We start from the raw sequence: 56529 nt of genomic DNA on the forward strand, positions 1-56529 counted from the left end.
GCGTGACGGGGCCGACTTGGTCGAGGCTAGACGCCAGTGCGATCGCACCGTACCGGCTCACACCGCCGTAGGTCGGCTTGACGCCCACCGTGCCGGTCACATGGGCGGGCTGACGGATGGAACCGCCCGTGTCGGAGCCGAGCGCGAGTGGTGCCTCGAAGGCCGCGACGGCGGCTGCCGAACCGCCGCCGGATCCGCCGGGGATCCGGTCGAGGTCCCAGGGGTTGCGCGTCGGCCCGTAAGCGGAGTGCTCGGTCGACGAGCCCATCGCGAACTCGTCCATGTTGGTCTTGCCGAGCGGCACGAGACCCGCGGCGCGCGAGCGGGCGACGACCGTGGCGTCGTACGGCGAGCGGTACCCCTCGAGGATGCGCGATCCGCTGGTCGTGGGCTGATCGGTCGTGACGAGGACGTCCTTGATCGCGAGCGGCACGCCGGCGATCGGGCCGAGCTCGTCCCCCGCCGCGCGACGGGCGTCGATCTCGGAGGCCGCCGCGATCGCACCCTCGTTCACGTGCAGGAAGGCGTGCACGTCGCCATCCACGGCGGCGATCCGGTCGAGGTGGGCCTGCGTGGCCTCGACGCTCGAGATCTCCCGGGAGGCGAGCTTCTCGGCCAGTTCGGCCGCGGTCAGGCGGATGATGTCGCTCACTGCTCTTCTCCCAGGATCGCGGTCACGCGGAACCGGCCGTCGGCCTGGTCGGGTGCGTTCTGCAGCACCTGCTCATGCGTGAGCGTCTGCCCGACCACGTCGGGGCGGAAGACGTTGCTCAGCGGGATCGGGTGGCTCGTCGCCGCGACGTCGGCGGTCGCGACCTCCGACACCTTCGCGATGTTGTCGACGATGGCGTCGAGCTGACCCGTGAGCCGCGTCACCTCGTCGTCGTTCAGCTGGATGCGCGCGAGCACGCCGAGATGGCGCACAAGATCAGGGGTGATTTCAGACACCCCTCCAGTCTAGTCAGCGCCCCGGACGTCACCCGCAGTCGAGGGGGCACCGCCCTATGCTGGGCACGTGAGCACGTATGAGCCTCCTCGCCCGTGGATCGCCAGCTACGCGGACGGCGTCCCCGACGACCTCGCCCCGGTCTCCGGATCGCTGATCGACATCGTCGCGGCCTCCGCCCGTGACTACCCGGATGCTCCCGCCCTGCAGTTCTTCGGGCGCGAGACCACCTATGCGGACATGCAGGACGCGATCGATCGCGCCGCCGCCGGACTCCGCGAACTCGGGGTGCGCGCCGGGGACCCGGTCGCGATCGTCCTGCCCAACTGCCCGCAGCACATCGTGGCGTTCTACGCCGTGCTGCGGCTCGGCGCGGTCGTCGTCGAGCACAATCCGCTCTACACCCCCCGGGAGCTGCGCAAGCAGTTCGAGGACCACGGCGCCAAGCACGCGATCGTCTGGAACAAGATCGTCTCGACCGTGCAGGACTTCCCCACCGACCTCGCCGTCACGAACCTCGTGTCGGTCGACGTCACCCGCGCCATGCCGTTCCTGACCCGGGTGGCGCTGCGCCTGCCCGTCGCGAAGGCGCGTGAGTCGCGCGCCGCACTGACCGAGCGCGTGCGCGGCACCGTCACCTGGGACACGATCGTGGGCTCGCAGCCGCTGCCCGCCTCGCACCCGAAGCCTGCGACCGACGACCTCGCGATCATCCAGTACACCTCCGGCACGACCGGAACGCCGAAGGGCGCATCTCTCACGCACCGCAACCTCCTCGCGAACGCCGCGCAGGCCCAGGCCTGGGTGCCCTCCATCCAGCGGGGCAAGGGATGCGTCGTCTACGCCGTGCTGCCGATGTTCCACGCATACGGCCTCACGCTGTGCCTCACGTTCGCGATGTCGATGGGCGCACGCCTCGTGCTGTTCCCGAAGTTCGACCCCGACCTCGTGCTCGACGTCATGAAGAAGCATCCCGCGACGTTCCTGCCCCTCGTGCCGCCGATCGCCGACCGTCTTCTGCGCGCCGCCCAGACGAAGGGCGTGTCGCTCGCGGGAATCGAGGTCGCCATCTCGGGAGCCATGGCTCTCCCCCACGAGCTCGTCGTGCCGTTCGAGCAGGCGACCGGCGGCTACCTCGTCGAGGGATACGGCCTCAGCGAGTGCTCCCCCGTCCTGATGGCGAACCCGGTCGCCGACAACCGCGTCCCCGGCACCGTCGGGCTTCCGCTGCCCGGTACCGAGTGCCGTGTCGTCGATCCCGAGAACCCCTCCGCCGACGTTGCCTCGGGTTCGGCCGGTGAGCTGGTCGTGCGCGGTCCGCAGGTGTTCTCCGGGTACTACGGCAAGCCCGAGGAGACCGAAGCGGTGTTCGTGGACGGCTGGTTCCGCACCGGCGACATCGTCACGGTCGACGAGGCCGGCTTCATCCGCATCGTCGACCGCATCAAGGAGCTCATCATCACCGGCGGCTTCAACGTCGCGCCCACGGAGGTCGAGAACGCCCTGCGACAGCATCCGCAGGTCGTGGACGCCGCCGTCATCGGACTCCCCAGCGAGCACTCCGGAGAGGAGGTCGTGGCGGCGATCGTCGTCGACCCCGGTGCGGATATCGACGTCGAGGCCGTGCGTGAGTACGCACGCAGCATCCTCACGCCGTACAAAGTGCCCCGCCGCGTGTTCGTGGTCGACGAACTGCCGAAGTCCCTGATCGGCAAAGTGCTGCGGCGCCAGGTGAAGGAGAAGCTGCTCGCTCTCACCAGCGGGTCCTGAACGCATCACCAGGTGGCGCGCGTCGCGAGACGCTACCCTTGATCAGTGACTCCTGAAGACGCTGCGCCCACCGACACCCCCTCGACCCCCGGATTCGAGGAGCTCGGGATCACCGGGCCCGTCCTCAAGTCCATCAAGGATCTCGGATACGAGACACCCTCGCCCATCCAGGCCGCGACCATCCCGACGCTGCTCTCCGGCCGCGACGTGGTCGGCATGGCCCAGACCGGCACCGGAAAGACGGCCGCGTTCGCGCTGCCCGTGCTCGAGCGGCTCGACGTGTCTCAGAAGACGCCGCAGGCGCTCGTGCTCGCCCCGACCCGTGAGCTCGCACTCCAGGTCTGCGAGGCCTTCGAGTCCTACGCCTCGAAGATGAAGGGCGTCCACGTGCTGCCCGTCTACGGCGGTCAGGGGTACGGCGTGCAGCTGTCGGCCCTCCGACGCGGCGTGCATGTCGTCGTCGGCACCCCGGGTCGCATCATGGACCACCTCGCCAAGGGCACGCTCGACCTCTCGGAGCTCCAGTATCTCGTGCTCGACGAGGCCGACGAGATGCTCAAGATGGGCTTCGCGGAGGACGTCGAGCAGATCCTTGCGCAGACGCCCGTGGAGAAGCAGGTCGCCCTGTTCTCGGCCACGATGCCGGCGCAGATCCGTCGCCTCGCGCAGCAGTACCTCCGTGATCCCGAGGAGATCACGATCAAGTCGAAGACGGCGACGAACACGAACATCACGCAGCGCTACCTCGTGGTGTCGTATGCGCAGAAGGTCGATGCGCTCACGCGCATCCTCGAGGTCGAGAACTTCGACGGCATGATCGTCTTCGTCCGGACGAAGAACGAGACCGAGACCCTCGCCGAAAAGCTCCGAGCCCGCGGCTACTCGGCCGCCGCGATCAACGGCGACGTGCCGCAGGTGCAGCGCGAGCGCAGCGTGAATCAGCTCAAGGACGGCAAGCTCGACATCCTTGTCGCCACGGATGTCGCCGCTCGTGGTCTCGACGTCGAGCGCATCAGCCACGTGGTGAACTTCGACATCCCGACGGACACGGAGTCGTACGTGCACCGCATCGGCCGCACCGGCCGCGCCGGTCGCACGGGTGATGCGATCAGCTTCATCACCCCGCGCGAGCGCTATCTGCTCAAGCACATCGAGAAGGCCACACGTCAGCAGCCGACCCAGATGCAGCTGCCGACGACCGACGACGTGAACACGACGCGTCTTGCGCGTTTCGACGACGCGATCACCACCGCGCTCGGCGACGCATCGCGCATCGAGAAGTTCCGTGACATCATCGCCCACTACGTGCGCAACCACGACGTGCCGGAGGCGGATGTCGCGGCGGCGCTCGCCGTGGTCGCTCAGGGAGACCAGCCGCTCCTGCTGGATCCTCAGGACGACGCCCTTGCACGCGCCGTCGAGTACGACAACCGTCCGCCGCGTGAGCGTACGACCCGTGAACCGCGGGAGAACCGCGAACCGCGTGAGCGGCGCGGGCGCGGCGACTACGCGGCCTACCGCATCGAGGTCGGTCGCCGCCACCGCGTCGAGCCGCGTCAGATCGTCGGAGCGCTCGCGAACGAGGGCGGCCTCGGCCGCGACGACTTCGGCGCGATCAACATCCGCCCGGACTTCTCGATCGTCGAGCTGCCCGCAAACCTCGACCCGGCGGTGCTCGCCAAGTTGAGCGACACGAGGATCTCGGGCCGCCTGATCGAGATCAAGCCGGATCGCGGTCCTGGCGCCCGCCGTGCACCCCGTGAGGGCGGTCGCGACCGCTTCGAGCGTCGTGACGAGCGTCCGCGCTACGACCGCCGCGACGACCGTCCGACTCGCGACGACCGCCCGGCACGCAAGCCGCGCCACAAGGGCTGACCGTGACAGAGGTGCGGATCGAGCGGGCGGCACTCGAGTCCGCCATCGATCTCGCACGTCTGAAATGGCTCGACGCCGAGGGACGCGAGCCCACGGACCCCGAGCTGCGTGCCTTCACGCAGGAAATGACGTCGTGGTGGGCGGAGAATGGCGCGAACCACTCCGCGTACATCGCCCGGTCGCCGTCCGGCCAGGCTATCGGCGCCGCCTGGTTAGCGCTCGTCCCGCGCGTGCCGCGCCCAGGGAATCTCCGACGATTGTCTGCTGATGTCCAGAGCGTGTACGTGGTGCCCACGTCCCGTGGGCAGGGAGTCGGATCGATGCTCGTCGAGGCAGCTCGCGCCGCGGCAGTGGATCAGGGCGCTCCGCGGATCGTCGTCCACTCGAGCGAGCGGGCCGTGCCGCTGTACCGCCGTCTGGGATTCGCCATCTCGGAGCGTCTGCTCCAACGCCACCACGACTCGTGACCCAGATGGTCTGAGAGGTCCCCTCGATCGGCTGGGCCCCGGGCACAGTTTCGGATGGCGCGAGCGACACGCCGCGGCATCCCCCTGTTCTGCGGAGTGTCGGTCCCCCGCTCCGCAGCCGCGCCCGCGCTAGGGTGACCGGATGCTGGTGATCAGAGACGCGACCGTCCGAGACGCGCGCGGCGTGGCCGTCGTGCATGTGGATTCCTGGCGCTCCGCATACGCGGGACTCATCGACCAGGACGTGCTCGACCGGCAGAGCGTCGACGCGCGAACGGAGATGTGGACCACCTGGATCGAGCGTTCCCTGGCCGGGGAGTCCACCGACGCCTACGGTCCCGTCCCCCATCGGCTGGTCGTCGCGGAACTCGACGGTCGCATCGTCGGATGGGCGAGCTTCGGCGGCGGACGGGACGAGGATCTGCGCGAGCAGGGTGAGATCGCCGGCCTGTATGCACATCCGGATGCCTGGTCGCAGGGCATCGGGCATGCGCTGATCCGGCGCGCCGAAGACGCCCTGCGGGCCGAGGGATGGGCACGCGGCTACCTCTGGGTCTTGAACGGCAATGAACGTGCGATCGGCTTCTACCGAGCCCACGGCTGGGCCGTCGACGGCGCCGAGAAGTTCGGGGAGGGTGGCAGTGTCGAGGGGCTCCACGAGCTGCGGATGTCGCGGGTGCTCTGACGTCCTGGCATCCCGTCGAGAACGACCGGCGGATACCCTGAGCCCGTGGTGACACTCGGGACGAAGGATCTCAACAGGGCGCTGCTCGCGCGTCAGATGCTCGACGAGCGTGCGGACATTCCGGCACTCGCCGCGATCGACCATCTCGTGGGACTCCAGGCACAGGAGCCGCGCTCCCCGTACATCGGGCTCTGGGCCCGCCTGCAGGGTTTCCGGCCGGAGGCGCTCGAGGGCCTGCTCACCGACAGGGCGGCGGTGCGGATCCTGCTGATGCGCGGCACGATCCATCTCGTCACCTCCACCGATGCACTCGGGTTGAGACCCCACCTCCAGCCCAGGCTCGACAGGGAGTTGCGGAGCGGGCCTTTCGCGAAACCACTGCGCGAGGCCCAGGTCGACACGGACGAACTGGCCGCAGCCGGCCGTGCCGTGCTGGCTTCGGGTCCTCTCAGTACTGCCGATGTCGGCACCGTCCTGCGCGAGCGCTGGCCGGATGCATCGCACACCGTGCTGGGCAACGCGCTCCGACTGTCCCTCCCGTTGGTCCAAGTTCCGCCCCGGGGGCTGTGGCGCTCGAGCGGGCGGGCAGTATGCGCGACGCTCGATCAGTGGGTGGGACGCGAGCAGCGCGCCGTCGACCTCGAGGATGTCGTCGTGAGGTACCTGCGCGCCTTCGGCCCCGCGACGGTGATGGACGCTCAGCAGTGGTCGGGCCTGACCCGTCTCGCCGGCGTCTTCGAGCGCCTTCGCGGGCTCCTCGTTACCTTTCGCGACGAGGCGGGACGCGAACTGTTCGACCTGCCGGACGCGCCCCGCCCGGGCGCCGACAACGACGTGCCGGTCCGACTGCTCCCGGAATTCGACAACGTCCTGCTCGCTCACACCGACCGTCGGCGTGTGATCGCCGATGATCGCCTGGGGCTGGTGATCGGCGGCCGGCGCACCGTGCTCGTCGATGGACAGGTCGCGGCGACATGGGCGCTGGGCGCCGATGACTCCGTCGCCGTCGACTACCTCGACGACGTGTCCGCCCGCCAGAGGAAAGCGGTCACAGAGGAGTGCGATCGACTGATCGCATGGCTCCGAAGCACGTGATCCTCTGACCCGCGCCGTCTGACGACTGCCGGAGCACGTCAGGCGTCAGGCAGCGTTGCGCGGCGCGCGAGTGTGGCTGAGACGCTCACCAGCGACTCCGGGTGCGCCAGCAGCACCCGCTGCTCTGGGGATGCGACGAGGTGGTCGAGCAGGCGGTGCGCGCCATCGACGGTGGGAGTCCAGTATCCACCGACATGATGCCGGCTGAGTGGTGAGGTCTGCGGGTCACCGTCCACGGTGATCGTGAGCGTGCCGTCCTCGGGATCGGCGCCGATGTCGGTCTGTGCGAGCGCGGATGCCGCCCCGAGGACGATCGTGCCGACGAGTCCGGGCAGGCGGAACCTCGTGGTCGGCACATCCAGCCGTATCCGTTCGACCCGATCCCACGGGATGATCCCGCGGTTCTCGATCCCTTCGCGCACGACCACGGCGTCGGGCGTCAACCGGAGATGATGCCGACCGGGGTCGCCGACCGCGAGTGCACCGGGGACGGCGAGCAGCGGTCCGTAGCGCCTCATCCGAGAGCGTCCGGTCCTTCGGTCACGAGGATGCGGAATTGGGCGGCGTCCAACACGCGGATGCCGAGCTCCTCGGCCTTCGCGAGCTTCGACCCCGCGCCCGGGCCCGCGGCGACGAAGTCCGTCTTCTTGGACACGCTCGACGCGGCCTTGCCCCCGGCCTGGATGATCGCCTCCTGAGCACCGTCGCGCGTGTAGCCGTCGAGCGAACCGGTCGCAACGACCGTCAACCCCTCGAGGACGCCGCCTTCCGCGACGGCTCCGCCCGGTCCCGGATGTCCCGGGGTCGCCCACTGCACACCGGCATCCGTCCACTGCCGAACGATCTCCTGGTGCCAGTCGACCTCGAACCAGGCGAGCAGGGAATCGGCGATGATGCCGCCGACGCCCTCCACCGCCGCGAGTTCGTCTCGGGACGCCGCGCGGATCGCGTCGAGCGACCCGAACCACTGCGCCAGCGCTCGCGCCGCGGACGGTCCGACGTGACGGATGTTGAGCGAGACGAGCAGACGCCAGAGGTCCTTGGTCTTGGCCTTCTCGAGCTCTGCGAGCAGCGTGACGGCCTGCGAGGAGGGCTGCGGGCCGTCCACGCCGGATTTCTTCTCGGCGGACGTGGGGTTCCGCCGGAACGGTGCCCGGGTCTTCACGAGTCCGTCCTCGTCCTCCTTGGGCAGCCCCGTATCCGCGTCCCGCACGACGAGCTCGATCGGCACGATCTGCTCGAGAGTGAGTGCGAACAGTCCCGCCTCGGTCTCGAGCGGAGGCGTCGACGGCGAAGTCGGCTGCGTCAGCGCGGCGGCCGTCACCTCACCGAGCGCCTCGATGTCGAGACCGCCGCGAGAGCCGATGTGCTCGACACGACCACGCACCTGGGCGGGGCACGACCGGGCGTTCGGGCACCGCAAGTCGATGTCGCCCTCCTTCATGGGCCGCAGCGGCGTGCCGCACTCGGGGCAGTCGGCGGGCATCACGAATTCACGCTCGGTGCCGTCGCGCTTCTCGACCACAGGGCCGAGGACCTCGGGGATCACGTCTCCGGCCTTGCGCAGCACGACCGTGTCGCCGATGAGCACCCCCTTCGCCTTGACGACGTCCTTGTTGTGCAGGGTCGCCTGTCGCACGACGGACCCCGCGACGTGCGCCGGCGCCATCACCGCGAACGGTGTGGCACGGCCGGTGCGACCCACCGACACGACGATGTCGAGGAGCTTCGTCTGCACCTCCTCGGGCGGATACTTGTACGCGATCGCCCAGCGCGGAGCGCGGCTCGTCGCCCCGAGCTCGTCGTGCAGCGCGAGCTCGTCGACCTTGACCACGATGCCGTCGAGCTCGTGCTCGATGTCGTGACGGTGCTCGCCGAAGTACTCGACGAATTCGACGACCTCGTCGACCGTCGTGCACACCTTGGTGTGCGGGCTCGTCGGCAGTCCCCACTCGGCGAGAAGCTCGTAGACCTGGCTCTGCGCCGCAACGGGCGGGTTCTCCCACGCCCCGATGCCGTGCACGTAGAGGTCGAGCGACTCGATGCGGAGCAGACCCGCCTCGAGCTCCATCCCGTTCTTCTTGTCGATCTGCTGGCGCAGCCCTCCGCTCGCGGCGTTGCGGGGATTGGCGAAGGACGGGAACCGGCGAGCAGCAGCCGTGCGAGCCTTCTCCTCATCGAAGGGCTTCTTCACGCCGCCCCGCGCCTCCCAGCGCGAGAGCGCCTCGTCGTACGCGCGCTCGCGGAACTCGGCCTGTGCGGCGTTCAACCGCTCGAACGCCGCCACCGGGATGAAGACCTCACCGCGGACCTCGACGATGGACGGATGCCCCGTGCCGCTCAGCTGCGCCGGGATCATGGGGAGACGCAGGGCGTTCTCCGTGACGATCTCGCCCACACGGCCGTCGCCGCGCGTCGCCGCCGACGTCAGCCGCCCGTTCTCGTACCGCAGGTTGATAGCGAGGCCGTCGATCTTCAGCTCGGTGAGCCAGTCGACGTCGCGGCCCGCCGAAGCGCGTGTCTTGGCGGCCCAGTCGCGGAGCTCCTCGATCGAGAAGACGTTGTCGAGGCTGAGCATCCGCTCGGCGTGCTCGATCGTCGCGAGACCGGTCGCCTCGGCCGCACCCACCATCTGCGTCGGCGAGTCCTGGCCCTGGAGTTCGGGATGCACCCGCTCGAGCTCCTCGAGGCGGTGCATCCACCCGTCGTACGTGGCGTCATCGACGAGCGAGGTGTCGCGCCCGTAGTACGCGTCCTTCGCCTCGAGGATCCGGGTCGTCAGCTCCTCGGCCTCGGTACGGGCGTCTTCCAGCGAGATGTTCTGCGGCACCCGCTCAGTCTACGAGCGACGACCGACATCGACAGGGGGCGCTACGCCTCGACCGGCACCGCCGAGACCGTGCGGTCGATCGTGAACTGACCGAGCACGCGCGTGCCGACGTACAGCACCGCGGTCTGTCCGGGAGCCACGCCGTCGAGCGGCCCGTCGGGAACGACCGTGACTCCGAGGTCAGACACCGTCGCCCGAGCCGGCACGGGTTCGGCGTGCGCTCGGATCTGCACGTCGCAGGCGAACTCCGCCGCGACAGGCGATGCGCCCGCCCAACTGAACCGCTCCCCTGCGATCTCCCGCGTCGCGAGCGCCTCCTTGGGACCCACCACGACCGTGTTCGAGACGGGGCGCACCTCGAGGACGAAGCGAGGCTTGCCATCGGGGGCCGGCACTCCGAGCTTGAGCCCGCGCCGCTGCCCTACCGTGAACGCATGCGCGCCCTCGTGCGACCCCACGACGGCGCCGGTCCGATCCACGATCTCACCCGTCGCTGTGCCGACCTTCTCGGCGAGCCATCCGCGCGTGTCGCCGTCCGGGATGAAGCAGATGTCGTGGCTGTCCGGCTTCTGTGCAACGCTCAGCCCGCGCTCCGCGGCCTCGGCGCGCACGATCGCCTTCGACGGCGTGGTTCCCAGCGGGAAATACGTGTGCGCGAGCTGGTCGGCCGTCAGCACGCCGAGGACGTAGGACTGGTCCTTCGCGTTGTCGGCCGCGCGGTGCAGCTCGAGCCCGGTCTCCGTCTGGACGAGCGTGGCGTAGTGGCCCGTGCACACAGCGTCGAAGCCCAGCTCGATCGCGCGCTCCAGCAGCGCGGCGAACTTGATCTTCTCGTTGCAGCGCATGCAGGGGTTCGGGGTGCGTCCGGCCTGGTACTCCGACACGAAGTCGGCGATCACGTCGTCGCGGAAACGCTCGGAGAAGTCCCACACGTAGAAGGGGATGCCGAGCACGTCGGCAGCCCGCCGCGCGTCCAGCGCGTCCTCGATCGTGCAGCAGCCGCGACTGCCGGTGCGCAACGTGCCGCCCGCACGCGAGAGCGCGAGGTGCACGCCGACGACGTCGTGCCCCGCCTCGACGGCACGCGCGGCCGCGACGGCGGAGTCGACGCCACCGCTCATGGCCGCGAGGATCCTCATACGACCAGTCTACGAGCGCTCGCCTGGACCGGACCCGGATGCCCGGGCGTAGACGTCCGCGATCGCCGCGAGGACGGCATCCACATCGGCCGCCGTGGAGGTCCGCCCGAGGGTGAAGCGCAGCACGCTGCGGGCGTCCTGCTCGCTGCGTCCCATGGCCGTCACGACGTGCGAGGGTTCGGCGACACCGGCCTGGCACGCCGATCCGGTCGATGCGGCGATTCCGTGCATGTCCAGCAGGAACAGCAGGCTCTCCCCCACCGCCCCGGGGAAGAGCACGTGCGCGTTGCCCGGGAGTCGGTGCGCGGGATCGCCCAGCAGCTCCGCAACGGGCACGCGGGTCAGGATGCCGGAGACCAGCCGCTCGCGCAGCGCCGAGAGGCGACGATGCTCGGTCTCACGCTCGGACTCCGCGAGCTCGACGGCGACGGCGAACGCCGCGGCTCCCGCGACATCCTGGGTTCCCGCGCGCAAGCCGCGCTGCTGAGCGCCACCGTGGAGCAGCGCACTGAGCCGGGCGGTCCGGGAGACGACCAGCGCCCCGACACCCACCGGGGCGCCGACCTTGTGCCCCGCGATGCTGAGGGCGACGAGTCCGCTACCGGCCGCCGCCTCCGCGCGCAGTCCGCGGAACGAGATGGGCACGTGCCCCAGCGCGGCGACGGCGTCGAGGTGCAGCGGCACCTCCGCCTCGGCGGCGGATGCCGCAAGCGCTGCGGAGTCGTTCAGGGTCCCCGCCTCGTTGTTCGCGACGAGCGCGGTCGCGAGGGCGGCGCCCGGCAGCCGATCCCGGAAGTCCGCGACGTCGATCGCCGCCGTCGACGACACCCGTACACCTCGTGCGACGGCGCCCGCCGACACGAGGGCCTCGACGGTGTCCATGGTCGCGTGGTGCTCGGCATCCGGCAGCACGATCGCGTCGGTGCCGCCCGCGCGCGCCGACCAGAGCCCCTTCAGTGCGAGGTTGATCGACTCGGTGCCGCCCGAGGTGAGCACGACCTCGATCGGATCGCATCCGAGGACGGCGGCGAGGCGCTCACGCGACTCCTCGAGGAGTCTTCGCGCACCCTGACCGGCGCCGTGGGTCGACGACGCGTTCCCGACCAGCTCGCTCGCGCGCACCCAGGCGTCGCGGGCCTCGGGGCGCAACCGAGTGGTCGCCGCGTGGTCGAGATAGTGCTGCATCCTTCCACTCTCCCCCATTTCTCGGGCGCACGCTCCGGCCTTCCCGCTCCGATATACCGGATGTCGCCCGTCATGACACCCAGGCTCGGCGCTCTAGGGTGTACTCATGCCCGCGAATCGAGTCCTCGCCGCGCCCGGCGGCACCACTCTCGACGATCTCGGCGTGCGTCTGCACGACGGCGTCGGGACGCTGCGCGTCTGGTCGCAGAACGCGTCGTCCGTCGAGCTCGTCGTCTTCGACGCGGAGGACCTCGACTGGGCCACGGACCAGGTCGATCTCGAGCGCCTGCCCGGCGGCGTCTGGGAGGTCACGACGCCGCTCCTGCAGCCAGGGACCCGCTACGCGCTCCGCGTCGGCGGACCGCACGGCCCCGGCAACACGTTCAATCCCGAGACCCTCCTCCTCGACCCCTACGCCCGGGGGCTCGCTCAGGGGGACGGCTACGAGGAGTGGCGCTCGGTGGTCATCGAGGACGGCTTCGACTGGGGCGATTCCGCCAAGCCGCGCATCCCCCTCGACCGCACTGTGATCTACGAGGGGCACCTGAAGGGGCTCACCAAGCGTCAGCCGGACATGCCTCCGGCACTGCACGGCACCTACGCCGGACTCGCCCACCCGGCGATGATCCAGTACTTCCGCGACCTGGGTGTCACGTCGATCGAGCTTCTCCCCGTGCACGCCTTCGTGCCGGAGCCGCGGCTGCTCGAACGCGGACTCACGAACTACTGGGGCTACAACACCCTGAACTTCTTCACCCCGCACACCGCATATGCCACGGACGATGCCCGCAAGGGGGGTCCCGAGGCTGTCCTCGCCGAGTTCAAGGGCATGGTGCGGCTGCTGCACGAGGCCGGACTCGAGGTGATCCTGGACGTCGTGTACAACCACACCTCCGAGGAGGGCATCGGCGGGCCGCGCTCGAGCCTCCGCGGGATCGACAATGCGAGCTACTACCGGCAGGACGCCGCCGGGGCATACGTCGACACGACGGGCTGCGGGAACACGCTCGATACCTCGACGGACGCCGGAGCCCGGCTCGTGCTCGACTCGCTGCGCTACTGGGCGCAGGAGATGCAGATCGACGGCTTCCGCTTCGACCTCGCGACCGCGATCGCTCGCGACGGCTCGCACACCTACACGCCCGATCACCCGCTGCTCACGGCGATCGCCGATGACCCCGTGCTGCGCGACACCAAGCTCATCGCCGAGCCCTGGGACGTCGGCCTCGGCGGCTGGCAGACCGGCAACTTCCCGACCGGCTGGCACGAATGGAACGACCGCTACCGCGACCGCGTCCGCAACTTCTGGCTCAGCGACATCGACTACGCGCGACGCGCGTCGGCCCCGGTGGGCATCGGCGGATTCGCGACCCGCCTCGCCGGCTCCTCCAACACGTTCTCCGAGGCACGCGGACCGCTCGCGAGCATCAACTTCGTCACCGCACACGACGGCTTCACCCTGAACGACCTCGTGTCGTACGACGTCAAACACAACGAGGCCAACGGCGAGCACAACCGCGACGGCGCCGACACGAACCGCGCCTTCAACCACGGCATCGAGGGACCCACCGACGACGCGGGCATCATCGCGACGCGCCGCAAGGCCATGCGGAACCTGCTCGGGACGCTGCTGCTGTCCGCCGGCATCCCCATGCTCACGGCCGGGGACGAGGTCGGGCGCACCCAGCGCGGCAACAACAACGCCTACGCCCAGGATTCCGCCCTGACCTGGTTGAGCTGGGATCCCGAGCCCTGGCAGGAGGATCTGCGCGCGCACGTGACGCGTCTCATCCGGCTGCGCGCCGAGAATCCGGCCCTGCGTCCGAGCCGCTATGCCCGTCTGGGCGAGCACATCCCCAACGCCTCCGTCATGGAATGGTTCGACCAGAACGGCGAGACCATGGAGAGCGAGCAGTGGACGGACCCGGGCAACCGCACGCTGCAGTACGTCGCCGCGTCCACCCCCGATCAGGAGGCCGCGAACCGCATCCTGCTCATCGTGCACGGGACGGAGTCACCCATCGACGTCCGCCTGCCCGAGGAGCTCGAGGGAGCCACGCGCTTCGTCTCCCTGTGGTCGAGTGCGGACGAGCGCCCGGAGTCCGCTGAGGAGGTCTTCGCGCCCGGGGACGTGCTGCCCGTCCCCGGCACGTCGATGCGCCTTTTCCGGGTCGAATAGCACACGGCGCGCCGCATGTCTGCGCGCTTCCGAGCACCAGGGCATCGCGGTACTGTCAGGATGTGGCCGCACGAACGAGCACCCGTCCGAAAGCTCTCCGGAGCACCTCCCAGATCCCCTTGCGCCCGCTCGACGCGGCGCCCGACGGGCCCGACCTCCGCACCGCGCGGATCCCGCTCCTCGATCACGCCCCCGTGGTCGCCGGCGGCTTCACCCCCAAGGCGTTCGTCGGCGAGGTCGTGCCGTTCAGCGTCGTCGCGTTCCGCGAGGGGCACGATCTCATCGGCGTGCAGCTGCGGCTCACGGCGCCCGACGGCGAACAGTCGCTCCATCGCCTGCGCCCGCGTCTCGATGGCACGGATCGCTGGGGAGCGGACATCGCGATCGATGTGCAGGGCACGTGGACCTTCCGGTTCGAGGCGTTCTCCGACGACTTCGCCACCTGGGCGCACGCGACCGAGCTGAAGGTCGCCGCGGGCGTGGACGTGCCCGTGATGGCCGCGCTCGGGGCGGACCTGCTCACCCGGGCCGCCGCAGAGAGGGACCGCCCGGCCGCGCAGCGTCGACTTCTCGCTGCGACGGCGCAGGAGCTCCGTGCGGCCGAGAGCGATAGCATCCTGGCCCTCTCCGTCGATCCCGAGCTCGCCCGGATCTTCGACGAGCGCCCGCTGACCTCGTTGCGGTCGGCCTCGGAGCCCCACCCGATCCTCGTGGAACGCACCGTCGCCGGAGTCGGCGCCTGGTACGAGTTCTTCCCGCGCTCCGAGGGTGCGAAGAGGCTGAAGGACGGGACGGTGAAGAGCGGCACCTTCCGCACCGCGGCCCGCCGCCTGCCGGGCGTCGCCGCGATGGGGTTCGATGTCGTGTACCTCGTCCCCATCCACCCGATCGGCACGAGCAACCGCAAGGGACGCAACAACACGCTGACCACGGAGCCGGGCGACCCCGGCTCTCCGTACGCGATCGGTTCGCCGGACGGCGGGCACGACGCGATCCACCCCGACCTCGGCACTCCCGCGGACTTCCGTTCCTTCGTCCGTGCCGCGCGCAAGGAGAGCCTCGAGGTCGCGCTCGACCTTGCACTGCAGGCATCTCCGGATCATCCCTGGGTCGCCGAGCACCCGGAGTGGTTCACGACCCTCCCCGACGGCACGATCGCCTACGCGGAGAACCCGCCCAAGAAGTACCAGGACATCTATCCGCTGAACTTCGACAACGATCCCGAGGGGATCTACGCCGAGATGCTGCGGATCGTGCGGCACTGGGTGCGCGAGGGCGTCAAGATCTTCCGCGTCGACAACCCGCACACCAAGCCCCTGCAGTTCTGGGAATGGCTGATCGCGACCGTGAACGCCGACGACCCCGACGTCATCTTCCTCGCCGAGGCGTTCACGCGTCCCGCCGTGATGCGAGCGCTCGCGGCCGTGGGCTTCCAGCAGAGCTACAGCTACTTCACCTGGCGCAACACGAAGGCCGAGCTCGAGGAGTTCCTCGACGGGATAGCGCACGACACGAGCGACTACATGCGGCCCAACCTCTTCGTGAACACGCACGACATCCTCACGGAGTACCTCCAGTTCGGCGGACGAGCCGCCTACCGCATCCGCGCCTGCATCGCGGCGACGGCGGCGCCGATCTACGGCGTGTACGCCGGCTACGAGCTCTTCGAGAACGTGGCGCGCCCCGGTTCCGAGGAGAACATCGACAACGAGAAGTACGAGTACAAGGTGCGCGACTGGCAGGGCGCGGAGCGCTCCGGAGACTCCCTGGCCCCTCTGCTGCGTCGGCTCAACGAGATACGCCACGATCACCCCGCGCTCCGACAGCTGCGCAACTTCTCGGCTCACTGGAGCGACGACGACGCTGTCCTCGTGTACAGCAAGCACCTCGACGCGGCCTTCACCGGCACCGGGCGGCCGGACACGATCATCGTCGTCGCCAACGTCGATCCGCACTCCGTGCGGGAGACCACCGTGCACCTCGACACCACCATCTGGGGCGTCGCACCGGGCGAGCCCTTCGAGGTCGAAGACCTGCTCACCGGTGCGGTCTGGACGTGGAGCGACCACAACTACGTGCGGCTCGACGCCTTCGACGAGCCGGTGCACATCCTGAGGGTGAAGGAGCGAGCATGAGCTATCTCGAGGACGTCGCGTCGTCCGCCGACTGGGCGGCCGTCGCCGAGGGGGCGCATCACGATCCGCATGCGGTGCTGGGCGCACACCCGCACACGGATGCCGCGGATCGCACCGTCACCGTCATCCGCGTCCGTCGGCCGCTCGCGGCGTCCGTCGCGGCCGTGTTCCGCGACGGCACCCGCCTCGACCTCGCGCACGTCGCGCACGGCATCTGGGAGGGCCAGCACGACGGAGCGCCCGTGGCGTACCGGATCGCCACCGCGTACGGCGACGACGAGGAGACGCTCAGCGGCGATCCCTACCGGCATCCGCCGGCACTCGGCGACCTCGACCTGCATCTGATCGCCGAAGGCCGTCACGAGCGGCTGTGGGAGGTCCTGGGCGCGCACCCGCGCGACTTCGACGGCGAGTCGGGCGTCGCTTTTGCGGTCTGGGCTCCGAACGCCACGGCCGTGCGCGTCGTCGGCGATTTCAACGGCTGGAACGGTCAGGGTCACGCGATGCGCTCCATGGGCGTGAGCGGCCTCTGGGAGCTGTTCATCCCCGATGTCGCGGTCGGATCGATCTACAAGTACGAGATCCGCTCGCGGAACGGCGCCTGGCTTCTGAAGGCCGATCCGATGGCGCAGGCCGCGCAGGTCCCGCCGGAGACGGCCTCGGTGGTCACCGAGTCGTCGTACGCCTGGGGCGACGGTGCGTGGATGACCCGCCGGGCCGCCACGCATGCCGTCGCGCAGCCGCTGTCGGTGTACGAGGTCCATCTCGGATCGTGGCGCGCGGGCCTCGGCTATCGTGAGGTCGCCGATCAGCTGATCGCCCATGTCACCGAGGCGGGGTTCACGCACGTCGAGTTCATGCCTCTCGCAGAGCATCCTTTCGGCGGGTCCTGGGGTTATCAGGTGAGCGGCTACTACGCCGCGACGAGTCGTTTCGGCAGCCCCGACGATCTGCGCTACCTGATCGACCGACTGCACCAGGCGGGCATCGGCGTCATCATGGACTGGGTTCCCGGGCACTTCCCGAAGGATGCCTTCGCACTCGCCGGATTCGACGGTCAGCCGCTGTACGAGCATCCGGATCCGCGCCGCGGCGAGCACCAGGACTGGGGCACGCTGATCTTCGACTACGGTCGTCCCGAGGTACGCGGCTTCCTCGTCGCGAACGCCCTGTACTGGCTGCAGGAGTTCCACGTCGACGGGCTGCGGGTCGACGCGGTCGCCTCCATGCTGTATCTGGACTACTCCCGCAAGGACGGCGAGTGGGAGCCCAACATCCACGGCGGTCGGGAGAACCTCGAGGCGATCCGGTTCCTGCAGGAGGTGAACGCCACGGCGTACCGACTGCACCCCGGCATCCTCATGATCGCCGAGGAGTCGACGAGTTTCCCCGGGGTGACCGCTCCCACCGACCATGCGGGACTCGGCTTCGGGTTCAAGTGGAACATGGGGTGGATGAACGACTCGCTGCAGTACATCGAACGCGACCCGATGTACCGCTCGCACCACGAGGGCGAGATGACGTTCTCGTTCGTCTACGCGTTCGGCGAGAACTATCTGCTCCCGATCAGCCACGACGAGGTGGTCCACGGCAAGGGCAGTCTTCTCGCGAAGATGCCGGGCGACCACTGGCACAAGCTCGCGAACGTGCGGGCGTACCTCGCGTACATGTGGGGCCACCCGGGCAAGAAGCTCCTGTTCATGGGGCAGGAGTTCGGCCAGCTGGCCGAATGGTCCGAGTCCCGCGAACTCGACTGGTGGCTTCTCGATCAGCCCTCGCACGCCCAGCTGCAGGCGTTCGTGGGTGAACTAAACCGCACGTATCGCGCGCAGGCACCGCTGTGGGAGAGAGACAACGACGGATCGTCGTTCTCGCGCCTCGGCGCACCTGATTGGGATCCGACGGTGATCGCCTTCGAACGCCGCGACGCGCACGGCGGCCGCCTCGTCGTGGTGAGCAACTTCGCCGGCGTCGAGCGCAGCGGGTATCGGCTGACTCTCCCCCGCGAGGGAGTCTGGCAGGAGATCCTGAACTCGGATGCCGCCGCCTTCGGCGGGCGCGGGTCCGGCAATCTCGGCCTGGTCGTGGCCCATCCGGAGGACGGATCGGATGCGTCGACCGCGACCATCACGCTCCCCGCGCTCTCCACGATCTGGCTGCGTCACCAGAGCGATCCGCACCTTCCGACCGTGACCCACGGCTGAGGCCGCGCCGGTCACGGCGCGGGAACACCGCCCTCAGAACAGAAGGGAGGACAGGCGGTTCCGGGCGGTCACCACGCGGGGGTCGGCGGCGCCGATCAGGCCGAACAGCTCCACGAGGCGCTCGCGCACCGGAGCGCGCTCGTCCGAGGGAAGCTGGGCGAACAGGTCGAGGAGGCGTCCGAACGCATCGTCGACGTGTCCTCCGGCGAGATCGAGGTCGGCGACGTCGAACTGCGCCTGCACGTCGAGGGGCCCTGCGGCCGCCGCTGCGCGCGCATCCTGCAGGTCGAGGTTCTGCACGCGGTCGAGAAGTCTCACCTGGCCGAGGCCCGCGATCGCATCCTCGTCGCGCGGGTTCTCGGCCAGAGCCTTCTCGTAGGCGGTGATCGCCGCGGCGTAGTCACCGCGCTCGATAGCCTCGAAGGCTGCGGCGTGCAGCGGCGGCATCGGCGGCTCCGCGGGCTCGGCAGGATCTGCGGCATCCGCTTCTTCGCCGACGGGGAGGGTACCCGTCACGCCGTTCTGTGCCGCGACCTGGAGCAGCTGCGCGAAGACCTCGCGGACCTGCTCCTCGGGGACGGCTCCGGTGAACATCGGCACGGGCTGCCCGGCGATGAGCGCGACCACCATCGGGATCGACTGCGCGCGGAATCCCTGAGCGAGCTGGGGGTTCGCGTCGACGTCGACCTTCGCGAGCAGGACGCGTCCGCCCAGTTCGCGCGTGACCTTCTCGATGATGGGGCTGAGCTGCTTGCACGGCCCGCACCACTTCGCCCAGAGGTCGACGACCACGGGCACCGTACGGGAGATCTCGAGGATCTGCCCGAACGACTCGTCGGTCGCGTCGACCACGACGTCGGCCACGGCACCGGCGGGCACCGATGCCGCGGGTGCCGCCCCCGGCGCCGGACGGTTGCGCAGGCTCGACAGGTCGACGGCGCCGCGCAGCGCGGCGGGAGAGATATCGGTCACTTGATCACCTCGACGGAGAGAAGGTCCTGGTGGACGGCGAGAAGCTTGATCTGCTCGGTGGATCCCTGTGCGGGAACGGAGAAGAAGAGCTGGAACTCGTATTTGGTGGTGACACCCTTCGCAGACTCCGTGACGCCCGTGAGCGCCTTCGCCTGAGCGTTCTCGGTGAACCGGATCACCGCATCGGCCGAGGTCGGAGTCACGGTCTCGGAATCGATGAGCGACACGGCCACGATCGCTCCGCTTCCCAGGGTCGTCATCGACACCGGCGCGCTGTCGGCCGGGACGATATCGAAGGCAGTCTGCGACGTCTCGGCCGCGCCCGAGTCCGCGAGGTTCTGCACGACGGTCTGGCGGCTGTCCTGGATGGACTTCGCGAGGTTCAGCGCCGTGTCGTCGAAAAGGCCGTACGAAGCGCTGGCGTCCCCGGCGTCGACGACGTCTGCGAACGCCGTCGCCAACTGACCGGGCGGAAGACTCAGGAACGCCGAGTCGGAGGGGACCATCGACGTACCCAGCCACGCGGCTGCGACATCGGGGAAGACGGCGTCTGCCGACATCTCCGCCATGTTCGTGACCTTGTAGTTCGACCACGGGTCCTGCTGTGTCATCGTCAGGATCACCGGAGGCACCGTGTCGTCGCCTTCGCTCTGCGAGAGCAGCAGCACCGTACGGGGCCAACGGTCGGTGGCCTCGGGCAGCACGACCTCGACGTCATCGGTCGGGATCACCGCGGGCACCGGCGTCTCCGGCACCGCGGTGCGCAGAGCGTACTCGGTCGTCCGCGCCGCGAGCGCCGGTCCATCGATGCGCGTCTTCGCGAGCTCGATGTCCATCGCGGTGTCGGCATCGGCCAGGGTCGACGAGACCTCCTCCAGGATCCTCTTCGCCTGCGCCTCGGTGACGGCCGGGGGCTTCTGGTTGTCGGGGGCGATCACGGTCGCGCTGGGCGACGGCGTCGGCGTCCCCTCACCGAACTGCGGCCAGGAGTCGGCCGAGCATCCCGTCGCGATCACTGCGGTCAGGGCGAGCGCAGGGATCGCGAGCAGACGCCGACGGCTTCCGGTCTTGGCACGACTCTCGGTGCGGCGAGCGACGTCGTCGGGCGCCTCACCGTCGGCACCCGGGCGGGCGGCCGCAGCCGTCGACGACGCGTCCGTCGAGGCAGGATCAGCGGTCGGGGCCTCCGGCGCCGCCGTCTCGGGGGCGGACGATTCGATCGCCGCACGCTCGGCGGGCGGGAGCTGCGCCAGGTCGATCGGCTCGGTGGCGGGCAGCGGACCGGGGCCCTTGCGGCGCGGGCCTCGTCCGCGACGCTGATGACGGATCGCCAGGACGTAGAGCACGAGGCCCGCCGCGAGCACGATCGCGCCCGCGACCATGAGCGGACCCGCGAGCGGAGTCGAGTTGTCGAGCGGCCAGGACACGGCGATGTCATCCGGGGCATCGGCGGTGCCGTCCTGGGCGATGAGCACGCTCACGCCCTCGGGCACCTGCATCCCCGCCTCGAGGGTGCCGGTCTCGCTGAAGGTCTGCAGCCAGAGGTCGGACCCCACCGGGTTGCGCCCCGGCTGCTCCCCCGCGTCCGCATCGCCGGCCGAACTCTCGCCGGCCGCAGGCGTCTCGGTCGGCTGCGGAGTCTCTCCGCTGTCGCCGGCGTCCGTCGAATCGGCGGAGGCGGTGACGTGCTCGACGACGAGGTCGCCGTCCTCACCCACACTGACGTGGTTGTAGTCGGAGTCGGCGAGCCATGCCTCCAGATCGGCGGTACGGCCCTGCGCGGCGAAGACGTCTCCATCGCCGGTGACGGTGAGGGTCTGCGCCCCCGGGTTCTCTCGGAACACCTCGCCGTCCATGAGCACGAACGGTGCCGGCTCGTCCACGGCGACCGAGACCTTCTGGCTCGAGGGGCCCATGAACACGGTGCGCTGGGCGATGCCCGCACCGATCAGGCCCGCGGCCAGCACGAAGGCCACGACGGCCCATACGAAACGCACGAATAGTCTCCTCACGCGCCTCGGACGCACGCCCGAGTCGCAACACTCGACATTTCAGACTATCGAAACCACCTGTGTGTTGCCCACGAGGGCGTCGCAGGCCGCGTCCTGCGGCACGTCGAGTCCGGAGCGCACCGCCCCGACGGATACCCTTAGGTACCGATCACGAGGAGCACGATGAAGATCCACAGTCCGTTCCGCACCGCCCTCGTGGCGACGCTCGGCGTCGGGCTCGGCATCCTCCTCATCACGAGCGTGCAGAGCCTGTCGACCGTCCTCCTGTACGTCGGCACCGCCCTGTTCCTGAGCCTCGGACTCGACCCCCTCGTCTCGTTCCTCGAACGGCGCCGACTCCCGCGGTGGCTGGCGGTCCTCATCACGATCGTCGCGGTGCTCGGTGTCTTCGCCGGCATCATCCTGATCGTCATCCCCGTGCTGGTCGATCAGATCTCGCAGCTCGTTTCGCAGGTGACGGTGATCGTGAGCCGTCCCAGCCTGCTCGGTGACATCGAGGAGTGGATCACCGCGGCCTTCCCGAACCTCGATGTCGAGCGCGTGCTCCAGGAGGCCCAGGCCTGGCTGATCGCCAACCTCGGCGACATCACGAACAGCGTCATCAACGCGAGTCTGTCCGTCGTGACGGGGCTCTTCGGGGCGTTCATCGTGCTGATCCTGACGATCTACCTCACGGCGTCGACGCCCTCCCTCAAGCGCGCCGTGTACCAGCTCGCCCCCGCGTCGAAGCGCGACCGCTTCATCGACCTCTCGGAGCAGATCACCGACTCGGTCGGCTACTACGTCATGGGGCAGGTCTCCCTGGGCGTCATCAACGGCGTGCTCAGCATGATCTACCTGTCGATCATCGGCGCGCCGTTCCCCGCGGTGCTGGCCGTGGTCGCGTTCTTCTTCTCCCTCATCCCGCTCGTCGGCACGCTCACCGGGTCGACCATCATCGTGCTCGTGTGCCTCATCCCGGGGCTCGGCTCACCCGGAATCGCGATCGCCGCCGCGATCTACTACCTCGTGTACATGCAGATCGAGGCGTACGTGATCTCGCCGCGCATCATGAGCCGGGCGGTCTCGGTGCCGGGCGCCGTGGTCGTGGTCGCGGCCCTCGCCGGCGGCAGCCTGCTCGGCCTGCTGGGAGCACTCATCGCGATCCCCGTCGCGGCGAGCATCCTGATCATCTACCGTCAGGTGCTGATCCCGCGCATGAACGAGCGTTAGGCCACCGGCCACTGGGTCGGAAGCGGAAGAGCCGAGGGGTTGACGGCGGCGACGATCTCGGTCAGGACACGACGTGTCTGGCTCTCCCCCACCCAGAGATGCTTGCCTCCCTCGACCGCGATCAGGTTGGCGTGCGGGATCGACGCGAACCGCTCACGTGCTTCAGCGGGGCGCAGGTAGTCGTCGAGCTCCGGGACGAGGATCACGACCTCCGTCCCTGAGTCGCGCCATGCGGCCACCTCGTCGTCCGTCGTGCGATGCAGCGGCGGAGAGAGCAGGATGATCCCCTCGACGTCGTGCTCGCGCCCGTACTTCAGCGCGAGCTCGGTGCCGAACGACCACCCCAGCAGCCAGGGACGGGGCAGAGCCCGCTCGCGCACCAGGTCCATCGCCGCGGCGACGTCGAACTGCTCAGCCGCTCCCCCGTCGAAGGCACCATCGCTGGTGCCGCGCGGCGACGTCGTGCCCCGCGTGTTGAAGCGCAGCACGGCGAGATCGGCGAGAGCGGGCAGACGGGCCGCGGCCTTGCGGATGACGTGCGAGTCCATGAAGCCGCCCGCGGTGGGCAGAGGATGCAGTGTGACGAGCGTCGCGACAGGGGCGGCGCTCTCCGGGAGGGCGAGCTCCCCGACGAGGGTGAGTCCGTCCGCCGTGCGGAGCTCCACGTCCTCCCGCCGAGCCGGCAGTTCCAGCGGTCCACGGATCTCGATGCTCACGCCATCCTCCAACAGTGCGTATGCCAGTGCCGACGTGCGGCGAGGTCTGCCGCATCGCCCAGGACGCCGTCTGCCCGCCAGGCGACGACGTGCGCCGTCCCCGGCGTGATCATGCGACCGCATCCGGGACACAGATAGTCCTTCTGTGCCTGCGGACCGGAGACGGGCTGCACGGTCCATTCGATCCCGCGTCGGGTCTCCGTGCGCTTCCAGGACGCGAGAAGGCGGTCGAGGGAGTCCTCGCCCTCAGGGCGCGACGGACGTCGTCGGTGCGAGCGAGGCATCGCCTCCGCTCACCACCAGTGGTTCTTGGTCCAGAACGCGTGCGCGCCCGCCCAGCTGCCGTAGCGGCCGGTGGCGTAGCCCGTGGCCCAGCGCAGGTTGTCGACGGGGTCGTAGCCGTTACCGGGGACCTTGCTGCAGGGAAGGGCCTGGACGAGCCCGCACGCCCCGGAAGACTTGTTCGTGGCGTTCGGGTTCCATCCGCTCTCGCGCGACACGATGTAGTCGACGTAACCCCAGTCCGCCTCGGCGATGCCGGCGGCCGACATCCATTCGGCGGGAGCACCGCCGCCCGTGTAGAAGAGAGGTCCGCCGCCTCCCGAACTCGAACCCGATGAGGCGGTCGTCGGCGTCGGGGTCGGCGTGGGCTTGGGAGTCACGTAGACCGAGAACGAACCGCGCTGAACAGGTGCGATCTCCGCTCCCTCGACCGTCACCGTGAGGTTCTGCGTGTCGGCCAGTGCCGCGGAGTACGCGGACTCGGTCGCGGCCTCGGCGGGCTGCTGCGCGAGGGCCACTCCGGTGGGAGCGACGAGAGCGCCGGCGAAGCCGACCACTGCGAGTGCCGCGAAGAAGCCGACGATGCCGCGTCGGCGAGTGCCCGCGCGCGCCGAGAGAGTCGTCGACGCGGGCAGCGGCGTGACGTCGTTCCGGTGAGCGATCATGTCGTTTCGGGAGTTCACGATAGGCGGCAGTCTACCCGGTGAGCGCCGGGCAGACCACGGAAACGTTCAGCGAACAGCCAGGATGACGTCGATCGTCGCGTCGAGCAGGGCATCGACCTGCTCCTCGCGGTACCCCCCGCGCTGCATGCGGAAAGCGGCGCCCCGCAGCTGCTCAGCGGTCAGAGGCTCCCCGTCGCGCAGGTAGCGGACGATACGCGACGCCACATGGTCGACCTCGTCCACGCGGTAGCCGAAGGTGAGCACCCCCGTGCGGCCGAATCGGTGGCGACGCGGACGGGCCAGGTGATCCAGGATGACCTGCGCTTCATCGCGAGCCTGCTCGACCCAGGCGCCGGCGCCGCGCGAGCGCACCATCTGGTCGCGGGAGCGAGCCGCCAGCGCGTCCTCGACGCGCCCCAGCGCGGCGTCCACCTCCGCGACCACATAGCCGTTCTTGACCAGCGGGAACGACGCCACGCGTACGTCGGCTGCCGTGAGATCGCCCCCGCCTTCGAACGCCGCCCGCGCGGCCGCGAGGAAGGTGTCGACGGCCGCGCGGTGGTAGCCACGCGTGCGGCCGCTGGTCAGCGTGAACGCGGGTCGCGCCTGCGGCGCCTCGGTCGTGTCGAGCAGGTCGTCGGAAGACATCACAGCACCGTCCAGGAGGAGAAGAGGAAGTAGAGGCACAGGGCGGGGATCGTGGACGGCAGGATGCTGTCCAGACGATCGAGGAGGCCGCCGTGGCCGGGAAGCCAGGAGCTCATGTCCTTGATCCCGAGATCGCGCTTGAGCATGGACTCGCCCAGGTCGCCGAGAGTGGCGGAGAGCAGGATCGCGGCGCCGAAGATCACGCCGATCCACCACGGCACACCCAGCAGGAAGATCGCGAGGAGAACACCCGCGGCGACCGACGCCACGACGGCACCGCCGAACCCCTCCCACGTCTTCTTCGGGCTGATGCGCGGGGCCATCGGATGCCGACCGAAGGCGAGCCCTGCGGCGTAGGCGCCGGTATCCGCGGCCACGGCGATCGCTATGAAGCTGAGCACCCACCATTCGCCGCCGTCCTGACCGAGCAGGATCAGCGCGACGGCCGCGAGAAAGGGCACGTACACCTGCACGAAACCGCCGATCACGGCGTCCGCCAGCACGTCTCCGTAGGTGCGCCCGTCCTTCTCGATCATCTGGGCGACGAGGCGCCACACGATCACGAACGCCACGGCGAGGAACAGCGTCACCCACACGAGCCAAAGATCGAGGAAGAACCCAGACAGAACCAGGAGCGCAGCGGCGACGAACTGCGGGACGACGTCGATCCGACGCCCGGACGCCCGCAGCGCGAGAGACAGCTCGTACACGCCCAGCAGCGCGGCGGCCAGCGCGAACGGCACGAAGAGCACCTTGATGAACAGGAGCGATGCGAGAAGAGCGCCGCCGAAGGCGAGGCCGATCAGGATCGCGACGATCAGGTCCCGTCCTGTCCGCTCCTTGATGCGCTCGTTCGCGAGGTCCAGCTGGTCGCGGGCGTTCGAGACATGCGTGCCGAACTCGTCGCGTGCGGCGCGCCATTGCTCGCGGATCGCGTTGTGATCCCCGGTCGCGAGGGTCTCCACCGGAACGAGCGGCAGTTCCTCCGGCAACGGTGGCCGCGGCGGGATCGCCTCCGCATCGAATCGCGGGAAGGCATCATCCGCCAACGGCGTGCCGCCGGGAGAGGTCGACGAGTCGCGCGCTTCGCGGCGCGTATGCGGCTTGTCGGTGCCTTCACCGGTCGGATCGTCGGTCATGCGGCCTACACCTCGAGGAGTTCGGCCTCTTTGCGCTTGAGAGCGTCGTCGATCAGGTCGACGTGCTGGCGCGTGAGGACGTCGAGCTCCTTCTCGCCGCGGACGATCTCGTCCTCGCCGAGCTCGCTCTTGAGAGCGTCGAGCTCGTCCTTGGCCTTGCGACGGATGCCGCGGACGTGGACCTTCGCGTCCTCCGCCTTCGACTTCACGAGCTTGACGTACTCCTTACGACGCTCAGCCGTGAGCTCCGGCATCGTCACGCGCACGAGGTTGCCGTCGTTCGTGGGGTTGGCGCCCAGGTTCGGCATGTCCCGCACGGCCTGCTCGATCGCCTTCAGTGCCGACTTGTCGTACGGCGTGATGATGAGAGTGCGCGCCTCCTGGTTCGCCAGGGAGGCGAGCTGAGCGAGCGGCGTGGGCGTTCCGTAGTAGTCGACCAGCAGCTTCTGGAACAGCTGCGGGTTGGCCCGGCCGGTACGGACCGTGGAGAAGTCCTCCTTGGCGGCTTCGACCGCCCGCGTCATGCGAGTGGTGGTTTCAGCGAGGACGTCCGCGATCACGGTGACTCCTATCGTCGGGGTGTTCTGAGAATTCTATCGGGCAGGACCCGCGAGTCCGGTGAGGCGCTCAGGCAGTGACGAGCGTGCCGATCGGCTCTCCGAGGAGGGCCTTGGTCACGTTCCCCGCCGGCTCCATGCCGAACACGCGCATGTCCATGTTGTTGTCCATGCACAGGCTGAACGCGGTCGAGTCCACGACCTTGAGGCCGCGCTGCAGCGCATCGCGATAGGTGACACGGTCGATGCGCTCGGCATCCGCGTGCTTGTTGGGGTCGGCGGTGTAGATCGCGTCGACGCCGTTCTTGGCGACGAGCACCTCGGTGGCGCCGATCTCGAGCGCACGCTGCGCCGCGACCGTGTCGGTCGAGAAGTACGGGAGTCCGGCGCCGGCACCGAAGATCACGATGCGGCCCTTCTCCATGTGTCGCTCGGCACGGCGCGGGATGTAGGGCTCGGCGACCTGGGTCATCGAGATCGCGGACTGCACGCGGGTGGGAGCGCCTGCCTGCTCGAGGAAGTCCTGCAGAGCGAGTGCGTTCATCACGGTGCCGAGCATCCCCATGTAGTCGGCGCGTCCGCGATCCATGCCGCGCTGGCTCAGCTCGGCCCCGCGGAAGAAGTTGCCTCCGCCGACCACGATCGCGATCTCGACGCGATCGACGGCAGCAGCGATGTCTCGGGCGATCTGGCTGACCACGTCGGGGTTGACGCCGAGCTGGCCGGCGCCGAACGCCTCACCGGAGAGCTTCAGGAGGACGCGGCGGCGTCCGGTGCGTTCGGTCATGGGTGTAGTCCTCTCATCCCGATTCAAGATAGTGCCTTCTGGGCATGAAGAAGGGGTTCGGATCTCCCGGATCCGAACCCCTTCGACTGTGCTACGCGCCGACCTTGAAGCGCGCGAAGTCCGTCACGGTGATACCGGCGTCCTTCGCCACCTGGGCGACAGAGAGCTTGTTGTCCTTCGCGTAGTCCTGCTCGAGCAGGGCGACCTGCTTGATGAACGCGGACACGCGACCCTCGACGATCTTGGGCAGGGCCGCCTCCGGCTTGCCCTCGTTGCGGGAGATCTCGGTGACGATCTCGCGCTCCTTCTCCACGGCCTCGGCCGGGACGTCCTCGCGGGACAGGAACGACGGGTTCGCGAACGAGATGTGCTGCGCGATGCTGCGAGCCGTGTCGGCGTCGTCACCCGTGTAGGCGACGACGACGCCGATCTGCGGCGGCAGGTCCTTGCTCGTGCGGTGCAGGTACACCTCGACCTTGTCGCCGGTCACGGTGCGGACCTGACGCAGTTCGACCTTCTCGCCGATGATCGCGGCCTCTTCGGAGATGACCGTCTCGACGGTCTTGTCTCCGGCGGGCGCGGCCAGCGCCTCCTCGACCGAGTTCGCCTTGGCGGCGGAGACGGCGTCGGCGACCTTGTCGGCCAGCGCGATGAAACGCTCGTTCTTCGCGACGAAGTCGGTCTCGCAGGCAAGCTCGATGAGCGTCACAGAACCGTCGTTCTCACGAGCGGCGATCAGCCCCTCGCTGGTGGAACGGTCGGCGCGCTTGGCGTTGCCCTTGGCACCCTTGAGACGCAGGATCTCGGTGGCCTTCTCGACGTCTCCGTCGGCCTCCTCGAGCGCCTTCTTGGTGTCGACCATTCCCGTGCCGAGCTGCTCACGCAGCGCCTTGAGGTCGGCGATGGTGAAGTTGGCCATGTGTGGTGGCTCCTTGCTTCGTGATGTGTGTGGTGGTCGCGGAATTACTTGGCGTCTACAGCCTCGGCGGCGGCGACCTCTGCGGTCTCCTCGCCGGAGGCGGCCGCGACGGCCTCGTCGTGCGCCTCGGCACCGGCCTCGTCGGCGGGGGTCTCGACGACCTCGGCCTCGGTGACCTGCTCGGCGGGAGCCTCGAGGAGCTCCTTCTCCCACTCGGCCAGCGGCTCGACGTCGCCGGACTCGGGGTTGTGCTTCTGCTGCAGGCCCTCGGCGGCGGCGTCGGCGATGATGCGCGTCAGCAGCGAGACGGAGCGGATCGCGTCGTCGTTGCCGGGGATCGGGTACTGGAAGTCATCCGGATCGGCGTTCGTGTCGAGGATGCCGATCACGGGGATGCCGAGCTTCTTGGCCTCGTCGATCGCGAGGTGCTCGCGCTTGGCGTCGACGACCCAGAGAGCGGACGGCGTCTTGGTGAGGTTGCGGATACCGCCGAGCGACTTGTGCAGCTTGTCCAGCTCGCGCTTCTTGAGCAGGAGCTCCTTCTTCGTGAAGCCCGATGCGGCCGGGTTCTCGTAGTCGAGCTCCTCGAGCTCCTTCATGCGGGCGAGACGCTTCGCGATGGTGGAGAAGTTCGTGAGGAGTCCACCGAGCCAGCGCTGGTTGACGAAGGGCTGGCCGACGCGGGTGGCCTGCTCGGCGAGGATCTCCTGCGCCTGCTTCTTGGTGCCGACGAAGAGGATCGTGCCGCCGTGGGCGACGGTCTCCTTGACGAAGTCGTAGGCCTTGTCGATGTAGCCGAGCGACTGCTGGAGGTCGATGATGTGGATGCCGCTGCGCTCGGTGAGGATGAAGCGCTTCACCTTCGGGTTCCACCGACGGGTCTGGTGTCCGAAGTGCACGCCGCTGTCGAGCAGCTGGCGGATGGTGACCACAGCCATGGTCGTCTCCTGGTTCTGGCACGGTTATGCGCCGTCGAGGTTGTCAAGCCGATCGGTCGATCGGACTTCCTGGTGCCCGGCGCACACCCGCCCGTTCGGAGAAGGGACCTGTGGGAGTGGATGCCACGACATCCGTCTCTCGACGGCGTCGCTCTGGGCACGCGTAGTCACCCCGGAATCGGGGTGCTGCTCCAGCATACAGGAAGACTCCGCCGCACTCGCTCTCCCCACACGAGCCGCATCCCCGGTTGTCCGCTGCTCCCGGGCTGCCGTCCGAGACCTCGGCGCGGCAGGCACGGATCCTGGGGAACATGCCCACATGAGAACCCGACTGTGTCTCGCGGCGCTCCTGCTCCTCGCCTTTCTGATCCTCGTCCCTGGCAGCGCGCCGCGAGCGCGCCGACTGTCGACGCACCGGACCCCGCAGGCACCGTCAAGGCGGACTGGATGTGGCCCGTCGAGGGTCCTCGCCGCGTCGTCGAGAGGTTCGTCGCACCAGCGCACGACTACGGACCCGGGCATCGAGGGATCGACATCGAGGCTCCCGTAGGCGTGTCTGTGAGGGCGCCGGCTGCCGGCGTGGTGGCCTTTCGCGGCACGGTGGTGGACCGAGCCGTCCTGACGATCGCGCATTCCGGCGGGCTCGTGTCGTCGTTCGAGCCGGTGCGGTCAGACCTGGTGGTGGGGTCTGCGGTGGCAGTGGGCGACCTGATCGGCGTCGTCGACGTGGGCGGGCACAGCTCGCCGGGCACCATGCATCTGGGCGTGCGCCTCGACGGCGCCTACGTGGATCCGATGCTCCTGTTCGGCGAGGTGCCGCGCGCGGTGCTCCTCCCGTGCTGCGACCCCCTCTGAGCGCGAGGCTCGAGCCGCCACGAACCCTCAGGCGCGGGGATGCGCGAGGCGATAGGTCGCCGCCAGACGCTCGGACGAGACGTGAGTGTAGATCTGAGTGGTCCCGAGGCTCGCATGCCCGAGGATCTCCTGCACTGCCCGAAGGTCGGCCCCGCCGTCGAGCAGATGCGTCGCGGCGGTGTGCCGGAGCGCGTGGGGTCCGACGGTCTCCTCGCCTACGAGCGGAGCGAGCACGTCTGCGACGAGCGCGTACACGGCCCGGGGGCCGATCCGCGCTCCCCGGGTGCCCAACAGGAGAGCAGCGGGGGCGGCGGTCGCTCGTGCCGCGAGCACAGGTCGTCCGCGTGTGAGGAAGGCACCGACGGCGTCCCGTGCGGGGATGCCGAAAGGAACGACCCTCTCCTTGGACCCCTTGCCGAGGACGCGCGCGGTCGCGCGATCGAGATCGACGTCGTCGACGTCGAGTCCGCAGAGTTCCGAGACACGGATGCCGGAACCGTAGAGCAGTTCGAGGATCGCGTGGTCCCGGAGGGCTACGGCATCCCCCTGCGATGCCGCGCTGCGCTGCGCATCGAGCAGTGTCCGCATCGCGTCCTGGGAGGCCACCGTGGGAAGCGTCCGGCCGCGTTTGGGGGCGACGAGTCGGAGACTCGGGTCGTGCTCGATCAGCTGCTGCTCGTGCGCCCAGCTGAAGAAGGACCTGACGGCTGCTGCGCGGCGCGCGAGCGTCGACCGGGCATCTCCGCGCTGGGTCGCCCGCCAGAGCCAGTCCCGGAGCGTGTCGAGGGTTATCTGCTCGAGGGATGCGTCACCGACGTCCACGGTCAGGTCTCGCAGATCCGACCGATAGGCGCGCACCGTCGCGGGCGAGAGCCGTCGTACACGCTCGAGGTGCTCCGCGAACGCGGCGGCGGCCTCGATGAACTCCATCGCTTCAGCATGCCCTCTCCCCGCGGTTCCTGAGCGCAGCCTCGCCGCGCGGACGCCGTCCCGTCCGCCCCGACGGCGGCAGCAGGCCGTCGGCGGCCTCCGGCGTACGCGCACCACCGGGCCCGGGCGCTGTCAACGCCTCCGTTTCTGCCGGCGCACACCGATCCATCCCGTCTCGGAGCGTCGCGCCTCGCCACGGAGCTCGAGGAGACCGAGGAGCGCGCTCACCCGCTCGATCGAGAGGCCGCTCCGACGCGCGAGCTCGGATGTGGCGAGCGGCGTGCGACTGCTCATCGCGTCGCGGAGTCGAGTCTCGTCGGGATCCGTGCGCTCGCTCTCTCGCCGTCCTGGGTCCTCGCCCCAGAGCTCACGGATCTCGGCCGAGGTGGTGACGCAGCGCGCGTCGTACTCGCGGAACAGACGATGACATCCCTCCGAGGTGGCGGACGTGACCGGGCCGGGAACCGCGCCGAGCGGTCGACCGAGCGACGCAGCGTGTCCTGCGGTGTTCAACGAGCCGCTGCGCCATCCCGCCTCGATCACCACAGTCGCGTCGCTCACCGCTGCGATGAGCCGGTTCCGGGAGAGGAAGCGCCACTTGGTCGGAGCCGTCCCGCACGGGACCTCGCTGACGACGGCACCCGTCGTCCTCACGCGTTCCAGAAGGTCGCGGTGCCCCTGCGGGTAGGCGCGATCCACGCCGCCAGCGAGGAAGGCGACCGTCGCGCCGCCCACACCCAGCGCTGCGCGATGGGCCGCTCCGTCGATGCCGTATGCACCGCCGGAGACGATCACCGTGCCCGTCGCGGCCAGCTCCCCCGCGAATTCCCCCGCGATGTGCTCGCCATAGGCGGTGGCCGCACGTGCTCCGATGATCGCGACCTGCGGTGCTGCCGCGAGCAGTCTCGTCTCGCCTCGCACCCAGAGGAGCAGCGGCGCGTGTCGGCCGAGGTCGTCCATCTGCACCGGCCATCCCGGATCACCGGGGAGCAGCAGTCGTGCATTCGCCGCGAGCGCGCTCCTGACCGCATCGGTCACACGCCGCGGATCGACCCGCGGACGCCATCGCGAGATCCCCTCGTCGATCGCGCCGTCCTCGACCGGAATGCCACCTCGCACGCGAGCGGGCGTGGGGTGCTCGTCCACCGCGAGTCGCAACGCCTCCGTCGCACCGAGCTCCTGGATGAGCGCGCCGGCCACCCCGTCGCCGGGCTCCGCGAGCACGCTCCATGCCACGCGCGCGATCGCATCCATCCGACGATCCACATCGACGCGTGGATCCGTGCACAGCAGGCTTGTGACGGCCGACACGAGACCGTCGTCGCGACGCAGTCCGTCGATCATGCGGCATACCCCCGCTTCAGGAACAGCGCCCGACCGACCTGGTCCAGACCCGGCCTGTCGATCTCGTCGAGGTCGGCCATGGTCCACGCGAGGCGGAGCACCCGGTCGTACCCGCGCAGGGTCAGCAGGCCCTTCTCGAGCGCCCGGTCGAGCGGACGGCGTGCCTCCACCGCGACGCGCACGTCGGCCTGACGCAGGCGCGCTCCGGGCACGTCGGCGTTGCGGCGCCACGGAGTGCCGCGCCAGCGCTCGGCCGCACGGGCACGGGCCGAGACGACGCGCTGCTGCGCATCCGCGCTCGTCGTACGGGCCGACCGGTCTGACACGGCCTCCGCCGCCGCGATGCGCGAGACGTGGACCTCGATGTCCACGCGGTCTCGGAGCGGTCCGGAGAGTCGCGCGGCGTAGCGCCGGATCGCGAGCGATGGACAGGTGCACTCCCCTCCGCGAACGCCGTACTGGCCGCAGGGACACGGATTCATCGCCATCACGAGTTGGAACCGCGCGGGGAACCGCGCGGTGAATCCCGACCGGTGCACATCGATCGACCCCGACTCGAGCGGTTGACGGAGTGCGTCGAGGGCTACGCGGGAGAACTCGGCCGCCTCGTCCAGGAGCAGCACTCCCCGATGCGCACGCGCGATCGCGCCGGGGCGGGCGGCACGCGACCCACCGCCGACCAGGGCGACCACCGAGGCGCTGTGATGGGGAGCCTCCAGCGGCGCGCGACGATCGAGCGCGTCCACCGCCTGTCCGGCGAGGGAGCGGATCGAGGCGACATCGAGCGCCTCATCGACGGTCAGCGCGGGCAGGATGCCAGGCAGACGGCGGGCGAGCATCGTCTTGCCCGCCCCCGGCGGCCCGCTCAACAGCATGTGGTGGCCACCGGCAGCAGCAACCACGAGCGCTTCGACCGCCTCGGTCTGACCGGCGATGTCCGCGAGATCGAGGGCCTCCTCCTCCGGCCTGTCCGGGACCCCGATCGTCACGGGCTCGACGTCGGGCACCGCGACATCCGCGCCGTGCCACACCGCCACTTCGGCGAGCGTCGACGCGGCCCGTACGACGACCCCGGGCACGAGTCCCGCCTCGACGGCGTTCGCGCTGGGAACCACGACGGTGTCGAAACCGGCACGCGCAGCGGCGAGAACGGCCGGGAGGACTCCCGGTACCGGTCTCAAGCGCCCGTCGAGCGCGAGCTCCCCGATGTGCACCGCCTGTCTGATCGCTCGAGGGGAGATCGCTCCGCCTGCGGCGAGGGCGCTGACAGCGATGGCGAGGTCGAAAGACGATCCGTGCTTCGGAAGGCTCGCCGGCGACAGATTGACCGTCAGTTTGCGCTTCGGCAGGTCCAGACCGGCGTTCTTGCAGGCATTGTGCACGCGCTGCACGGCTTCGCCGAGCGACTTGTCGGGCAGTCCGATGATCCGGAAGTCCGGGGTCTGATTCGACAGGTCTGCTTCGACTTCGACGAGATGACCGTCGACACCCGTGAGAGCGATCGCCCAGGTGCGCACCGTGCTCATGCGAGGTCCACCAGGTGCTCCAGAACGCCGACCTCCGGGTCGTCGCCGATGACGGCGACAGCCTCGACGCGCAGTGCCAGTCCGCGCGCCTGCTTGGGGTGTTCGGCCACCCACGCGTAACCGAGCTGCCAGAGTCGCCCCAGCTTCCGGGCGTCCACGGCCTCGAACGGGTGCCCGAAGCGCTCGGTTCTCCGCGTCTTCACCTCGACGATCGCAAGATGATCGCGCGTGCGCGCGACGATGTCGATCTCGCCCTGGGGACATCGCCAGTTGCGATCGAGGATGTCGTAACCGATGCCTGTCAGAAAGCGCGTCGCGCGCTCTTCGCCCGCCCTGCCGAGGTCGTCTTTCGCTGCCATGTCGACAGCCTGTCGTGCGGGGAGGACTCAGCACGCGGCCCGACGGCGCCCCCACCGGCGATGGTGGAGAACGGGTTCACGACGTGCGATGTGGAGAGCGGGTCACTCCCCGTCGAGGGACAGCTCCTGCGGCAGTTCGAACTCGCGGCGCTGCAGCTCCTCGACGTTCACGTCCTTGAACGTGAGCACCCTGACGGCCTTGACGAAGCGATCGGCGCGGTAGATGTCCCAGACCCACACGTCACTCATGGAGATCTCGAAGTAGAAGTCGTGCTCGGTGTCCCGACGCACGACGTTCACCTCGTTCGCGAGGTAGAAACGCCGCTCCGTCTCGACGACGTACTGGAACTGCGAGACCACGTCGCGATACTCACGGAACAGCGCCAGCTCGAGCTCGCGGTCGTAGTCGTCGAATGCTTCCTCATCCATGATCTCTCCATCCTAGAGTCGCCACGACGACCATGACGCACGGACCGCGATCGGCTGCTCAGAAGAGGGTCGGCGCGTCCGCGATCGCCCACGAGGAGCGATGGTGCGGCGACAGCCCCACCGACCGGATCGCGTCTCGGTGCTCCAGGCTCGCGTAACCCTTGTTCCGATCCCACTGATAGGCGGGGTGATCGACGTGGAGTCCCGCCATCAGGGTGTCCCGCGCCACCTTGGCGATCACGGACGCGGCGGACACCGATGCGCAGTCGCGATCGGCCTTCACCACGGGACGGACCCGGAGGGGCACCGGGTGGACCGCGGAGACGTAGTCGTGGTTCCCGTCGAGCAGGACCAGCGCGTTCGCGGTCGCCACGCCCTGATCCACGACGCTCTGCACCGCCCGGGATGCCGCGAGCCCCAGGGCGCGCATGATCCCGACCTCGTCGACCTCGGCGGCGCTGGCCCAGCCGACACCCGAGGCCTGGACCCAGGCCGCAGCACGGGCCGCGACATCGGGTCGTCGCCGTTCGGTCACGAGCTTCGAGTCACGGAGCCCTTCCGGAACGCGCCGACGCGCCCCCGCGGCATCCATCACCGACGCCCCCACCGCGACCGGACCAGCGAGCGCCCCGCGTCCGACCTCATCGAGCGAGATGACGAGGTCGAACTCGGCGAGCAGCTTGCGCTCGAGGGTCAGCTTGGGTGCGACGACGGTCATTCGGCGTCCGGGACCCCGTTGAAGATGTCGTGGTGTCCGTCGATCGTCCCCATCCGATCGAACGGCCAGGTCGTGAGGAACGCCTTGCCGACGACGTTGTCGAGCGGTACGAAACCACCGCTCGGGAGCTCCTGATGCGCCCGGGAGTCCCTCGAACGGTCGCGGTTGTCGCCGAGGACCCAGAGCGACCCCTCGGGGACGACGACGTCGAAGGGCTCGTTGGACGCGGCGGTGTCGCCATCCGGCAGATTCAGGTACGACAGTTCGTCGATCGGGGTGCCGTTGATCGTGATCTGGCCGAGGGCGTTGCAGCAGACGACGTGATCGCCGGGCATGCCGATCACGCGCTTGACCAGGTGGTCCTGCGAGTCGGATGCCGAGATCCCCACGACGTTGAGCACCCAGTCGACTGCCTCGACAAGAGGGGGCTGCGCGGGGGCCTGGGGCTGGCCGTCCAGCCAGCCACCCGGGTCCTTGAACACGACGATGTCCCCGCGCTCGTAGCCGGTCCATCGCGGCGTGAGCTCGTCGACGAGGATGCGGTCGTCGGTCATGAGCGTCCGCTCCATCGACGCGGACGGGATGTAGAAGGAACGGACGACGAACGTCTTCACGACGAACGACACGACCGCGGCGATGACGATGATGATGAGCACATCACGCAGGAAGACCAGGATTCCGCGCCGACGGGTGCGGGGGGTCGATGCGGATGCGGAGTCAGTCGTCATCAGGTTCCTTCAGAGAGCGGCACCGCTCGGAGACGGCACTATCAAGGGTCGCATACCCCGGGGAGAACACAGCACCCCGGGACATCGTGTCCCGGGGTGCTGTGGAGAACCTGCGCGTCAGTTGTCGCGCTTCTCCTTGATCTTGGCCTTCTTGCCCCGCAGCTGGCGGAGGTAGTACAGCTTCGCGCGACGCACGTCACCGCGAGTGACGACCTCGATGTGGTCGATCACCGGGGAGTGCACGGGGAAGGTGCGCTCGACGCCCACCTGGAAGCTGATCTTGCGAACCGTGAAGGTCTCGCGAACGCCGTCGCCCTGGCGGCCGATGACGACGCCCTTGAAGACCTGGATACGGGAGCGGCTGCCCTCGGTGATGTTCACGTGGACGTTGACGGTGTCGCCCGGGTGGAAGACCGGGACGTCGGAACGGAGCGAAGCCGCGTCGACGGCGTCGAGGATCTGCATGATCGTCTCTCTCTGCACTCGCCACAGGTCGGTTGCATGGTGCTGGAAGGAATAAGAACGGGTTCGTGCCGAACGGCGCTCGCAAGCGTCCGCGGGCTCCCCTGTGGCAGAGCCGGTCACGGCACAAAGGTCTATTCTGCCATGGATGCCGCGCGCGACCAAAACCGCGGGGTGGTATGAGACCGCGCAGTGGGATCAGAACTCCCGCTGCTCGGTCTCCTTGACCACGATGACCTCGTGGGCACGCGTCGCCGGCGCAGCCTCGTCCTCGCGGGGCAGGGTCGACCAGGTGATCGTCTCCCGGATGCGGGCGCCGCTCCCCTTCGCCTCGTTCCAGAGCTGCCACATCTGGAGCCAGACGAGACCGATCCCCGCGACCACGGCGCCGGCGAGCAGCCAACCGAAGGCCGCGCCGGGGAAGAAGCCGACCGCGATCGTGAGCCCGTGCCACACGGCGAATCCTGCGACGTCCCACCACGACACCGCGCGCTCGATGCGCACAGACGGACGGGAGCGCGTGAGCAGCGTGAGCAGGAGCTGTCCGACGAAGACGGAGGGGATCGCGATGAAGAGCACCCAGAGGATCGCCCATCCACCCTGGAACACACCCCACCCGATGAGCAACCACAGCGGCAGCAGGAACGCGGCCGGGAGCAACCACCGGAAGAACGCCTGACGCAACCACATGCGTCGATCGTACGACGACAGGCTGTGGACGGCCCCGGTGTTCGCTCTGAGCGCGTGGACGCCGCGCTGTCGATGATCGGGGACAATGGAGAGGACGAGAGGACACCCGATGATCGAACTGCGCACCCCCGCCGAGATCGACGAGATGCGCGCCGCCGGGCGCTTCGTGGCGGAGGCCCTGGCGACCCTCCGGGACGAGACCAAGGTGGGCACCAACCTGCTGTCGATCGACCGTCGCGCGCACGACATGATCCGCAAGGCCGGGGCCGAGTCCTGCTACATCGACTACCACCCGTCGTTCGGCGCGAGCCCCTTCGGCAAGGTCATCTGCACCTCGATCAACGACGCCGTGCTGCACGGGCTCCCGCACGACTACACGCTTCGCGACGGCGATCTCGTGTCTCTGGATTTCGCGGTGTCCGTCGACGGCTGGGTCGCCGACTCGGCCGTCTCTTTCGTCGTCGGCACCGCGCGGGAGGAAGACCTCCGCCTCATCGAGACCACCGAGCGCGCTCTGGACGCGGCGATCACCGCGGCCGTCGTCGGCAATCGCATCGGCGACATCTCTGCCGCGATCGCAGCGGTCTCGCACGGCGAGGGCTATTCGATCAACACGGACTTCGGCGGACACGGCGTCGGCCGCATCATGCACGGCGACCCGCACGTGCCGAACGACGGCCGGGCCGGGCGCGGTTTCCCGCTGCGCGAGGGCCTCGTCTTCGCGCTCGAGCCCTGGTTGCTCGCGACCACGGACGAACTCGTCACCGACCCCGACGGATGGACGCTGCGCAGTGTCGACGGCTCACGCGGCGCCCATTCCGAGCACACCGTCGCGGTCACGGCCGACGGACCGATCGTGTTGACCGACCGGTCGTTCCTCGGGGTCCGCTGAGCGGACGCCTCAACGGCGTTCGTACACGAAGACGTCGGTGACCACCGGCAGCTCGAGGACTTCGAGTCCCCGCGTCGTCGGATCCTCATCCAGGATCCGCTCGATGTCCGCGATCATCTCCGCCCGCCCGGTGGCATCGGCGACCAGGAAGGTGCTGACGGTCCCCCAGCGACGCAGGTAGTCGTCCCGGCGGATGCTCTCGACCGTCCGGATCTCGTCCCGACGGACGAACGCGAAGCCCGGGAGCTCCTCCGTCGCACTCGCCGAGGTGCCGTCCTGCTCCGCGACTGCCGGGTGCGCGACCCGATGAGCTGCGCGATCCCACGCACAGTCGGGATCGGAGTGGTTCCAGAGGAGTCCGAGGACTCCCCCGGGGCGGAGGACCCGGGCGATCTCCGCGCACGCCGCGTCCCTGTCGAACCAGTGGAACGCCTGCGCCACTGTCACCGCGTCGACCGACGCATCGGGGCACGGGATCGCCTCCGCATTCCCGACATGGGCGTCGACTCCGGGGTGCTTCGCGCGCAGCACGTCGAGCATCGGCACGGAGGGCTCGACCGCGATCACCTTCTCCGCGCGGTCGAGGAGAAGGCGGGTGAACTTGCCCGTGCCGGCGCCGAGGTCGAGCACCACCTGCAGCGGCACGGGAACGATGATCTCGGCCGCGGCCGCGGGGAAGCCCGGCCGGTACCGGTCGTAGTCTTCTCCGGAAGTCTCGAACGATCGTGCCAGCACCTCATCCACCATGCCTCGACGCTAGCAGCCGCGGTCCCACCGACCGGCTGTGCCATCCTGGACGCATGATCCCGCAGGACCGTCACGTACCGGAGCATCTGTTCCTGGTGCGTCACGGCCAGACCGACTGGAACCTCGAGCATCGGATGCACGGCCAGCTGGACTCGCCGCTCACCGCGGAGGGGCTCCGCCAGGCCGAGAGGATGGCGGAGCTGCTGTCGGACCGAGGAGTCGCGACCGTGTGCTCGAGCCCACTCGGTCGCGCGCTGCGCACCGCCGTCGTCATCGCCGAGCGGACGGGGGCCGACCTCGTCGAGGTACCCGAGCTCGCGGAGATCCACCACGGCGACCTGGCCGGCCTCACGTGGGAGGAGGCGGACGAGAGATTCCCCACGGCCCGCGCCGACCGTGCGGAGAACCGTTACGGGTGGGCGTTCCCCGGTGGGGAGAGCTACGCGCAGGCACGCGCGCGGGCTCGTCGCGCCCTGACGGCGTGCGGATGGGCATCGACCGGCACCCCGGTGCTCGTGAGCCACGAGATGATCGGGAGGATGCTGCGCGCCGAGCTGCGCGGGCTCGACGCCCCGACCGCGCTCGGCCTCCGGCATCCCCACGGTGTGGTGTTCGAGATCGAAGGCAGGAGCGAGCGGATGCTCTAGTCGTCGGTCTCCGCGAGCAGGTCAGGTCGGCGGGTCCGCGTGCGCTCTATCTGCTGCTCACGACGCCATGACGCGATGGCCGCGTGGTTGCCGCTGAGAAGCACATCGGGCACCGCGCGCTCGCGCCACGCCGACGGCTTCGTGTAGGAGGGGTACTCCAGCAGCCCGTCCTCGTGCGACTCCTCGACGAGGCTCTCCGGGTTGCCGACGACGCCGGGGATCAGACGGCCGATGGCCTCGATCATCGCCATGGACGCGACCTCTCCTCCGTTGAGCACATAGTCGCCGAGGCTGAGCAGTCTCACCTCTCCGAGGTCGGCAGCGTACTCGAACACCCGCTCGTCGATGCCCTCGTAACGGCCGCAACCGAAGACCAGGTGCTCGCGCGTGCTCAGATCGCGCGCTGTCGCCTGAGTGAACACCTCACCGGCGGGCGAGGGGAAGATGATGGTCGGCCGATCGGACACGGGCGCGCGCGTGACCAGGTCGTCCAGCGCCGCGCCCCAGGGCTCGGGCTTCATGACCATGCCGGCACCGCCGCCGTAGGGTGTGTCGTCGACCGTTCGATGGCGGTCGTGCGTCCAGTCGCGCAGGTCGTGCACGGCCAGGTCGAGGATGCCGGTGCTGCGCGCCTTCCCCAGCAGGGAGAGCGTCAGGCCGTCGAAGTACGACGGGAAGATCGAGACGACGTCGATGCGCACGGGAGAACCGTACCCGAGGTCACTCGGAGGCGTCGGAGTCCGTGGACTCCCCCGCGCCCTCGGTACTGTCGGTGTCGGGGAGCTCCTCGAAGAGCCCGGCCGGCGGTGTGACGATGACACGCCCGGCGCTGACGTCGACGGTGGGGACGATGGCTTCGACGAACGGAACCATGACCTCCTGCTCGCCTGCCTTCACGATGAGGAGGTCCTGTGCGGGCATGTGCTCGACGCGCGCGACGCGGCCGATCACGACGTCGTCGCGGACGACGTCGAGTCCCACGAGCTGGTGGTCGAACCAGGCGTTGTCCTCGACCTCGTCGGCGTCCTGGTCGATCCAGAGGATCGCGCGCACGAGTCCCTCGGCAGCCGAGCGGTCGTCGACGTCGTCGAGGAAGACGACGGGGTTGCCGTTCATGACGCGATACTCGCGCACCGTCACGGTCTTGCCGTGCCACGGAGACGCCTCGGGCACCTGAAGCGTGAACTCGGCACCCGGCACGAAGCGTCGCTCGGGGTTGTCGGTGTACAGCTCGAGCTTCAGTGCGCCCTTGAGGCCGTGGGCCTTGACGAGACGCCCGACGCGGAGCTGGTTCTTGCCCTGGTTCTTGTCCTTCGGCACCACGGTCAGTCGTCCGCGACGTCGACGCGGACGCGACGGCCATCAGCCAGGGCGGTGATGAGCGTGCGCAGTGCCTTGGCGGTGCGGCCGCCGCGCCCGATCACGCGTCCACGATCGTCGGGGTGCACACGCACCTCGAGAAGGTCGCCTCGCGGCGAGGTGGAGGCGTTGATACGCACATCCTCCGGGTGATCGACGATCCCCTTGACGATGTGTTCGAGCGCGGCGGCGAGCACAGCAGATTACTCGGAGTCGGCGGCGGGAGCCTCAGCGGCCTCCGCGTCGGCCTCGGCGGCGGGAGCCTCCGCAGCGGGAGTCTCTTCCTTCTTCTCCGCCTTGGGCTTGATGACCGACTTCTTGGAGGAGTCGGCCTCGAAGGCCGTCTTCTCCTCGGCGACCTTGAGGGTGGACTTCGCGTCCTTGTCGCCCTTGAAGGTGCCCCAGTCGCCCGTGATCTTGAGAAGCGCGGTGACCTGCTCGGTCGGCTGCGCACCGACGGACAGCCAGTACTGCGCACGCTCGGAGTCGACCTCGATGAACGAGGGCTCCTCGGTGGGGTGGTACTTGCCGATCTCCTCGATCACACGACCGTCGCGCTTGGTGCGCGAGTCGGCGACGACGATGCGGTAGTACGGCGCGCGGATCTTGCCCAGGCGCTTGAGACGAATCTTGACAGCCACGATTCTCCTGAATTGTGTGGAAAGTGACGAACCGGTCGCCTGGAGAGTGGGGTGCACTCCCGGCGGAAGCTCAAAGGGAGGACTCGTGCTGGATAGAGGGTCGAGCACGTCGTCCGACCCTCTATTCTGCCAGATCCACGCGCCAGGAGCGAAACGCGGCGACACGGGCCTTGCCGTGTCGCCGACGCTGCGTGTCAGACTGAGCGCGTGCCCCTCGAGTTCGCGTCCTCCGTACGCTCCACCGTCGGCCTGGAATGGGAGATCATGCTCGCCGATCCGGCGACCGGCGATCTCGTGGGCCGCGCCCCCGAGCTGCTGTCCGCGCTGGAGGCCGAGAGCGCCGATGAGCGCCACACGGTGACCGGCGAGCTCCTCACCAACACGATCGAGGTGACCAGCGGCATCGGCGACTCCGTGGCGCACGCCGTCGACGACATCGCGAACGCGATCTCCGCTGTCCGCAGCGCCACCGATCCCGCCGGGATCGAGCTGCTCTCCGCCGGGAGCCACCCCTTCGCGCAGTGGTTCGACCAGGAGGTCACCGACAAGACGCGGTACCACACGCTCATCGAGCGCACCCAGTGGTGGGGTCGCAACATGATGATCTGGGGAATCCATGTGCACATCGGCGTGGAGGACAAGCGCAAGGTCATCCCGATCATCAACGCGCTCGCGGCATACCTCCCGCATCTTCAGGCGCTGTCGGCGTCGAGTCCGTTCTGGGCGGGTGAGCGCACCGGGTACGCCTCCAATCGCGCACTCGTGTTCCAGCAGCTTCCGACGGCAGGTCTCCCCTGGCAGCTCGCCGACTGGTCGGAGTACGAGTCCTATCTCGACGACATGGTGCGCACAGGGGTCATGGCGGACGCGACGGAGGTGCGGTGGGACATCCGTCCCGCTCCTCGCTGGGGGACGATCGAGGTCCGTGCCTGCGACGGGCTCTCGACCCTTCCCGAGCTGGCCGCCGTCGCCGCGCTCGTCCAGGTCCTGGTGGAGCATCTCTCGCGCGAGCTCGACGAGGGACGCGCTCTTCCGACTCTGCCCTCGTGGTATCACCGCGAGAACAAGTGGCGCGCCGCTCGCTACGGCCTCGACGCCCGCGTGATCGTCGATGCCGCCGGCACGCAGCGTCCTGTGCGCGACCACGTCGCGGAGATACTGGAGGAACTCGCGCCGCTCGCCGTGGAACTCGGCTGCGTGCGGGAGTTCGGCAGCATAGACACGATCCTCACGGACGGCGCGAGCTACGAACGGCAGCTGACGATCGCGAACGCCACCGGCGGGAACCTGCAGGCGGTCGTGCAGCACCTGATCCGCGAGTTCCGCTCCGGTCCCGAAGCCTCGACCGACATCCCCTGAGCCGCGCGCACCGTCGAGGCCCCTAGTCCTCGACGAGCCGTCGTGCGAGCCCCTCGTCGAGCACGACGTCGGTGACGAGGTCGGCGGCGATCGCGGCGCGCAGGCTCACCAGCTTGGGGATGCCGGAGACCACGCATACGCGTCGGGGAACACGCCGCAGCCTGTCGAGCCCAGGACCGGTAGCCCGTGCGTTCACCCTGATGTCCCGCCAGGAGCCGTCGGCGCGGAAGAACACGGTCGCGACATCGCCGATCGCGTGGTCCTCCCGAAGGCTCCGGTAGTCGTCTCGTCCCAGGTACCCGCCGACATAGACCCGACTGGGCACCTCCGCAGCGGGCGATCCGAGGCTGAACACGGCGATGTCCATCTTGGCCTGCAGGTCGAGTACCCGTCGCGTGCTGCGCTCGCGCCACATCGCCTCACGGGTCGAGGGATCGTCGAAGAAGGCCGGGACCGGGAACTGCTGCACCTGTGCGCCGAACGCGCTGCCGAATCGCTGGAGGATGTCGCTGGAGTACTCGACGCCGCTCGTCTGCGTGTTGCCTGCGCCGTTGAGCTGCACGAAGGTCGTGTTGTGCGTCTCCTTCTGCGTGAGACCGCGGCTGACCGCGCTGATGGTCGACCCCCAGGCGACGCCCACGATCATGTTGGAGTCGACGAACTGCGAGAGCAGACGGCCGGCGGTGAGCGCCACGCGCTCGAGCCTCTCGACCTCGCTGACGATCTCCGGTGTCGGCACGACGTGCGCCACGACCCGATGCCGATCACGGATCCTCTGCTCCAGCATCCCGAGCCGCTCGAGCGGAGAGTTGATGCGGATGTCGACGAGACCGCTCTCGCGAGCGAAGCTCAACAGCCGGGAGACCGAGGAGCGCGACGTCTTCAGCTCCTGGGCGATGACCTCCATCGTCTTGTCCTGCATGTAGTACAACTGTGCGGCGGTGAGCGCCGCGATCAGCTTGGAATCGCGGGATCCCGCATCCGACTGGGCCATCTGGTCCTCCTCGACCTCGATCCTTGCACATATGTGCAGTGGACTTGCGCGTGCGGATACATCGGGTCGATGCTGGGGGCACGCACAGAAGAGAGGTCGAAGATGATCGAGTCGACACACTCGTCACCGGAGCGCGCAGAGGTCCGCGCCGTACGAGAGAACGGACGCACGAGCGTCCTCATCATCGGAGCGGGGATCAACGGCATCTCGACGTTCCGGGACCTGGCCCTGCAGGGTGTGGACGTCGTCCTCGTCGAGCGCGGCGACTTCGCCTCCGGGGCGTCCGCCGCGTCGAGCCACATGATCCACGGCGGCATCCGGTACCTGGAGAACGGCGAGTTCCGCCTCGTCCGCGAGTCCGTCGAGGAGCGCAACGGCCTCCTCAAGATCGCACCGCACTACGTCAAGCCGCTGCAGACGACGATCCCGATCTACTCCACGTTCTCGGGCATCCTCTCGGCGCCCCTCCGCTTCCTGACGCACAAGAGCGGCAAGCCGCAGGAGCGCGGCGCCTTCCTCATCAAGATCGGCCTCACGATCTACGACACGTTCTCGCGCGACGGCGGCACGGTCCCCCGCCACCGCTTCCTCGGACGCAAGAAGTCGCTCGCCGAGCTCCCCCACCTCGACCCGAACATCAAGTACACCGCGACGTACTACGACGCATCGATGCACGATCCCGAGCGCCTCGCGCTCGACGTGCTGCAGGACGGCCGCGCGGCACACCCCGGCGCGGTCGCGCTGAACTACGTCGAGGCGATCTCCCGCGACGGCGACAAGGTCCTGCTCCGCGACCGCGAGAGCGGCACCGAGTTCGCGGTCACCGCAGACGTCGTCGTCAACGCCTCAGGCCCCTGGACCGACCTCACGAACGACGCGCTCGGCACCGACACGCACTTCATGGGCGGCACCAAGGGATCGCACATCGTGCTCGATCACCCGGAGCTCCTCGAGGCGACGCGTGGACGCGAGATCTTCTTCGAGCACTCCGACGGCCGCATCGTGCTGATCTACCCGCTCAAGGGCCGGGTGCTCGTCGGCACCACCGACATCGACGCCGACCCGCGCGAGGTCCCGGTCTGCACGGAAGAGGAGATCGACTACTTCTTCGATCTCATCCACCACGTGTTCCCGCAGATCGCGGTGACGCGCGAGCAGATCGTCTACAACTTCTCCGGCATCCGCCCGCTCCCCCGCCACGAGGACACGGCTCCCGGATTCGTGTCGCGGGACTACCGCGTCGAGGTCGACCGGAAGGGCGCCGTACCGCTCGTCAGCCTCGTCGGCGGCAAGTGGACCACGTTCCGCGCGCTCGGCGAGTCTCTGTCCGACACCGTGCTCGGACTGATCGGACGCACGCGGACGGTCTCCACCGCAGGTCGGGCGATCGGCGGCGGACGGGACTTCCCCCGCACCGAGAAGGCGCGTCGTATCTGGATCCAGGAGAACCTGCCCGGCGCCGGGGATCGGTCCGAGAAGCTGCTCGCCCGCTACGGCACCCGCGCCGCCCAGGTGTGGGAATACATCGAGCAGGGTGCGGACGCCCCGCTCGCAGGCGGCGATCTCTCGACCCGCGAGCTGGAGTGGATGGTGAAGAACGAACTCGTCGCCCGCCTCCAGGACGTGATCCTGCGCCGCACGAGCATCGCCTTCACCGGAAATGCCGATGCCGAGGTGCTCGAAGAGGTTGCGGACGCCCTCGCCCCGCTGCTCGAATGGGACCGGGAGCGGCACGACGCCGAGCTCGAACAGACCCGTCTGCTGCTGAACGAACGACACGGACTCGAGATCCCGTCCCGCGCCCGCGGCTGACGAGAGCTCCGAAGCGCCGCCCTCCTCGCGGCGTAACTCCCATAACGTGCCGGGGCTGAGGGGCCCCGGCACACAAGAAAGGTCAATGAAGACATGACTGAAGTGAATCTCGGTCTCTACTTCCTCTCGGAGTTCGTCGGCACGGCGATGCTGATCCTCCTCGGATGCGGAGTCGTGGCGAACGTCGCCCTGGCCAAGAACAAGGGCTACGGCGGCGGCTTCCTGATGGTCAACTGGGGATGGGGTCTCGCGGTCTTCGTGGGTGTCCTCGCCTCCGCCTACTCCGGAGCGATCCTGAACCCGGCCGTCGGCATCGGACTCCTGATCGGCGGGAAGATCGGCTTCGCGCAGTTCGCGGTCGCGACCGCCGCCGAGCTCCTCGGTGCGATCGTCGGTGCCATCCTCACGTGGCTCGCGTACAAGCAGCACTTCGACGAGGAGCCCGAGCCCGCCAACAAGCTCGGCGTCTTCTCGACGGGCCCCGCGATCCGCTCCTACGGCTGGAACCTCGTGACCGAGGTCATCGGCACTTTCGTGCTCGTTTTCGCGGTGTTCGCGTTCGCCGACTACGGCGTCGCCGACATCGGCGTCCCCGGAGGCCTCGGACCGCTCAGTGCTCTGCCCGTCGCCCTCGTCGTGGTCGCGATCGGCGCGTCGCTCGGTGGCCCCACCGGGTACGCGATCAACCCTGCCCGCGACCTCGGCCCTCGCATCGCGCACGCGATCCTGCCGATCAAGGGCAAGGGTTCGAGCGACTGGTCGTACTCGTGGGTGCCCGTCGTGGGCCCGCTCATCGGTGGCGCCCTCGCCGCCCTCGCCGCGCCGGTCCTCCTGGGCCTCGCCGCCGCCGCCTGACCCTGATCGCCCGCAGATCGATTCAAAGGAGAACACACAATGGCTGACTACATCATCGCGATCGACCAGGGGACGACGTCGAGCCGCGCGATCATCTTCGACAAGAAGGGCAGCATCGTCGCGACCGGCCAGAAGGAGCACGAGCAGATCCTGCCGAAGGCCGGCTGGGTCGAGCACGACGCGTCCGAGATCTGGCGCAACGTGCAGGAGGTGATCGGCCTCGCATTGAGCCGCGCCGACCTCACCCGGCACGACATCGCAGCCGTGGGCATCACGAACCAGCGCGAGACCGCCGTGGTCTGGGACAAGAACACCGGCAAGCCCGTGTACAACGCGATCGTGTGGCAGGACACGCGCACGCAGGAGATCGTCGACCGCCTCGCGGGCGACGAGGGTGTCGACCGTTTCAAGTCGATCGTCGGCCTCCCGCTGGCCACGTACTTCTCCGGGACCAAGATCACCTGGATCCTCGAGAACGTCGACGGCGCCCGCGAGAAGGCCGAGGCCGGCGACCTGCTGTTCGGCACGACCGACAGCTGGGTGCTCTGGAACCTCACCGGCGGGGTCGAGGGCGGCGTCCACGCGACCGACGTCACGAACGCTTCGCGCACGATGTTCATGGACCTCGAGACGCTCGAGTGGCGCGACGACATCCTCGAGGCTTTCGGCGTGCCGCGCTCGATGATGCCGGAGATCCGCTCCTCCTCCGAGGTCTACGGCGCAGCGGAGAGCTCCTCTCTGCTGCGTGAGACGCCGATCGCCGGCATCCTCGGCGACCAGCAGGCGGCGACCTTCGGCCAGGCGGCCTTCGACAAGGGCGAGAGCAAGAACACGTACGGAACCGGTTGCTTCCTCATCTTCAACACGGGCGAGGAGATCGTCCGCTCGAAGAACGGGCTGCTCACGACGGTCGGGTACAAGCTGGGCGACCAGCCGACCCACTACGCGCTCGAGGGATCGATCGCCGTGACGGGATCGCTGATCCAGTGGCTGCGCGATCAGCTCGGCATCATCTCCTCCGCTCCCGAGGTCGAGAAGCTCGCCGAGCAGGTCGAGGACAACGGTGGCGTATACATCGTCCCCGCGTTCTCCGGGCTGTTCGCACCGTACTGGCGTCCGGACGCCCGCGGCGCGATCGTCGGCCTCACCCGCTACGCGAACAAGAACCACATCGCGCGGGCAGCGCTCGAGGCGGTCGCGTTCCAGACCCGCGACGTCCTCGACGCGGTCAACGCGGATGCCGGAGTGGACCTGTCCGAGCTCAAGGTCGACGGCGGCATGGTCGCGAACGACGCGCTCATGCAGTTCCAGGCCGATGTGCTCGGCGTGCCGGTCGTTCGTCCGGTCGTCGCCGAGACCACCGCGCTCGGCGCCGCGTATGCCGCAGGTCTCGCAGTCGGATTCTGGAGCGGTCTCGACGACCTTTCCGCCAACTGGCAGGAGGACAAGCGTTGGGAGCCGTCGATGGACGAGGGCGAGCGCGACCGCCAGCTGCGCCTGTGGCGCAAGGCCGTCACGAAGTCGATGGACTGGGTCGACGAAGACGTGAAGTGATCTCAGGATGCTGAGGGGCGGGCTCGGAGGAATTCCTCCGAGCCCGCTCTCCTGTTGATGCGATCACGAGCCCTCTCACCGTCGGGTGGGGCGACCCTCCAGGACCTCGAGGAACGCGCGAGCAGCGCTCCGCGGAGCGGACTCCTCCCACGCCACATGCTCGCTGCGGGCGGGCCCGTCCTGCACCTCTACGGCAACGACCTGCTCCCGTGACCGTCTGACGACGCCCGGGGCCAGGAGGGTCACGGCAAGACCTGCGGCGACGAGGTCGAGCATGAGGTCGACCTCGTCGACCTCGAAGGCGACGTCGCGCTCAAGGCCCGCGGAAGCGAACGCGGTGTCGCTCTGCGCACGTCCCGATGTCCCGGCGGGGAAGTCGGCGAAGGTCTCTGCCGCGAGGTCCGCGAGAGAGACCGCGACAGACGCCGCCCGCAGATGACCGGCAGGCAGCACGGCCACGAGCCGCTCGGTCACGAGAATGCGGGACCCCACGCCCTCGGGAACAGACCCTTCGCGAAGTCCGAGCAGAGCGACGTCCAGATCTCCTGCGCGGATCGCCCCGATCAGCGCGTCGCTGTTGCCCACCCGCAACTCGACGCGCGACCGGGGGTGCGCTTCGCGATACGCACGCAGCGTCGCGGGGACGTCGACCGCGGTGACCGTCGGGATGACCCCGAGACGCAGCGCCCCCACCACCTCTCCTGCAACTGCCGCTGCGTGCTCGACAGCCTGTCGGGCGGCCAGGACCGAGGCGCGCGCGTGCGGCAGGAACGCCTCCCCCACTTCCGTCAGCCGCACGCTCCGGCTCGACCTCGCGAAGAGCCTCTGTCCGATCTCGCGCTCGAGCGCGGCGATCTGGTGGCTGAGCGCGGATTGCGTCACGAAGCACCGTTCTGCGGCACGCGTGAAGCTCGACGTGTCAGCGACGGCGACGACGTATCTCAACTGCTGGAGGTCCATGGAACCATGATCATGTTTCATGGCTGAGGTGACAACCATGCGTTGGACTCATGAGCGGATCGGCGGGACCCTGAATGCATGAACAGGCTGACGCTTCTCCTCCTCACGGCCGTCGCTCCGGTGTCCTGGGGCACGACCTACCTCGTCACGACCGAGCTCCTGCCGGTCGGCCACCCTCTGCTCGCCGGGCTCCTCCGTTCGCTTCCCGCCGGACTCCTGGCGCTCGCGATCGGACGCACCCTGCCGACAGGGTGGTGGTGGCTCAAGGCACTGGTGCTCGGCATCCTCAACATCGGCGCGTTCTTCCCGCTGCTCTTCCTCGCCGCCGAGCGGCTTCCGGGCGGCGTCGCCGCGGCGGTGGCCGGCGCGCAGCCGCTCATCGTCCTGGCACTCGGCACACTCGTGCTCCGCGATCGCATCCGACCCGCCAGCGCGATCGCCGCCCTCGCCGGAGCCGCCGGCGTCGCGATGGTCGTGCTCGGTCCGGAGGCGAAGCTCGACGGCTGGGGCATCCTGGCCGCGCTCGGCGGCGTGAGTTCGACGGGACTCGGTATCATCCTCACGAAGCGCTGGGGGCGCCCCACCGGGGTGGGGCCCGTCGCATACGCCGGCTGGCAGCTCACCGCCGGAGGCCTGTTCCTGCTCCCACTCACGATCACGCTCGAAGGATTCCCCTCGCACCTCGACGGTGGAGCGGTTCTCGGCTACCTGTGGCTGGGTACGGTCGGCGGTCTCATCGCCTACACGCTATGGTTCCGTGGCATCCAGCAGCTGCCGGTGATCGCGCCGGGCCTGCTCGCGCTGCTCTCACCGGTCGTCGCGACAGTCCTCGGCGCGACGATCGCGGGCGAGTCGTTCAGCGGCGCGCAGGCGGTGGGGATCGGGATCGTGCTCGTCGCCCTCATCGGAGGGCAGATCGCAGCACGGCCACGACGGGGATCGATCCCGATCGAGCCCGCGCTCGAAGACGCGGTGTCGACCAGGAGGTGAGTCGCCTCAGCCCTTGCCGAAGAGCTTCTGGATCTCGGCGAGATCCGCCTCGGTTGGGGTCTTCGCTCCACCGCCCAGACCGAACCCGGAGCCGGTCGGAGTCGATGCCGGCGCGATGCCCGCGTTCTCGGCCGCACGCTTCGCGGGGTTGCCGGACCGGGAGCCCGACGCCTTGCCCTTGCCCTTCTTGCCACGCTTCGACGACGCCCCCGGACGGCCCATGCCGGGCACGGGTCCCATCCCGGGGATGTTCGGCGTCCCGCCGCGCGCGACGGTCTTCATCATCTTGGCGGCCTGGTCGAAGCGCTGCACCAGCTGGTTGACATCGGTGACCGTCATGCCCGAGCCCTTGGCGATGCGCAGGCGACGCGATCCGTTGAGCACCTTCGGGTTACGGCGCTCGCCGGGCGTCATCGACCGGATGATCGCCTCGGTGCGGTCGATCTCGCGCTCGTCGAAGTCCTCGAGCTGCTGCTTCATCTGACCCATGCCCGGGAGCATCCCGAGCATCTTCTTCATCGAGCCCATCTTCTTCATCTGCTGAAGCTGGTCGAGGAAGTCCTCGAGAGTGAACTGCTCGGTCGCGAGTTTCTCCGCCATCTTGGCGGCTTCCTCCTCGTCGAAGGCCTGCTGGGCCTGCTCGATGAGGGTGAGGATGTCGCCGAGGTCGAGGATCCGGCTCGCCATGCGGTCGGGGTGGAACGGCTCGAGATCCTCGAGGCGCTCGCCGGTCGACGCGAAGATGATCGGACGCCCGGTGACCGAGGCGACCGACAGGGCAGCGCCACCACGTGCGTCGCCGTCGAGCTTCGACAGCACGACACCCGTGAAGTCGACGCCCTCTTGGAAGGCCTTGGCCGTGTTGACGGCGTCCTGACCGATCATGGCGTCGATCACGAAGAGAACCTCGTCGGGGTCGACCGCCTTGCGGATGTCGGCGGCCTGCTTCATCAGCTCGGCGTCGACGCCGAGACGACCGGCGGTGTCGATGATGACCACGTCGTGCTGCTGACGGCGTGCGTGCTCGACGCCGTCACGCGAGACCTTGACGGGATCCCCGACGCCGTTGCCGGGCTCGGGTGCGTAGATCGTGGCCCCGGCCTGCTCAGCGACGACCTGGAGCTGGTTCACGGCGTTGGGGCGCTGGAGGTCAGCGGCGACGAGGAGCGGCGTGTGCCCCTCCCCTTCGAGCTGCTTCGCGAGCTTGCCCGCGAACGTCGTCTTGCCCGAGCCCTGGAGGCCCGCGAGCATGATGACGGTGGGGGCAGTCTTGGCGAACTGCAGACGACGCTGCTCGCCGCCGAGGATCTGGATGAGCTCCTCGTTGACGATCTGCACGACCTGCTGGGCCGGGTTGAGTGCCTTGTTGACCTCGTCGCCCAGCGCGCGCTCGCGGACCTTCGCGGTGAAGTCCTTGACGACCGCGAGCGCCACGTCGGCGTCGAGAAGCGCACGGCGAATCTCGCGGACGGTGCCGTCGACGTCGGCCGCAGTGAGCTTTCCCTTCGTGCGCAGATTGCGGAAGGTCTCAGTGAGCCGATCGGAGAGCGTGCCAAACGTAGCCATGGTGCTACCGATTCTAGCCGAGCGCTCTGCGCCGTTCCGCGTCAGCCCCAGCGGAGGTCGTCGAGGTTCTGCAGGGCGTCGCCGAGCGCGGTCTCGGGTGCCGAGTAGCCGGCGCCCTGTTCGGCCCAGACCCGCAGGGACGACAGGACGGCGGCGGCGTGCGCAGCCCCCAGGATCTCGGCGCGGATCATCGACAGTCCGGAGGCGGATGCTGCGGACGCGACGATCGACGCGAGCCGGGCCAGCCGCAGGGCGGTGTCGCGCGTGAGCTCTTCGTCCAGCCCCATCGCGGCACGGTTCCGAAGCGCGAGCGCAAGCGGGTCGGGTGCGAAGCCGTGCAGCGCGCCCGTGAGGACGGCGCGTACCGACGCGGCATCCGCGTCTGCGCCGAGCGCACCGAGCGCTGTGCCGACCTCGTCGATGCGGGCGTCCAGTCCCGACCACAGCACGTCGCTCTTGGAGGAGAAGTAGTTGAAGAAGCTCGAGCGACTCACACCGGCGCGCTGGGTGATATCGGCGACCGAGGTCGCGTCGTACCCCCGTTCCAGGAACAGCTCGCATGCGGCCTCGGCGAGCGTCTCTCGGGACGACGCCTTGGGGCGGCCGGCGCGACTCGTGCTGGTCATGAGGACACGGTACCGCGCAGCTTCGGCGGACGATGCCACCTCCACGTTCGAGGAGTATTGTTAGACGCGATCCATTTATCGGAACGCATCCTCTCGAACAGTCCTCACAAGGGAGTGCAGCATGCTCGACATCGTCACGGCCGGACTCGCCCCGGCCTACGTCCCCTACACGGAGGGCTGGGACATGCAACGCCGAGTCCACGCCGAGGTCGTCGCCGGCACCCGCCCCGACACCCTCCTCCTGCTCGAGCACGAGGCCGTGTACACCGCGGGCAAGCGCACCGAGGCGCACGAGCGCCCCCACGACGGCACGCCGGTCGTCGACGTCGACCGCGGAGGCAAGATCACGTGGCACGGACCGGGCCAGCTCGTCGGCTACCCCATCGTCCGGCTCTCCGAGCCCATGGATGTCGTCGCGCACGTGCGGCGGCTCGAGAGCATCCTCATCGACGTCCTGCGTCCGTTCGGCGTCGACGGCTATCGGGTCGAGGGCCGGAGCGGCGTCTGGGTACGTCGGCCCCTGTCGGAAGACAAGGTCGCCGCGATCGGTGTGCGTGTGCAGCAGGGCGTGACCATGCACGGCTTCGCGATCAACTGCGACAACACTCTCGCGGGATTCCGCGGCATCATCCCGTGCGGCATCACCGACGCCGGTGTGACCACCGTGAGCGAGATCACCGGCCGGACCGTCTCCCCCACCGACATCGTGGATGCCGTCTCAGCGGCATTCACCGCTTCGTATTCCACCGCCGACCTCGCAGGAGCCTCCGCATGACCGCCGCCGCACCCGAGGGCCGCAAGCTCCTCCGCCTCGAGATCCGCAACTCCGAGACGCCGATCGAGCGCAAGCCGGAGTGGATCAGGACCAAGGCCAAGATGGGCCCGGAGTACACGGCGCTGCAGTCGCTCGTGAAGACCGAGGACCTGCACACGGTGTGCCAGGAGGCCGGCTGCCCGAACATCTTCGAATGCTGGGAGGACCGCGAGGCGACCTTCCTGATCGGCGGATCGCAGTGCACGCGGCGCTGCGATTTCTGCCAGATCGACACCGGCAAGCCCGACGCCTATGACACCGACGAGCCCCGCCGCGTGGCCGAGAGCGTGCAGCGGATGGGCCTCCGCTACGCCACCGTCACGAGCGTCGCGCGCGACGACCTCCCCGACACGGGGGCCTGGCTGAATGCCGAGACCGTGCGGCGCATCCACGCGCTCAACCCGAACACGGGCGTCGAGCTGCTCGCGAACGAGCACAACGCCGACCCCGCCTTCCTCGGGCAGATCTTCGAGGCGCGTCCCGAGGTGTTCGCGCACAACGTCGAGACCGTCCCGCGGATCTTCAAGCGGATTCGCCCCGCCTTCAAGTACGAGCGCTCTCTGAACGTCATCGAGCAGGGGCGTGACGCCGGGCTCATCACGAAGTCGAACCTCATCCTCGGCATGGGCGAGGAGCCCGAAGAGGTCGTGCAGGCGCTGAACGACCTGCACGAGGCGGGATGCGACATCATCACGATCACGCAGTACCTGCGGCCGTCACCGCGGCACCTGCCTGTGGCGCGATGGGTCAAGCCGGCCGAGTTCGTCGAGTTCAAGGAGGAGGCGGAGCGGATCGGCTTCCTCGGCGTGCTCGCCGGCCCCCTCGTGCGCTCCTCCTACCGTGCGGGTCGCCTGTGGGCGCAGTCGATGACCTCGAAGGGGCGGGAGATCCCCGCGCACCTCGCGCACATCGCCGAGGGCGCCGACCTGGGCTTCGCTCAGGCCGTCTGACCGGGTAGGGCCGTTGGGAGGTAGGCGACGACGCCGGCGTAGGACGATGCGCCGGGTAACGGCCTACCTCGGCGAGAGCGCCTACGCCCGCGACCGGAAATGTGACGTCAGTCGGCGCTCATGACCGAGAGCACCGCGCCGTCGGAGCCGAGGTTCACGAGCAGGACGTCGTCGGTCGTGTCGGCGTCGAGAGCGTACTCCAGGACCGCGAAGGGCTCGGAGCCGCCGTGCTCGTCGGCGAGGATCGTCATGCTCATGAGGCGCAGCGAGCGGATGATGTCGACCGCAGCGTCTCCGCTCACGTCGACCAGCACGTCCTCGATCTCGTCGCCGTAGGCCTCCTGCTGCTGCAGGATGTACTCGGTCACCTCGCTCGTGCGATCGTCGACCTCCGACAGCATGCTGCGTCGCGCGGTTCCGTCGACCGTCTCCAGTCCGGCGATGAGCGAGGCGGCGATGTCGAGCGCGTCCGCGGACACGTCGTCCTGATCGGGCGCAGTGAGATCGACGGTCACGCTCTGATCGCCGAGCTCCACGGTCTCCGACCAGAAGATCGAGCCGTCAGGACCCGATGACAGCAGTCCGAAGTAGTCGTGTTCGATCGCCATACCGATATGAAACCAGCCCGCTGGTCGCGGCGGTAGTCCTGTCCTCGCGTGTCGTCAGCCGACCAGCGACTGGACGAACACGTGCGGCGTGAAGCCGCTGAGGTCATCGATGCCCTCGCCCTGGCCGAGGAGCTTCACGGGGATGCCGGTGCGTTCCTGCACCGCGAGCACGAATCCGCCCTTCGCTGAGCCGTCGAGCTTCGTCAGCACGAGCCCCGTCACGCCCGCGTGCTGCAGGAAGGCCTCGGCCTGCATCACGCCGTTCTGCCCGGTCGTCGCGTCCAGCACGAGCAGCACCTCGCTGATCGGCGCCTGCTTCTCGACGACGCGTCGGATCTTGGTGAGCTCGTCCATCAGACCGCCCTTGGTGTGCAGCCGGCCGGCGGTGTCGATGATCGCGATCTCGATGCCTTCCCGCTGCGCGAACTCGATGGTCTGGTAGGCGACGGATGCCGGGTCCTGACCCTCCTGCTGCGGGCGGACGATCGCCGCTCCCCCACGCTGCGCCCAGGTGGCGAGCTGGTCGACTGCGGCCGCACGGAAGGTGTCGGCCGCACCCACCACGACGCTGCGCTGGTAGCCGCGCAGGAACTTCGTAAACTTGCCGATCGTGGTCGTCTTGCCGACCCCGTTGACGCCGACGACGAGCACCACGGCGGGACGCTCTGTGAGCTTCAGGGTCGTGTCGAACTTCGCGAAGTGCTCCTCGAGCGTCTCGCGCAGCATCCGCTGGAGATCCTTCGGGTCGGTCGTGCGGTAGCGCTCGACCTTCGCGCGCAGCTCGTCGACGATGCGCTCACTGATGTCGGGACCGAAGTCCGCCGTGATGAGCGCGGTCTCGAGGTCCTCCCATGTCGTCTCGTCGATCGTGGGCTTGACGAACATGCCGCGCAGCGCGCGACCGAGGGACCAGGACTTCTCCGCCATGACTCCAGCCTATCCGCGGTCGCCTTGAGAGAGCGGCCGACGCGACGTCAGACCGCGGCCGCCGCCCGGTCGCCCACGCGCTGCCCGACGACCGCCGAGACCCCGTCCTGCCGCATGGACACACCGTAGAGGGCGTCGGCGATCTCCATGGTGCGCTTCTGGTGCGTGATGACGAGCAATTGCGAGCTCTCCCGCAGCTGCTCGAACACCGTGAGAAGCCGCCCGAGGTTGGCATCGTCGAGAGCGGCTTCCACCTCGTCGAGGATGTAGAAGGGGCTCGGGCGGGCCTTGAAGATCGCGACCAGCAGCGCCACGGCCGCGAGGGATCGCTCGCCGCCCGAGAGCAGTGAGAGCCTCTCGATCTTCTTTCCGACCGGACGCACCGAGACCTCGATGCCTGTCGTCAGCATGTTGTCGGGATCCGTCAGCGAGATGCTTCCCGAGCCGCCCGGGAACAGCAGGGGGAAGACCTCGCCGAAGGCCTCCTTGGTATCCTCGAACGCGCTCGCGAAGATCGTCTGCATGCGCTCGTCGAGGTCGCCGATGATCGTCAGCAGATCCTGCCGCGTCTGGGTCAGATCGGCGAGCTGCTCCGTCAGGAATGCGTGGCGCTGCTCGAGCGCCGCGAACTCCTCGAGCGCGAGCGGGTTGACGCGACCGAGCTGTGCGAGCTTGCGCTCCGCCTCCGAGAGGCGGCGTTGCTGGATGCGGCGGTCGAACGGGATCGCGGTGTCATCGAGCAGCTCACCGTCGGCCGGCCCCGCTCCGGGATCACGGGGTACGAGCTGCTCCGGGCCGTATTCCGCAACGAGAATATCTTCGTCGAGAGC

57 protein-coding genes (2 of these 57 cut by a window edge) are annotated in these 56529 nt (G+C 69.0%); 19 read left to right on the plus strand and 38 right to left on the minus strand.

Annotated elements, in window-relative coordinates; all coding sequences use genetic code 11:
• Together gatA and gatC are read right to left on the minus strand one after the other, a co-directional pair.
• Positions 1–652, minus strand: the start of a protein-coding gene (gene gatA, locus AKH00_RS02035; RefSeq protein WP_050721040.1) for an Asp-tRNA(Asn)/Glu-tRNA(Gln) amidotransferase subunit GatA. The gene continues 866 nt to the left of window position 1, outside the view; 652 of the gene's 1518 nt are visible here — the first part of the coding sequence; its start codon is at positions 650–652; its stop codon lies beyond the left edge, outside the window.
• Positions 649–948 carry an Asp-tRNA(Asn)/Glu-tRNA(Gln) amidotransferase subunit GatC gene (gene gatC / locus AKH00_RS02040; RefSeq protein WP_050721041.1) on the minus strand — a complete coding sequence of 100 codons (300 nt, stop codon included), beginning with the start codon at positions 946–948 and terminating at the stop codon, positions 649–651. The genes gatA and gatC overlap by 4 nt, the downstream gene beginning before the upstream one ends.
• A gap of 67 nt (positions 949–1015) precedes the next feature.
• On the opposite strand from gatC, the gene AKH00_RS02045 reads away from it, so the two are divergent.
• The 5 genes from AKH00_RS02045 (at position 1016) to AKH00_RS02065 (ending at position 6838) form a co-directional block, all read left to right on the plus strand.
• The gene (locus AKH00_RS02045) at positions 1016–2716 is read left to right on the plus strand and encodes a long-chain-fatty-acid--CoA ligase (protein ID WP_050721042.1); all 1701 of its coding nucleotides are present in this window, start codon (positions 1016–1018) and stop codon (positions 2714–2716) included.
• Between the two features lie 45 nt (positions 2717–2761).
• Complete coding sequence (locus tag AKH00_RS02050) at positions 2762–4591, plus strand: DEAD/DEAH box helicase (protein ID WP_050721043.1); 1830 nt, start codon at positions 2762–2764, stop codon at positions 4589–4591.
• 2 nt (positions 4592–4593) lie between these two features.
• Entirely contained in the window at positions 4594–5058 is a 465-nt protein-coding gene (locus AKH00_RS02055; RefSeq protein ID WP_050721044.1) for a GNAT family N-acetyltransferase, read from the plus strand.
• A gap of 142 nt (positions 5059–5200) precedes the next feature.
• A complete protein-coding gene (locus tag AKH00_RS02060) occupies positions 5201–5743 on the plus strand; it encodes a GNAT family N-acetyltransferase (RefSeq protein WP_050721045.1) in 543 nt (180 codons plus the stop codon).
• Positions 5744–5788: 45 nt separating this feature from the next.
• Positions 5789–6838 carry a winged helix DNA-binding domain-containing protein gene (locus tag AKH00_RS02065; RefSeq protein WP_200903783.1) on the plus strand — a complete coding sequence of 350 codons (1050 nt, stop codon included), beginning with the start codon at positions 5789–5791 and terminating at the stop codon, positions 6836–6838.
• Between the two features lie 38 nt (positions 6839–6876).
• Here AKH00_RS02065 and AKH00_RS02070 read toward each other — a convergent pair whose 3' ends face one another.
• Genes AKH00_RS02070 through AKH00_RS02085 form a run of 4 tightly spaced genes read right to left on the minus strand, consistent with a single transcriptional unit; the run spans position 6877 to position 11992 of the window.
• Positions 6877–7356: a hypothetical protein gene (locus AKH00_RS02070; RefSeq protein WP_050721046.1), complete on the minus strand. Its 480-nt coding sequence runs from the start codon at positions 7354–7356 to the stop codon at positions 6877–6879.
• Positions 7353–9668 (minus strand): NAD-dependent DNA ligase LigA, encoded by a 2316-nt coding sequence (gene ligA, locus AKH00_RS02075; protein WP_050721047.1) that lies wholly within the window; start codon positions 9666–9668, stop codon positions 7353–7355. Before ligA ends, AKH00_RS02070 begins: the two co-directional genes overlap by 4 nt.
• Before the next feature lie 41 nt (positions 9669–9709).
• Entirely contained in the window at positions 9710–10807 is a 1098-nt protein-coding gene (gene mnmA, locus AKH00_RS02080) for a tRNA 2-thiouridine(34) synthase MnmA (RefSeq protein WP_082297352.1), read from the minus strand.
• 9 nt (positions 10808–10816) lie between these two features.
• On the minus strand, positions 10817–11992 hold the full coding sequence (locus tag AKH00_RS02085) for a cysteine desulfurase family protein (protein WP_050721049.1): 1176 nt from the start codon (positions 11990–11992) through the stop codon (positions 10817–10819).
• 106 nt (positions 11993–12098) lie between these two features.
• On the opposite strand from AKH00_RS02085, the gene glgX reads away from it, so the two are divergent.
• From glgX to glgB, 3 genes are all read left to right on the plus strand, one after another.
• Positions 12099–14171 carry a glycogen debranching protein GlgX gene (gene glgX, locus AKH00_RS02090; RefSeq protein WP_050721050.1) on the plus strand — a complete coding sequence of 691 codons (2073 nt, stop codon included), beginning with the start codon at positions 12099–12101 and terminating at the stop codon, positions 14169–14171.
• 62 nt (positions 14172–14233) lie between these two features.
• A complete protein-coding gene (locus tag AKH00_RS02095) occupies positions 14234–16306 on the plus strand; it encodes an alpha-1,4-glucan--maltose-1-phosphate maltosyltransferase (protein ID WP_082297353.1) in 2073 nt (690 codons plus the stop codon).
• Positions 16303–18510, plus strand: coding sequence for a 1,4-alpha-glucan branching protein GlgB (gene glgB / locus AKH00_RS02100; RefSeq protein WP_050721051.1), 2208 nt, complete (start codon positions 16303–16305; stop codon positions 18508–18510). Before AKH00_RS02095 ends, glgB begins: the two co-directional genes overlap by 4 nt.
• Positions 18511–18543: 33 nt before the next feature.
• On the opposite strand, the gene AKH00_RS02105 is transcribed toward glgB, so the two are convergent.
• Complete coding sequence (locus tag AKH00_RS02105) at positions 18544–19482, minus strand: tetratricopeptide repeat protein (RefSeq protein WP_050721052.1); 939 nt, start codon at positions 19480–19482, stop codon at positions 18544–18546.
• Positions 19479–21479: a hypothetical protein gene (locus AKH00_RS02110; RefSeq protein ID WP_050721053.1), complete on the minus strand. Its 2001-nt coding sequence runs from the start codon at positions 21477–21479 to the stop codon at positions 19479–19481. Before AKH00_RS02110 ends, AKH00_RS02105 begins: the two co-directional genes overlap by 4 nt.
• A gap of 177 nt (positions 21480–21656) precedes the next feature.
• Between AKH00_RS02110 and AKH00_RS02115 the strand changes: the two genes are divergently transcribed.
• Entirely contained in the window at positions 21657–22706 is a 1050-nt protein-coding gene (locus tag AKH00_RS02115) for an AI-2E family transporter (RefSeq protein ID WP_050721054.1), read from the plus strand.
• On the opposite strand, the gene AKH00_RS02120 is transcribed toward AKH00_RS02115, so the two are convergent.
• The 9 genes from AKH00_RS02120 to rpsB all read right to left on the minus strand — a co-directional run bounded on the left by AKH00_RS02120 (position 22703) and on the right by rpsB (position 29357).
• Entirely contained in the window at positions 22703–23416 is a 714-nt protein-coding gene (locus AKH00_RS02120) for an alpha/beta hydrolase (protein ID WP_050721997.1), read from the minus strand. The genes AKH00_RS02115 and AKH00_RS02120 overlap by 4 nt on opposite strands.
• Before the next feature lie 2 nt (positions 23417–23418).
• A complete protein-coding gene (locus AKH00_RS18230; protein ID WP_050721055.1) occupies positions 23419–23706 on the minus strand; it encodes a hypothetical protein in 288 nt (95 codons plus the stop codon).
• A gap of 9 nt (positions 23707–23715) precedes the next feature.
• Positions 23716–24387: a transglycosylase SLT domain-containing protein gene (locus tag AKH00_RS02130; protein ID WP_235556659.1), complete on the minus strand. Its 672-nt coding sequence runs from the start codon at positions 24385–24387 to the stop codon at positions 23716–23718.
• A 48-nt stretch (positions 24388–24435) separates the two neighbouring features.
• Positions 24436–25017: a DivIVA domain-containing protein gene (locus tag AKH00_RS02135; RefSeq protein WP_050721056.1), complete on the minus strand. Its 582-nt coding sequence runs from the start codon at positions 25015–25017 to the stop codon at positions 24436–24438.
• On the minus strand, positions 25017–26156 hold the full coding sequence (locus AKH00_RS02140; protein ID WP_050721057.1) for a phosphatidate cytidylyltransferase: 1140 nt from the start codon (positions 26154–26156) through the stop codon (positions 25017–25019). Before AKH00_RS02140 ends, AKH00_RS02135 begins: the two co-directional genes overlap by 1 nt.
• 5 nt (positions 26157–26161) lie before the next feature.
• A complete protein-coding gene (gene frr / locus AKH00_RS02145; RefSeq protein ID WP_050721058.1) occupies positions 26162–26716 on the minus strand; it encodes a ribosome recycling factor in 555 nt (184 codons plus the stop codon).
• 67 nt (positions 26717–26783) lie between these two features.
• Positions 26784–27500 carry a UMP kinase gene (gene pyrH / locus AKH00_RS02150; RefSeq protein WP_050721059.1) on the minus strand — a complete coding sequence of 239 codons (717 nt, stop codon included), beginning with the start codon at positions 27498–27500 and terminating at the stop codon, positions 26784–26786.
• A gap of 91 nt (positions 27501–27591) precedes the next feature.
• On the minus strand, positions 27592–28419 hold the full coding sequence (gene tsf, locus AKH00_RS02155; protein ID WP_050721060.1) for a translation elongation factor Ts: 828 nt from the start codon (positions 28417–28419) through the stop codon (positions 27592–27594).
• Positions 28420–28463: 44 nt separating this feature from the next.
• On the minus strand, positions 28464–29357 hold the full coding sequence (rpsB, locus tag AKH00_RS02160) for a 30S ribosomal protein S2 (protein ID WP_050721061.1): 894 nt from the start codon (positions 29355–29357) through the stop codon (positions 28464–28466).
• 447 nt (positions 29358–29804) lie between these two features.
• Here rpsB and AKH00_RS02165 point away from each other — a divergent pair, with 447 nt between their 5' ends.
• A complete protein-coding gene (locus tag AKH00_RS02165) occupies positions 29805–30212 on the plus strand; it encodes a murein hydrolase activator EnvC family protein (RefSeq protein ID WP_082297354.1) in 408 nt (135 codons plus the stop codon).
• Positions 30213–30239: 27 nt separating this feature from the next.
• Here the strand turns inward: AKH00_RS02165 and AKH00_RS02170 are convergent, their stop codons facing one another.
• The 9 genes from AKH00_RS02170 to AKH00_RS02210 form a co-directional block, all read right to left on the minus strand.
• Positions 30240–31142, minus strand: coding sequence for a tyrosine recombinase XerC (locus tag AKH00_RS02170; protein ID WP_050721062.1), 903 nt, complete (start codon positions 31140–31142; stop codon positions 30240–30242).
• A gap of 132 nt (positions 31143–31274) precedes the next feature.
• On the minus strand, positions 31275–32486 hold the full coding sequence (gene dprA / locus AKH00_RS02175; protein WP_050721063.1) for a DNA-processing protein DprA: 1212 nt from the start codon (positions 32484–32486) through the stop codon (positions 31275–31277).
• Positions 32483–34012 carry a YifB family Mg chelatase-like AAA ATPase gene (locus AKH00_RS02180; RefSeq protein ID WP_050721064.1) on the minus strand — a complete coding sequence of 510 codons (1530 nt, stop codon included), beginning with the start codon at positions 34010–34012 and terminating at the stop codon, positions 32483–32485. Before AKH00_RS02180 ends, dprA begins: the two co-directional genes overlap by 4 nt.
• Complete coding sequence (locus AKH00_RS02185; protein ID WP_050721065.1) at positions 34009–34371, minus strand: YraN family protein; 363 nt, start codon at positions 34369–34371, stop codon at positions 34009–34011. The genes AKH00_RS02180 and AKH00_RS02185 overlap by 4 nt, the downstream gene beginning before the upstream one ends.
• Positions 34372–34473: 102 nt before the next feature.
• Complete coding sequence (locus tag AKH00_RS02190; protein ID WP_017204525.1) at positions 34474–34800, minus strand: DUF2469 family protein; 327 nt, start codon at positions 34798–34800, stop codon at positions 34474–34476.
• A 58-nt stretch (positions 34801–34858) separates the two neighbouring features.
• Positions 34859–35518: a ribonuclease HII gene (locus AKH00_RS02195; protein ID WP_050721066.1), complete on the minus strand. Its 660-nt coding sequence runs from the start codon at positions 35516–35518 to the stop codon at positions 34859–34861.
• Complete coding sequence (gene lepB / locus AKH00_RS02200; RefSeq protein WP_050721067.1) at positions 35515–36246, minus strand: signal peptidase I; 732 nt, start codon at positions 36244–36246, stop codon at positions 35515–35517. The genes AKH00_RS02195 and lepB overlap by 4 nt, the downstream gene beginning before the upstream one ends.
• 117 nt (positions 36247–36363) lie before the next feature.
• Entirely contained in the window at positions 36364–36711 is a 348-nt protein-coding gene (gene rplS, locus AKH00_RS02205; protein WP_050721068.1) for a 50S ribosomal protein L19, read from the minus strand.
• Positions 36712–36906: 195 nt separating this feature from the next.
• Complete coding sequence (locus tag AKH00_RS02210) at positions 36907–37398, minus strand: hypothetical protein (protein ID WP_050721069.1); 492 nt, start codon at positions 37396–37398, stop codon at positions 36907–36909.
• 109 nt (positions 37399–37507) lie between these two features.
• Between AKH00_RS02210 and map the strand changes: the two genes are divergently transcribed.
• On the plus strand, positions 37508–38290 hold the full coding sequence (gene map, locus AKH00_RS02215) for a type I methionyl aminopeptidase (RefSeq protein WP_050721070.1): 783 nt from the start codon (positions 37508–37510) through the stop codon (positions 38288–38290).
• Positions 38291–38299: 9 nt separating this feature from the next.
• On the opposite strand, the gene AKH00_RS02220 is transcribed toward map, so the two are convergent.
• Entirely contained in the window at positions 38300–39037 is a 738-nt protein-coding gene (locus AKH00_RS02220) for a class I SAM-dependent methyltransferase (protein WP_050721071.1), read from the minus strand.
• A gap of 53 nt (positions 39038–39090) precedes the next feature.
• On the opposite strand from AKH00_RS02220, the gene AKH00_RS02225 reads away from it, so the two are divergent.
• Positions 39091–39684 carry a histidine phosphatase family protein gene (locus AKH00_RS02225; RefSeq protein WP_050721072.1) on the plus strand — a complete coding sequence of 198 codons (594 nt, stop codon included), beginning with the start codon at positions 39091–39093 and terminating at the stop codon, positions 39682–39684.
• Here AKH00_RS02225 and trmD read toward each other — a convergent pair.
• The 4 genes from trmD to rpsP are packed head-to-tail and all read right to left on the minus strand — an operon-like array spanning position 39681 to position 41684.
• Positions 39681–40385 carry a tRNA (guanosine(37)-N1)-methyltransferase TrmD gene (gene trmD, locus AKH00_RS02230; RefSeq protein WP_050721073.1) on the minus strand — a complete coding sequence of 235 codons (705 nt, stop codon included), beginning with the start codon at positions 40383–40385 and terminating at the stop codon, positions 39681–39683. The two genes, AKH00_RS02225 and trmD, sit on opposite strands and share 4 nt — an antisense overlap.
• Before the next feature lie 19 nt (positions 40386–40404).
• Positions 40405–41007 (minus strand): ribosome maturation factor RimM, encoded by a 603-nt coding sequence (gene rimM, locus AKH00_RS02235; RefSeq protein ID WP_050721074.1) that lies wholly within the window; start codon positions 41005–41007, stop codon positions 40405–40407.
• Positions 41008–41009: 2 nt separating this feature from the next.
• A complete protein-coding gene (locus AKH00_RS02240; RefSeq protein WP_050721075.1) occupies positions 41010–41240 on the minus strand; it encodes an RNA-binding protein in 231 nt (76 codons plus the stop codon).
• Between the two features lie 6 nt (positions 41241–41246).
• The gene (gene rpsP / locus AKH00_RS02245) at positions 41247–41684 is read right to left on the minus strand and encodes a 30S ribosomal protein S16 (protein WP_050721076.1); all 438 of its coding nucleotides are present in this window, start codon (positions 41682–41684) and stop codon (positions 41247–41249) included.
• Between the two features lie 207 nt (positions 41685–41891).
• Here rpsP and AKH00_RS02250 point away from each other — a divergent pair, with 207 nt between their 5' ends.
• The gene (locus AKH00_RS02250) at positions 41892–43043 is read left to right on the plus strand and encodes a glutamate--cysteine ligase (RefSeq protein ID WP_050721077.1); all 1152 of its coding nucleotides are present in this window, start codon (positions 41892–41894) and stop codon (positions 43041–43043) included.
• A gap of 22 nt (positions 43044–43065) precedes the next feature.
• Here AKH00_RS02250 and AKH00_RS02255 read toward each other — a convergent pair whose 3' ends face one another.
• The gene (locus AKH00_RS02255) at positions 43066–44037 is read right to left on the minus strand and encodes a sugar-binding transcriptional regulator (RefSeq protein WP_050721078.1); all 972 of its coding nucleotides are present in this window, start codon (positions 44035–44037) and stop codon (positions 43066–43068) included.
• Positions 44038–44139: 102 nt separating this feature from the next.
• Between AKH00_RS02255 and AKH00_RS02260 the strand changes: the two genes are divergently transcribed.
• The 3 genes from AKH00_RS02260 (at position 44140) to glpK (ending at position 48258) form a co-directional block, all read left to right on the plus strand.
• Complete coding sequence (locus tag AKH00_RS02260; protein ID WP_050721079.1) at positions 44140–45849, plus strand: glycerol-3-phosphate dehydrogenase/oxidase; 1710 nt, start codon at positions 44140–44142, stop codon at positions 45847–45849.
• Between the two features lie 93 nt (positions 45850–45942).
• Positions 45943–46704: an MIP/aquaporin family protein gene (locus AKH00_RS02265; RefSeq protein WP_050721080.1), complete on the plus strand. Its 762-nt coding sequence runs from the start codon at positions 45943–45945 to the stop codon at positions 46702–46704.
• Positions 46705–46743: 39 nt separating this feature from the next.
• Positions 46744–48258, plus strand: a complete 1515-nt coding sequence (gene glpK, locus AKH00_RS02270; protein WP_050721081.1) for a glycerol kinase GlpK — start codon at positions 46744–46746, stop codon at positions 48256–48258.
• Positions 48259–48333: 75 nt separating this feature from the next.
• Here the strand turns inward: glpK and AKH00_RS02275 are convergent, their stop codons facing one another.
• On the minus strand, positions 48334–49218 hold the full coding sequence (locus AKH00_RS02275) for a LysR substrate-binding domain-containing protein (RefSeq protein WP_050721082.1): 885 nt from the start codon (positions 49216–49218) through the stop codon (positions 48334–48336).
• 78 nt (positions 49219–49296) lie between these two features.
• Between AKH00_RS02275 and AKH00_RS02280 the strand changes: the two genes are divergently transcribed.
• Positions 49297–50208 (plus strand): EamA family transporter, encoded by a 912-nt coding sequence (locus AKH00_RS02280; protein ID WP_050721083.1) that lies wholly within the window; start codon positions 49297–49299, stop codon positions 50206–50208.
• Between the two features lie 6 nt (positions 50209–50214).
• Here the strand turns inward: AKH00_RS02280 and ffh are convergent, their stop codons facing one another.
• Together ffh and AKH00_RS02290 are read right to left on the minus strand one after the other, a co-directional pair.
• Entirely contained in the window at positions 50215–51774 is a 1560-nt protein-coding gene (ffh, locus tag AKH00_RS02285; RefSeq protein WP_050721084.1) for a signal recognition particle protein, read from the minus strand.
• Positions 51775–51815: 41 nt separating this feature from the next.
• Positions 51816–52400, minus strand: coding sequence for a TetR/AcrR family transcriptional regulator (locus AKH00_RS02290; RefSeq protein WP_050721999.1), 585 nt, complete (start codon positions 52398–52400; stop codon positions 51816–51818).
• Positions 52401–52473: 73 nt separating this feature from the next.
• On the opposite strand from AKH00_RS02290, the gene lipB reads away from it, so the two are divergent.
• Positions 52474–53175 carry a lipoyl(octanoyl) transferase LipB gene (gene lipB, locus AKH00_RS02295; RefSeq protein WP_268768101.1) on the plus strand — a complete coding sequence of 234 codons (702 nt, stop codon included), beginning with the start codon at positions 52474–52476 and terminating at the stop codon, positions 53173–53175.
• Entirely contained in the window at positions 53172–54164 is a 993-nt protein-coding gene (gene lipA, locus AKH00_RS02300) for a lipoyl synthase (protein WP_050721086.1), read from the plus strand. The genes lipB and lipA overlap by 4 nt, the downstream gene beginning before the upstream one ends.
• A gap of 107 nt (positions 54165–54271) precedes the next feature.
• Here lipA and AKH00_RS02305 read toward each other — a convergent pair whose 3' ends face one another.
• The 3 genes in view from AKH00_RS02305 to smc are tightly spaced (at most 54 nt apart) and all read right to left on the minus strand, a layout consistent with a single transcriptional unit that may run on beyond the window.
• On the minus strand, positions 54272–54772 hold the full coding sequence (locus AKH00_RS02305; protein WP_050721087.1) for a DUF2004 domain-containing protein: 501 nt from the start codon (positions 54770–54772) through the stop codon (positions 54272–54274).
• Positions 54773–54826: 54 nt separating this feature from the next.
• Complete coding sequence (gene ftsY / locus AKH00_RS02310; RefSeq protein WP_050721088.1) at positions 54827–55699, minus strand: signal recognition particle-docking protein FtsY; 873 nt, start codon at positions 55697–55699, stop codon at positions 54827–54829.
• A gap of 47 nt (positions 55700–55746) precedes the next feature.
• Positions 55747–56529 carry the 3' end of a chromosome segregation protein SMC gene (gene smc, locus AKH00_RS02315; protein WP_050721089.1) on the minus strand. Its footprint extends 2763 nt past the window's final position, so only the last 783 of its 3546 coding nucleotides appear in the window; the start codon falls outside the window, past its right edge; it ends in the stop codon at positions 55747–55749.

Source organism: Microbacterium sp. GCS4 (assembly GCF_001262495.1).
In the GTDB taxonomy this organism is placed as follows: Bacteria; Actinomycetota; Actinomycetes; order Actinomycetales; family Microbacteriaceae; genus Microbacterium.

Coding starts and splice junctions, on each gene's coding strand:
- AKH00_RS02060 (WP_050721045.1), top strand. CDS start 5,201: ATGCTGGTGATCAGAGACGCGACCGTCCGAGACGCGCGCGGCGTGGCC.
- AKH00_RS02070 (WP_050721046.1), bottom strand. CDS start 7,356: ATGAGGCGCTACGGACCGCTGCTCGCCGTCCCCGGTGCACTCGCGGTC.
- mnmA (WP_082297352.1), bottom strand. CDS start 10,807: ATGAGGATCCTCGCGGCCATGAGCGGTGGCGTCGACTCCGCCGTCGCG.
- AKH00_RS02085 (WP_050721049.1), bottom strand. CDS start 11,992: ATGCAGCACTATCTCGACCACGCGGCGACCACTCGGTTGCGCCCCGAG.
- glgX (WP_050721050.1), top strand. CDS start 12,099: ATGCCCGCGAATCGAGTCCTCGCCGCGCCCGGCGGCACCACTCTCGAC.
- glgB (WP_050721051.1), top strand. CDS start 16,303: ATGAGCTATCTCGAGGACGTCGCGTCGTCCGCCGACTGGGCGGCCGTC.
- AKH00_RS02115 (WP_050721054.1), top strand. CDS start 21,657: ATGAAGATCCACAGTCCGTTCCGCACCGCCCTCGTGGCGACGCTCGGC.
- AKH00_RS18230 (WP_050721055.1), bottom strand. CDS start 23,706: ATGCCTCGCTCGCACCGACGACGTCCGTCGCGCCCTGAGGGCGAGGAC.
- AKH00_RS02135 (WP_050721056.1), bottom strand. CDS start 25,017: ATGTCTTCCGACGACCTGCTCGACACGACCGAGGCGCCGCAGGCGCGA.
- AKH00_RS02140 (WP_050721057.1), bottom strand. CDS start 26,156: ATGACCGACGATCCGACCGGTGAAGGCACCGACAAGCCGCATACGCGC.
- pyrH (WP_050721059.1), bottom strand. CDS start 27,500: ATGACCGAACGCACCGGACGCCGCCGCGTCCTCCTGAAGCTCTCCGGT.
- tsf (WP_050721060.1), bottom strand. CDS start 28,419: ATGGCCAACTTCACCATCGCCGACCTCAAGGCGCTGCGTGAGCAGCTC.
- rpsB (WP_050721061.1), bottom strand. CDS start 29,357: ATGGCTGTGGTCACCATCCGCCAGCTGCTCGACAGCGGCGTGCACTTC.
- AKH00_RS02165 (WP_082297354.1), top strand. CDS start 29,805: ATGTGGCCCGTCGAGGGTCCTCGCCGCGTCGTCGAGAGGTTCGTCGCA.
- AKH00_RS02170 (WP_050721062.1), bottom strand. CDS start 31,142: ATGGAGTTCATCGAGGCCGCCGCCGCGTTCGCGGAGCACCTCGAGCGT.
- dprA (WP_050721063.1), bottom strand. CDS start 32,486: ATGATCGACGGACTGCGTCGCGACGACGGTCTCGTGTCGGCCGTCACA.
- AKH00_RS02180 (WP_050721064.1), bottom strand. CDS start 34,012: ATGAGCACGGTGCGCACCTGGGCGATCGCTCTCACGGGTGTCGACGGT.
- AKH00_RS02185 (WP_050721065.1), bottom strand. CDS start 34,371: ATGGCAGCGAAAGACGACCTCGGCAGGGCGGGCGAAGAGCGCGCGACG.
- AKH00_RS02190 (WP_017204525.1), bottom strand. CDS start 34,800: ATGGATGAGGAAGCATTCGACGACTACGACCGCGAGCTCGAGCTGGCG.
- AKH00_RS02195 (WP_050721066.1), bottom strand. CDS start 35,518: ATGACCGTCGTCGCACCCAAGCTGACCCTCGAGCGCAAGCTGCTCGCC.
- lepB (WP_050721067.1), bottom strand. CDS start 36,246: ATGACGACTGACTCCGCATCCGCATCGACCCCCCGCACCCGTCGGCGC.
- rplS (WP_050721068.1), bottom strand. CDS start 36,711: ATGCAGATCCTCGACGCCGTCGACGCGGCTTCGCTCCGTTCCGACGTC.
- AKH00_RS02210 (WP_050721069.1), bottom strand. CDS start 37,398: ATGTGGTTGCGTCAGGCGTTCTTCCGGTGGTTGCTCCCGGCCGCGTTC.
- map (WP_050721070.1), top strand. CDS start 37,508: ATGATCGAACTGCGCACCCCCGCCGAGATCGACGAGATGCGCGCCGCC.
- AKH00_RS02220 (WP_050721071.1), bottom strand. CDS start 39,037: ATGGTGGATGAGGTGCTGGCACGATCGTTCGAGACTTCCGGAGAAGAC.
- AKH00_RS02225 (WP_050721072.1), top strand. CDS start 39,091: ATGATCCCGCAGGACCGTCACGTACCGGAGCATCTGTTCCTGGTGCGT.
- AKH00_RS02255 (WP_050721078.1), bottom strand. CDS start 44,037: ATGGCCCAGTCGGATGCGGGATCCCGCGATTCCAAGCTGATCGCGGCG.
- AKH00_RS02260 (WP_050721079.1), top strand. CDS start 44,140: ATGATCGAGTCGACACACTCGTCACCGGAGCGCGCAGAGGTCCGCGCC.
- AKH00_RS02265 (WP_050721080.1), top strand. CDS start 45,943: ATGACTGAAGTGAATCTCGGTCTCTACTTCCTCTCGGAGTTCGTCGGC.
- glpK (WP_050721081.1), top strand. CDS start 46,744: ATGGCTGACTACATCATCGCGATCGACCAGGGGACGACGTCGAGCCGC.
- AKH00_RS02275 (WP_050721082.1), bottom strand. CDS start 49,218: ATGGACCTCCAGCAGTTGAGATACGTCGTCGCCGTCGCTGACACGTCG.
- AKH00_RS02280 (WP_050721083.1), top strand. CDS start 49,297: ATGAACAGGCTGACGCTTCTCCTCCTCACGGCCGTCGCTCCGGTGTCC.
- ffh (WP_050721084.1), bottom strand. CDS start 51,774: ATGGCTACGTTTGGCACGCTCTCCGATCGGCTCACTGAGACCTTCCGC.
- AKH00_RS02290 (WP_050721999.1), bottom strand. CDS start 52,400: ATGACCAGCACGAGTCGCGCCGGCCGCCCCAAGGCGTCGTCCCGAGAG.
- lipA (WP_050721086.1), top strand. CDS start 53,172: ATGACCGCCGCCGCACCCGAGGGCCGCAAGCTCCTCCGCCTCGAGATC.
- AKH00_RS02305 (WP_050721087.1), bottom strand. CDS start 54,772: ATGGCGATCGAACACGACTACTTCGGACTGCTGTCATCGGGTCCTGAC.
- ftsY (WP_050721088.1), bottom strand. CDS start 55,699: ATGGCGGAGAAGTCCTGGTCCCTCGGTCGCGCGCTGCGCGGCATGTTC.